General features: G+C 39.1%; 51 protein-coding genes (2 of these 51 cut by a window edge). 13 read left to right on the top strand and 38 right to left on the bottom strand.

What is annotated here, in order from left to right; all coding sequences use genetic code 11:
- From AN390_RS09985 to AN390_RS09975, 3 genes are all read right to left on the bottom strand, one after another.
- Window positions 1-2149, bottom strand: the 5' portion of a protein-coding gene (locus tag AN390_RS09985) for a DEAD/DEAH box helicase (protein ID WP_055254230.1). Its footprint begins 995 nt before the window's first position; the window shows 2149 of its 3144 coding nt (coding positions 1-2149); the start codon lies at window positions 2147-2149; its stop codon lies off the left edge, out of view.
- Between the two features lie 436 nt (window positions 2150-2585).
- Window positions 2586-3548: a hypothetical protein gene (locus tag AN390_RS09980; protein WP_055254228.1), complete on the bottom strand. Its 963-nt coding sequence runs from the start codon at window positions 3546-3548 to the stop codon at window positions 2586-2588.
- A 15-nt stretch (window positions 3549-3563) separates the two neighbouring features.
- Window positions 3564-4802, bottom strand: coding sequence for an AAA family ATPase (locus AN390_RS09975; protein WP_054981985.1), 1239 nt, complete (start codon window positions 4800-4802; stop codon window positions 3564-3566).
- 774 nt (window positions 4803-5576) lie between these two features.
- Here AN390_RS09975 and AN390_RS09970 point away from each other — a divergent pair.
- Window positions 5577-6791 carry a hypothetical protein gene (locus AN390_RS09970; protein ID WP_004586302.1) on the top strand — a complete coding sequence of 405 codons (1215 nt, stop codon included), beginning with the start codon at window positions 5577-5579 and terminating at the stop codon, window positions 6789-6791.
- 62 nt (window positions 6792-6853) lie between these two features.
- Here the strand turns inward: AN390_RS09970 and AN390_RS09965 are convergent, their stop codons facing one another.
- Window positions 6854-7729, bottom strand: coding sequence for a DNA replication terminus site-binding protein (locus AN390_RS09965; RefSeq protein WP_055254225.1), 876 nt, complete (start codon window positions 7727-7729; stop codon window positions 6854-6856).
- A gap of 979 nt (window positions 7730-8708) precedes the next feature.
- Here AN390_RS09965 and AN390_RS09960 point away from each other — a divergent pair.
- Window positions 8709-10058, top strand: a complete 1350-nt coding sequence (locus AN390_RS09960; protein WP_055254223.1) for a class II 3-deoxy-7-phosphoheptulonate synthase — start codon at window positions 8709-8711, stop codon at window positions 10056-10058.
- A gap of 60 nt (window positions 10059-10118) precedes the next feature.
- On the opposite strand, the gene AN390_RS09955 is transcribed toward AN390_RS09960, so the two are convergent.
- On the bottom strand, window positions 10119-10928 hold the full coding sequence (locus AN390_RS09955) for a pyruvate, water dikinase regulatory protein (RefSeq protein WP_004586305.1): 810 nt from the start codon (window positions 10926-10928) through the stop codon (window positions 10119-10121).
- 154 nt (window positions 10929-11082) lie between these two features.
- On the opposite strand from AN390_RS09955, the gene ppsA reads away from it, so the two are divergent.
- Window positions 11083-13458, top strand: coding sequence for a phosphoenolpyruvate synthase (gene ppsA / locus AN390_RS09950; protein WP_055254221.1), 2376 nt, complete (start codon window positions 11083-11085; stop codon window positions 13456-13458).
- Window positions 13459-13523: 65 nt separating this feature from the next.
- Here the strand turns inward: ppsA and AN390_RS09945 are convergent, their stop codons facing one another.
- Window positions 13524-13733 carry a PGPGW domain-containing protein gene (locus AN390_RS09945; RefSeq protein ID WP_055254218.1) on the bottom strand — a complete coding sequence of 70 codons (210 nt, stop codon included), beginning with the start codon at window positions 13731-13733 and terminating at the stop codon, window positions 13524-13526.
- A 145-nt stretch (window positions 13734-13878) separates the two neighbouring features.
- On the opposite strand from AN390_RS09945, the gene AN390_RS09940 reads away from it, so the two are divergent.
- On the top strand, window positions 13879-16926 hold the full coding sequence (locus tag AN390_RS09940; RefSeq protein WP_055254216.1) for an FAD-binding and (Fe-S)-binding domain-containing protein: 3048 nt from the start codon (window positions 13879-13881) through the stop codon (window positions 16924-16926).
- 143 nt (window positions 16927-17069) lie between these two features.
- On the opposite strand, the gene AN390_RS09935 is transcribed toward AN390_RS09940, so the two are convergent.
- Window positions 17070-18269 (bottom strand): sodium:proton antiporter, encoded by a 1200-nt coding sequence (locus AN390_RS09935; RefSeq protein ID WP_004586308.1) that lies wholly within the window; start codon window positions 18267-18269, stop codon window positions 17070-17072.
- Window positions 18269-19480, bottom strand: a complete 1212-nt coding sequence (locus AN390_RS09930) for a tyrosine-type recombinase/integrase (RefSeq protein ID WP_054981980.1) — start codon at window positions 19478-19480, stop codon at window positions 18269-18271. The genes AN390_RS09935 and AN390_RS09930 overlap by 1 nt, the downstream gene beginning before the upstream one ends.
- Window positions 19481-19617: 137 nt before the next feature.
- On the opposite strand from AN390_RS09930, the gene AN390_RS09925 reads away from it, so the two are divergent.
- Window positions 19618-20181: a YSC84-related protein gene (locus AN390_RS09925; protein WP_055019010.1), complete on the top strand. Its 564-nt coding sequence runs from the start codon at window positions 19618-19620 to the stop codon at window positions 20179-20181.
- A 169-nt stretch (window positions 20182-20350) separates the two neighbouring features.
- Window positions 20351-21328, top strand: coding sequence for a hypothetical protein (locus AN390_RS09920; RefSeq protein ID WP_055254214.1), 978 nt, complete (start codon window positions 20351-20353; stop codon window positions 21326-21328).
- Here AN390_RS09920 and AN390_RS09915 read toward each other — a convergent pair.
- From AN390_RS09915 to AN390_RS09900, 4 genes are all read right to left on the bottom strand, one after another.
- Complete coding sequence (locus AN390_RS09915; RefSeq protein ID WP_055254213.1) at window positions 21321-22352, bottom strand: patatin-like phospholipase family protein; 1032 nt, start codon at window positions 22350-22352, stop codon at window positions 21321-21323. The two genes, AN390_RS09920 and AN390_RS09915, sit on opposite strands and share 8 nt — an antisense overlap.
- A gap of 139 nt (window positions 22353-22491) precedes the next feature.
- Window positions 22492-23898 (bottom strand): sodium:alanine symporter family protein, encoded by a 1407-nt coding sequence (locus AN390_RS09910; RefSeq protein ID WP_004586317.1) that lies wholly within the window; start codon window positions 23896-23898, stop codon window positions 22492-22494.
- Window positions 23899-24024: 126 nt separating this feature from the next.
- Window positions 24025-24936, bottom strand: a complete 912-nt coding sequence (ctlX, locus tag AN390_RS09905; RefSeq protein ID WP_055254211.1) for a citrulline utilization hydrolase CtlX — start codon at window positions 24934-24936, stop codon at window positions 24025-24027.
- On the bottom strand, window positions 24933-26015 hold the full coding sequence (locus AN390_RS09900) for an ornithine cyclodeaminase (RefSeq protein ID WP_055254209.1): 1083 nt from the start codon (window positions 26013-26015) through the stop codon (window positions 24933-24935). The genes ctlX and AN390_RS09900 overlap by 4 nt, the downstream gene beginning before the upstream one ends.
- A gap of 167 nt (window positions 26016-26182) precedes the next feature.
- Between AN390_RS09900 and AN390_RS09895 the strand changes: the two genes are divergently transcribed.
- The 3 genes from AN390_RS09895 to AN390_RS09885 all read left to right on the top strand — a co-directional run bounded on the left by AN390_RS09895 (window position 26183) and on the right by AN390_RS09885 (window position 28413).
- Window positions 26183-26614, top strand: coding sequence for an Lrp/AsnC family transcriptional regulator (locus tag AN390_RS09895; protein ID WP_055254207.1), 432 nt, complete (start codon window positions 26183-26185; stop codon window positions 26612-26614).
- Window positions 26615-26688: 74 nt separating this feature from the next.
- Entirely contained in the window at window positions 26689-27399 is a 711-nt protein-coding gene (locus AN390_RS09890) for an AraC family transcriptional regulator (protein WP_055254205.1), read from the top strand.
- Between the two features lie 150 nt (window positions 27400-27549).
- On the top strand, window positions 27550-28413 hold the full coding sequence (locus tag AN390_RS09885) for a DMT family transporter (RefSeq protein WP_055254203.1): 864 nt from the start codon (window positions 27550-27552) through the stop codon (window positions 28411-28413).
- A gap of 67 nt (window positions 28414-28480) precedes the next feature.
- Here the strand turns inward: AN390_RS09885 and AN390_RS09880 are convergent, their stop codons facing one another.
- The 3 genes from AN390_RS09880 to AN390_RS09870 all read right to left on the bottom strand — a co-directional run bounded on the left by AN390_RS09880 (window position 28481) and on the right by AN390_RS09870 (window position 31632).
- A complete protein-coding gene (locus AN390_RS09880; protein WP_029772994.1) occupies window positions 28481-29476 on the bottom strand; it encodes a patatin family protein in 996 nt (331 codons plus the stop codon).
- Between the two features lie 282 nt (window positions 29477-29758).
- Entirely contained in the window at window positions 29759-30748 is a 990-nt protein-coding gene (locus tag AN390_RS09875; protein ID WP_095206751.1) for an LLM class flavin-dependent oxidoreductase, read from the bottom strand.
- Window positions 30749-30888: 140 nt separating this feature from the next.
- Window positions 30889-31632: a siderophore-interacting protein gene (locus tag AN390_RS09870; protein WP_055254198.1), complete on the bottom strand. Its 744-nt coding sequence runs from the start codon at window positions 31630-31632 to the stop codon at window positions 30889-30891.
- 123 nt (window positions 31633-31755) lie between these two features.
- Here AN390_RS09870 and AN390_RS09865 point away from each other — a divergent pair, with 123 nt between their 5' ends.
- From AN390_RS09865 to AN390_RS09855, 3 genes are all read left to right on the top strand, one after another.
- The gene (locus AN390_RS09865; protein ID WP_055254196.1) at window positions 31756-32175 is read left to right on the top strand and encodes a MarR family winged helix-turn-helix transcriptional regulator; all 420 of its coding nucleotides are present in this window, start codon (window positions 31756-31758) and stop codon (window positions 32173-32175) included.
- 81 nt (window positions 32176-32256) lie between these two features.
- The gene (locus AN390_RS09860) at window positions 32257-32670 is read left to right on the top strand and encodes a S24 family peptidase (protein WP_055254194.1); all 414 of its coding nucleotides are present in this window, start codon (window positions 32257-32259) and stop codon (window positions 32668-32670) included.
- Complete coding sequence (locus tag AN390_RS09855; protein WP_055254192.1) at window positions 32658-33917, top strand: Y-family DNA polymerase; 1260 nt, start codon at window positions 32658-32660, stop codon at window positions 33915-33917. Before AN390_RS09860 ends, AN390_RS09855 begins: the two co-directional genes overlap by 13 nt.
- A gap of 1 nt (window position 33918) precedes the next feature.
- On the opposite strand, the gene AN390_RS09850 is transcribed toward AN390_RS09855, so the two are convergent.
- The 5 genes from AN390_RS09850 to AN390_RS09830 all read right to left on the bottom strand — a co-directional run bounded on the left by AN390_RS09850 (window position 33919) and on the right by AN390_RS09830 (window position 35818).
- Window positions 33919-34374, bottom strand: coding sequence for a hypothetical protein (locus AN390_RS09850; protein WP_055254190.1), 456 nt, complete (start codon window positions 34372-34374; stop codon window positions 33919-33921).
- Between the two features lie 180 nt (window positions 34375-34554).
- Complete coding sequence (locus AN390_RS09845; protein WP_004586331.1) at window positions 34555-35070, bottom strand: DUF4240 domain-containing protein; 516 nt, start codon at window positions 35068-35070, stop codon at window positions 34555-34557.
- Window positions 35070-35261, bottom strand: coding sequence for a YwbE family protein (locus AN390_RS09840; RefSeq protein ID WP_004586332.1), 192 nt, complete (start codon window positions 35259-35261; stop codon window positions 35070-35072). The genes AN390_RS09845 and AN390_RS09840 overlap by 1 nt, the downstream gene beginning before the upstream one ends.
- A gap of 59 nt (window positions 35262-35320) precedes the next feature.
- Window positions 35321-35602, bottom strand: coding sequence for a hypothetical protein (locus tag AN390_RS09835; protein WP_055254187.1), 282 nt, complete (start codon window positions 35600-35602; stop codon window positions 35321-35323).
- 3 nt (window positions 35603-35605) lie between these two features.
- A complete protein-coding gene (locus tag AN390_RS09830) occupies window positions 35606-35818 on the bottom strand; it encodes a hypothetical protein (protein WP_055254185.1) in 213 nt (70 codons plus the stop codon).
- An 89-nt stretch (window positions 35819-35907) separates the two neighbouring features.
- Here AN390_RS09830 and AN390_RS09825 point away from each other — a divergent pair, with 89 nt between their 5' ends.
- Complete coding sequence (locus tag AN390_RS09825) at window positions 35908-36735, top strand: ion transporter (RefSeq protein WP_004586335.1); 828 nt, start codon at window positions 35908-35910, stop codon at window positions 36733-36735.
- Between the two features lie 66 nt (window positions 36736-36801).
- On the opposite strand, the gene AN390_RS09820 is transcribed toward AN390_RS09825, so the two are convergent.
- The 18 genes from AN390_RS09820 to AN390_RS09735 form a co-directional block, all read right to left on the bottom strand.
- Window positions 36802-37917, bottom strand: a complete 1116-nt coding sequence (locus AN390_RS09820; protein WP_055254183.1) for a DUF748 domain-containing protein — start codon at window positions 37915-37917, stop codon at window positions 36802-36804.
- 482 nt (window positions 37918-38399) lie between these two features.
- Window positions 38400-39539 (bottom strand): aspartate-semialdehyde dehydrogenase, encoded by a 1140-nt coding sequence (gene asd, locus AN390_RS09815; RefSeq protein ID WP_039972138.1) that lies wholly within the window; start codon window positions 39537-39539, stop codon window positions 38400-38402.
- A gap of 367 nt (window positions 39540-39906) precedes the next feature.
- Window positions 39907-42624, bottom strand: coding sequence for a TonB-dependent receptor plug domain-containing protein (locus tag AN390_RS09810; protein WP_004586338.1), 2718 nt, complete (start codon window positions 42622-42624; stop codon window positions 39907-39909).
- A 95-nt stretch (window positions 42625-42719) separates the two neighbouring features.
- A complete protein-coding gene (locus AN390_RS09805; protein WP_004586339.1) occupies window positions 42720-44321 on the bottom strand; it encodes a hypothetical protein in 1602 nt (533 codons plus the stop codon).
- A 300-nt stretch (window positions 44322-44621) separates the two neighbouring features.
- Entirely contained in the window at window positions 44622-45950 is a 1329-nt protein-coding gene (locus AN390_RS09800) for a CDC27 family protein (protein ID WP_055254181.1), read from the bottom strand.
- A 33-nt stretch (window positions 45951-45983) separates the two neighbouring features.
- Window positions 45984-46589, bottom strand: a complete 606-nt coding sequence (locus AN390_RS09795; RefSeq protein WP_029772986.1) for an energy transducer TonB — start codon at window positions 46587-46589, stop codon at window positions 45984-45986.
- Between the two features lie 12 nt (window positions 46590-46601).
- A complete protein-coding gene (locus AN390_RS09790; RefSeq protein WP_004586342.1) occupies window positions 46602-47015 on the bottom strand; it encodes a biopolymer transporter ExbD in 414 nt (137 codons plus the stop codon).
- Window positions 47016-47066: 51 nt separating this feature from the next.
- Complete coding sequence (locus AN390_RS09785) at window positions 47067-47594, bottom strand: MotA/TolQ/ExbB proton channel family protein (protein WP_029772985.1); 528 nt, start codon at window positions 47592-47594, stop codon at window positions 47067-47069.
- Between the two features lie 3 nt (window positions 47595-47597).
- Window positions 47598-48965 (bottom strand): MotA/TolQ/ExbB proton channel family protein, encoded by a 1368-nt coding sequence (locus AN390_RS09780; RefSeq protein WP_055254179.1) that lies wholly within the window; start codon window positions 48963-48965, stop codon window positions 47598-47600.
- A gap of 10 nt (window positions 48966-48975) precedes the next feature.
- Window positions 48976-49728 (bottom strand): DUF3450 domain-containing protein, encoded by a 753-nt coding sequence (locus AN390_RS09775; RefSeq protein WP_004586345.1) that lies wholly within the window; start codon window positions 49726-49728, stop codon window positions 48976-48978.
- 232 nt (window positions 49729-49960) lie between these two features.
- Window positions 49961-50575, bottom strand: a complete 615-nt coding sequence (locus tag AN390_RS09770) for a DsbA family protein (RefSeq protein WP_055254177.1) — start codon at window positions 50573-50575, stop codon at window positions 49961-49963.
- Window positions 50572-51669: a GGDEF domain-containing protein gene (locus tag AN390_RS09765; RefSeq protein ID WP_055254174.1), complete on the bottom strand. Its 1098-nt coding sequence runs from the start codon at window positions 51667-51669 to the stop codon at window positions 50572-50574. Before AN390_RS09765 ends, AN390_RS09770 begins: the two co-directional genes overlap by 4 nt.
- Window positions 51670-51672: 3 nt before the next feature.
- Window positions 51673-53562 (bottom strand): methyl-accepting chemotaxis protein, encoded by a 1890-nt coding sequence (locus AN390_RS09760; RefSeq protein ID WP_055254172.1) that lies wholly within the window; start codon window positions 53560-53562, stop codon window positions 51673-51675.
- A 246-nt stretch (window positions 53563-53808) separates the two neighbouring features.
- Window positions 53809-55062 carry a sugar MFS transporter gene (locus AN390_RS09755; protein WP_055254170.1) on the bottom strand — a complete coding sequence of 418 codons (1254 nt, stop codon included), beginning with the start codon at window positions 55060-55062 and terminating at the stop codon, window positions 53809-53811.
- 84 nt (window positions 55063-55146) lie between these two features.
- Entirely contained in the window at window positions 55147-56034 is an 888-nt protein-coding gene (locus tag AN390_RS09750; RefSeq protein ID WP_055254168.1) for an ABC transporter substrate-binding protein, read from the bottom strand.
- Window positions 56035-56124: 90 nt separating this feature from the next.
- Window positions 56125-56637: an RNA methyltransferase gene (locus tag AN390_RS09745; protein ID WP_004586351.1), complete on the bottom strand. Its 513-nt coding sequence runs from the start codon at window positions 56635-56637 to the stop codon at window positions 56125-56127.
- Window positions 56637-57149 (bottom strand): YcgN family cysteine cluster protein, encoded by a 513-nt coding sequence (locus tag AN390_RS09740; protein ID WP_024031710.1) that lies wholly within the window; start codon window positions 57147-57149, stop codon window positions 56637-56639. Before AN390_RS09740 ends, AN390_RS09745 begins: the two co-directional genes overlap by 1 nt.
- Before the next feature lie 95 nt (window positions 57150-57244).
- On the bottom strand, window positions 57245-57671 hold the final stretch of the coding sequence (locus tag AN390_RS09735; RefSeq protein WP_055254166.1) for a DUF885 family protein. The gene runs 1415 nt beyond the window's last position; 427 of the gene's 1842 nt are visible here — the last part of the coding sequence; the start codon falls outside the window, past its right edge; its stop codon occupies window positions 57245-57247.

Here is a 57671-nt window from a genome sequence, read left to right as displayed (position 1 = left end):
TAATATATTGCGCTTCGTCTAAAATAATATTTTCAAAATAAAGTGGCGAGTAGTAAGCAATATCACGCTTTAATAATGGGTAAGTAGTTAAAATACACTGCGCTTGCGCTAAATGTTGTAAAGGCTCATTACGTTGCGAGCCAAAAATAGTGGTTACTTTAAGACTTTTAGCAAATTTGGTTATTTCGTTTTGCCAATTACTTACCAAACTTGTAGGGCACACTATAAGGGTAGGGCCTGCTTGCGGGCGATTAAAACTGCTGGCTAAAAAGGCAATAACTTGCAGCGTTTTACCAAGTCCCATGTCATCAGCAAGTATGCCGCCTAATTGGTGGCGCTTTAAAAAGCTAAGCCAATCAACGCCTTGTTGCTGGTATTCACGTAGTGTTACCGAGTCATTTAAACCGTGTAAAGGCACCACGGGCATTGCCTGCTCGGTGTTGTTTAACTCATCAAGATAACGCTCCAATGAGTCATCATGAAGGTCTATAGTAACTGCGGTATGCTTTACCAGCTCAGGTAAATAAGAAAGCGGGATATTAAATTCATCGCGTGTTTTTACAAATTCAAAGCGTTGTTTAAATTCGGTCAGTAAATTAATGGCGGCTTTACTAATAACACCAAATTGACGCCCAACAGGATAGTAATAAAACAGCTCACTTTGACGATTTAACGATTGATACGTGGCATCATCGGTATTAAAAAGTACAGCGGCTTTGGCATCGCTTAATTGCACTTTACAATGCATTTGGTGACCTGCAGCACGGTTTACATCGAGTGTAACGTGCCCTTGGGGGTCGGCTACATTTACTTTAGTTTGAGCTACCTGCCAGCCACGCTTTTTAAAGCCAGGGAATACTTCGTAAACAAGCCAATGTAAATGTATAGGTGATTGTTTATTAAATATAAACTCACTTTGTAAACCCCCTTTACAAAACTCAAAACCTAAATTTACTAACTCATTTGTTACTGTGTTTTCAAATGCACTATTTATTAAACTCGCGGGTGCTGTTCCCGCTAAATAATTTTTATTTTTATATTTAAATAATAGCGAAACTTTAAGCCCTTGCTCATCCATAGTGGCTTTTAAAACAGCATTACCAAGTTGCTTAACATTGACTTGTTCGTTATTCGGATGCGGAATAACACCGGCGCCAAAATTGTCGGCAAGTTGTTTATAAATGCGATCAAAATTAGCATCGTGCAGTGCGGGAATTGATTGTAAATGTGCTATTTCGTCGGCGCTAAGCTGTGTTCTGATCCGGCCGACTTTAAAGTGATCGAGGTCTAAATAAGCGGGCGGCGTGGTTTTTATCAATGCCCAATTTTTACTGTGTTCAAGCTCAATAATTAATTGCGATAACTCGTTTTGTTGCTGCCAATTAAAGTTAAGCGATTGCCCAGTTTGCGCTTTAATAGCAACACGAGAGCGTTGTAAAAATAAACGGTCGGTGGCAATTAATTGTTGTAAAGCGCTAAAGCCCCATTGACCTTTTAGCTCTAAATTACCTACTGCATTTTGTGAGCGAATCCAACTAAAGAGTCTAAAATCACTTTCGAGCAAATCGTTTGGCGTTACAAAGCTATTTAATTGTTGCTCAGTTAAATTGCGCCCAAGCGTGTAATTATTATTTTTGTCGTAATTGGCAATTTTTGGCGTTAAAAATACTTTATTGTTTTCAATGTCTAATACAAATAAAAGAACTTGCGAAGGAGCTTTAGCATCAACACTTTTAAGTGCTGTCAGTTCACTAAACCAATCGTTAATAAAGTAGTCTTCTCCGTATTCACCTGAGTGCTCTATTTTAAGTTTAAATAATACAGCGGCTAAGTGCCTACATTTGGTTTTAGCATTACAGGTACAATGCGTATCAACAGAGTAACCAGTAGGTACTTTACTGATCTCAATGCGTTGGTTAAATGCTGATCCTGTGTCGCCTTGTACCGTTGAATCAATAACAGCAAAATCACTGCTGTGTTCTAACCAACTAATTTGGCCGTTTTTATAATACTCTTTGCCTTTATCGAGCACGTTGGGCCTAAACAGCTTTTTTATAAAGCGCTCAGAAAGAGGGAACAAGGTTGCCTGCTCATTTTTTATTTCTTCAAAAATAGCCAGTAAATCATTTTTTGATAAGTTAGCAGACATGTCACTCTAAGTATTAAATTTTTAAAATAATTCTGCCAGTATATTCTTTAACTGCGCACAGCAAAAGCAATATTAACGTTATATAAACTGGTTGGAGCTGCTAGGTTAGTAAAAAATCGGTTTATACGTACTTTATGGCACTTTATCTGCCCAAATGAGAATAGGTAAACAGCAAACACACATGTTACAAACAATTTATTAACAACGCAGGGGCTTTACAGATCAGTTTTTTACTAACAAATTAAGATCCAGCATCAAATAGTCGAAAAAACTAAATTCAGTTAGTAAAAATGTGATCTTTAGAGCAAAAATGAAGGATTTATAGGTTATAAATAGCAAAAAAGATCAGGATTTTACTAAGTAAAAAGCCCATCAGATCAGAATTTAACTAACCTAACAGGCTTTTAAGATCACTATTTTACTAAGTAATACTGGGCTAATTAAACGCGCTTAACAGCTTAGTAAGTTGTTCTAAGCGTTTGTCAGTCAACACTTTATTATCTATTTTAATAGATACGTCACCACTTTTTAAATTACGTTGTACGTTTATAAAGTTGTTTTCAAATACAGCTTCACGTTTAGCAACCGCGCTAGGCTCGGTAGTTAAACGTTTAGTAATTGCCATTGCGCGCTTGTCGTCGCTTGTAATGGCGTTAATCTCATCGTCTGTATGTAATTCGCTAACTAGGGCGTTAAACGCCTGCTCGTCGCGCTCCTTTGCACTAACAAGCTTTTTAGCGACTTCTCTGCCTACGTGATTAGCCGTTGGGTAAAGTGAAATTACATCAGCGGGTATTTGCTCGTACGCTTTAATGGCATCTGCAATTGCGGTGTGCGATACACCTTCAATAGCGGCAATTTCGCGATAAGAGCCTTTTTTACCTTGCTCAATAAGATCGTTTTTAGTTTGTTGATAAGCTTGCCCTAGCTCCCAAAGGCTTGGGGCTATGTACTGATCTGAAGATACAGCTAAAATTTTAGCGTCTTGCTCGGTAAAATCAGGAGAGCTTAAAACTAAATAATCGGCATTACCTAAAATACATGCCTTTCGACGACGTGAACCGGCAAGTACTAAGTTAGTATTTCCCTGATCCCAAAGTAAAGCAGGGTGTTGATTACGTCCATCTTCACTGATTGCAGGTAAAATATCAGAAACCGACTTTTCGTTTAATAGCGCTTGTACACGGCGATTTTTACCGTAAACCGTGGTGCTAGATTCAATATCTGCATGAGCAATAACTTTACACACTAAGGTTATTTCGCGTGTAGGGTCGCTTGGCGCAGGCATTCTTATTACATCACCAGCGCTTGCTTGCTCAAGTAATGCATCAAGGCTGCTATTGCCTACGGCAGTTGCAAATGGATCTAAGCGGGTGTCGTTTTTACGTTTTGTAGCCATTTTTATGTAACATCCTTACTTAGTGTTGTTAAGTGATGATTGGGTTGACTCCCAATTGGAACGAATAAGCATTTCTAATTCGTCCACAACATCTTTAATATTTTCTTGCGCGCGTAATAAAGACTCGCGACTAGCTAAACTATCCGATGCTTTTTGATCAAATATGGTATTAAAAGACGATGAACTAGCCGTAATTGCCGAGCTGTGATTAATTGGGTAGCTCATTACTTGGCGGCCAAACGCACTACGTACATCTTTAACGATATCGCGCTGTGAATGATTACCCTTAACGTAATTGGTCACTAAAAACTGCATAAAGTCCCAACCTTCATGACCAAGTGCCGCTACTGTGTGGTAAATCTCACCTAAACGCTTTAAATATTTATTGTTAGCATCAAAATCTACAGCTTCTGGATGAACCGGAATAAGCATCGCCGTAGAGGCCATTAAAGCATTATAAAACATAAAGTTAAGAGTAGGAGCGGTATCGATTAAAATAATATCGAATTCGTCTTTAACCGGCTCAATAACCTTTTCTAAAAGCTTATGATAATGACGTGTTTGTTCGTAATTAGAGGTGTCTTTTAAAAGTGTTGCGGTCTCGTGTTCAAAGTAAAAGTCATCCATACCTGAGGGTAAAACACGAATATTTGGAATATGCGTAGTCACAAAAGCACTAGAAACAAACTCTGGCCAGGTTTCGCCTTCGTCTAAATCAATACAATCACGCATTAAGTCACCTACCGTAACAGGGTCGTGATCGTTAGAAGGGAAAAAGCTAGAAGACGAACCTTGAGGATCTAAATCAATAATACCAATACGATAACGTTTGATATTAGTCGTCGCCAACGCTGCAGCAATATTAACCATACTGGTTGTTTTACCACAACCACCTTTAAGTGAATTAATAACAATAACTTGGAGTTTATCGTTAGTAGTGCGGTGATCTGGCTGAATATCCATGATATCGGCCATCGCAAAAATATTAACTAACGTGTACGCATAGTGCCCATTTGCACCACGCTTAATATTTAAATCATCAAAGTCACCATTGTCATGACGACGTTTTAAGGTACGATTATTACACCCTAATAAATCTGCTGCCGCTTTTTGGGTGTAAGTTCTTAATTCTTTTTCTTCTGATTTAAGATGAGCGCGATAGTGTTGTATGCGTCCTTTTAAAGATTTTTCAGCAACTTCGGCTGTTGCTTTTAAAAGCCGGTAAGTACTTAGCGCGTTATTATTGATAGACATACTTTCTTCCTCAAAGTTAGGCAGTTAGTATAATGTCCATTCAAATAGCTGTAAACAACTATTTAAGGCGACATGCATTTTAATAACAAGACATTTAAAAATATTTTTACACCTTTAAGATTGCTTAGTATAAATAAAGAAGTTTAAAGGTGGTTAAATATATAAGGTAATAAAGGTTAAGGGTGTATAATAGCTATATAACTATATGATATTTATAAATAATGTTAAAAAAAGCAGATCACCTTTATACTTGGTTAAGATCAGATCTTTATCTACATGCAGATCAGCTTTTTACTAAGCCTTATTTAAATATCAGAGTTATGCACAACTTACTCAGTAAGTTATGTACAAAATGACTGTGTGAGATCAGTTTTTTACTAAGTAAATTATAAAGTTATACACTTAAGCTTACGAAGAACAGGGCGTTTAATTGGTATAGATCTGATCTGTAGTAAGTACAGATCAGATCTATGCTAACTCGAAGTGCTGTTATCCACAGCAGGTATTTATTTTACTAACGTTTGTCGTGTAAAAAGTTTAAAAATAGCGCTTTTAATGGACAAAAAATAAATTGAGTTAGTAAAAATTTAGCTTGAGAAGCTTATCTTAGTAAAATAGTGATCTGAAATTAAGCTTATCAATCCCTACTTAGTATAATAATGATCCGTTACGTTTATTTATGCTCGGATCAGTTTTATACTAACTTAAACATTTAACTTTTGTTGCTTTATGTGTTGTTATTAGCTGTCGCAATAAAAAATGGAAATCAGAACAATGAGCCGAAAGGTCAACATCTCGGTAGATAACTTGCCCGATACACTTAGGGGCCAAATACACGGGGTGGAAAGTGCAATAGATAACGAAAGTTTAGCACTATTTACAGATAACAAAGATGTGCGAATTTCTATCGAAAATGCCGCTCATGGGTTACGTGCTTATTCAAACACGTTTAACCACTATGATTTATGGGGGCGTTTTGTACGTTCTGGGCATAAAAAATTGCCATTGGAAGAAGCACCTAAAAAAACAATTATTACGCGTAAAATATCCGAAAAAGTGGATGGTATTTTATATGACGGCGAAATAAAAATTACACCGGCCGTTGTAAGCACGCGTAAAGATGGCGAAGACGTAGAATATTTAGTGTGGCCATCGGATAGAGAAGAAAAAGTTGAGCGCGCGTTAATTCGCCTTGCATCGAAAGGTAAAATCGTAAAAATCAATTTTAAGTCCGGTATTCAATATGCCGTGGTTTTTTCGATGAACGAATTAGCCCAAGAACTTAAAGCGGTTGGCCAATCAATGCCATACCCACAAATTAAAGAATCACTTGAAGCACTTCAAGGTTCTAAACTCTCATTTAAATACTCGGCTACTGATACTAAAAATACAGATATTGATGACTCTTTTTATGAGTCAAATATGAACTTTTTATCATCTCTTCATTTTAGTGGTAAAAAAGGCCAAGGCGGCAACGTAAAATGTGTTGCATGTTTAAATGCATTTGTTCATAACATGATTGATAACCTTGAATACAAAGGGTATTACTTTAACAGTGCGCAAGAGTTAAAACGTGGTTTATCGCGTTGGATGATGCTGCGTTTATACCACCTTTGGCGTTATGCCGCGCCTGGTAAAACGTATCATTTTAGATTGCTATCTATTATGGAAAAATACGGCTCAATTTATTCAACCGACGATATCACAGAAAACAAACTAAAAGCATTACGCCGTGATATGACCACAACAATGAAAGATTTGATTGAAAAAGGGGCTATTTCGGAATACAGCATTACTAATGTAAAAGATGATAAAACCGGTAATATTATTGATTACACCTATGAAATGCATCCTTCTGATCAGTTTTGTGATGAGATACTCACGCTCAACAAGCACAATAAGCGTATTGAGATTCAAGGTGGTAAACGAATTGTCGAAAACGCAGTTTTAATTGATGAAGATAAAATAGAAGAAATAGTCGAAAAATAACAACGGTTAAAATACTAGACTACTTACCAAAAAGGCCACACTATGTGGCCTTTTTAACATAATTATTTATCTACTTGTTCTAAATAAAGTCTATCCACTAAAAAGTCATACTCTTTTTTTCTCGGGTGAGACTCTGGTTTTTGATAATCTGGCAAAGTACCTAACTTAACATCGGGCTGTGGGTTAATTAAAATAAACGGCAATGCAGCACTTACGTGATACCTATTTTCTGCGGTATACCTAATATTAACTTGGGGACTTACTCGGGTAGGGCGGCGAATTCTTAACTTTTCTTTTTCACCTAAACTAGCTACTCGCATTTGCTCTTGTGCAACAAGGGACTGCCATTTTTGTTGGTCGATCATTCTTGGATTTCTATAACCAGCAGATTTGTCGAGCATTTCAAGTGCCATTTTTTTAGTTAGAGTTTTAGTGGCATGCTTATGCATCCAAGTAAATCGCACTGAAAAAGGGGACTCACTTTGAAAGTGAATTTTTCGATAGGCTGCAAGGGTGATTAAATTTGGTACCGCGTTATGAACAGCTTCAAATCGAGCATCGTTATTATCGATAGCCAAAACACACTCCTTAAAAGCTGCCTTAGCTTTATTAACTTGTTGTATTCGACTAGTTAATGCTGCGACATCTGCATTTTTTAGAACCAAAAGCCCAGGATGACGCTTGAGTACTCTACTACTTAAACTCTCTTTTTTATAAATATCAGTAAACGAATTTAAAATCGCCCTATGAGCAATTTCACCGGTTGATTTTTGTACAGGGATTGACTCGGGAATAATATTTTCATCAACACTATTTATATCTGGTAGCTGATAATACTCAGCTTTTGAATATTCACAGACACGTAATTCATCAATCAATAACGATGTTAATTCATTCATTAAATCAAACTGACTTCTTATTTGTACTTTAGAAACCATAACCACCCTGAGAACACATCTTACTTATCTAATTATTAAGTTTAACCTTTTGCCTTGTTCTTTTAAAGTTAATTCATTTTATTAAAGCTAAGATTACATTTAAGTAAGATTAGGTATGATGTGTTCTTTAATGCTATTTGCTTATGTTTGCGAGATTCGGTGCGTGAATATTTGCATATAACAGAAAGAATTAGTGAACCCAGGCGTGATCAATACACTTATGTTTATTTAAAAATTTGTTGTAACGCAAGTAATTGCTAGGGCGATGTATACTTTTATATATTATCGCTCTGTGTAAAATAGTTATTGAGCCTTTAGTTTAAGGCCAGCAATCAATTTTTTGGTTCGACACTTTAGATAGTGTTGGGCACTCATTGTATAATTTCTTATAAGTGATACTTGTAATACAGCGCTAAGCTCCTGTGATGGGGATGGCTGCTCTGTGAAAATAAACTCTACTACAACTTAGTATTTAAAGTAGTCGTTCATACAGACTGTTTTTAGTAGCTCTAATTAGAGTGCTTTCATCGTCTAACAACCTGATCACAGTTGTTCAGAATAAAGTGGACTTATTGCTATAGCCTTGCACAACCTCCGAGCCACTTAACACACACTCAAAATAAATTCTAGTCACTTGGTTTATTTAATTAAATCACCACTGTAAAGTTAAGATTACGTTTAACCGACTTTTAGTATGATGTGTTCCTACTAAAACTGTTAACTTTAAGGCTTTGAATTCAATTTGGTTTGGGATGGTTAAAAAAACGCCTTCATATATTTAACTTATTGTATTTAAATAAAAATAGTAAAATTAAAACACGCTTAAAACTAAGCATGAACAGCCTTAAAATCACAAATAACCTTATATATATTTAACTCATAACAAATTAGTTGGTAAATAGTGAATATAGTCCTTGAACTTAGGGCCATGCATACGTTAATTTCTTTATATCAGGTAAAGTAGGAATGAGGAAAGAACATGCAATCGTGGAACCCAAATAGCTGGAGAGAACTGCCAATACTGCAGCAGCCACAGTACCCAGATCAAGAAGAACTGAAAACAGTAGAAAGCCAGTTAAAGAGTGCTCCGCCACTTGTTTTTGCAGAAGAAACAAGAAGCCTCTTTAAACAATTAGAAGATGTATGTGAAGGTCGTGCATTTTTACTTCAAGGTGGCGACTGTGCCGAATCATTTAGCGACTTTAATGCCGCTAATATTCGCGATACATTTAAAACCATTTTACAAATGGCAGTTGTTTTAACATACGGCGGTAAATGCCCAGTTGTTAAAATTGCACGTATGGCTGGCCAATACGCTAAACCACGCTCTGCAGATTTAGAAACTATTAACGGTGTATCTTTACCATCTTACCGTGGTGATATTGTAAATAGCTTTGAGTTTACAGAAGAAGCACGTATTCCCGATCCACAACGTTTAATGAAGGCATACCACAATAGTGCTGCTACATTAAACTTACTTCGTGCATTTGCACAAGGTGGCTTAGCAGATTTACACCAAGTGAATCGCTGGAACATGGGCTTTGTAGCCGCTAATCCGCAAAAAGAGCGATTCCAACAACTTGCTGACAAAATTCAAGACGCACTTGAATTTATGGAAGTATGTGGCATTAATTCTACTATTGCGCCAAGCCTTAAAGAAACCGACTTATACACGTCTCACGAAGCGTTATTGCTAGGCTATGAAGAAGCACTAACTCGTCGCGATCACCTATCTGGTGACTGGTACGACTGTTCTGCGCACTTTGTGTGGATTGGTGAGCGTACGCGTCAATTAGACCATGCACACATTGAGTTTTTCAAAGGTATTAAAAACCCTATTGGTGTTAAAGTTGGTCCAGGAATGGACCCAGATGACCTAATTCGTTTAATTGATGCAGTAAACCCAGATAACATTCCGGGTCGTTTAACGCTAATTACACGTATGGGTGCCGACGTACTGCCAGAAAAACTTCCAGCACTTGTAAGACGCGTTCAGCAAGAAGGCCGTAAAGTTATTTGGAGCTCGGATCCAATGCACGGTAACACTGAAAAAGCGACATCAGGCTATAAAACGCGTAGCTTCGATAATATCATGCGCGAAATTAGCCAGTTTTTTGCTGTACACAAAGCTGAAGGTTCATACGCAGGTGGTATCCACTTAGAAATGACTGGCCAGCACGTTACAGAGTGTACCGGTGGTGCATACGGTTTATCTGATGATGACCTAGCGCAACGTTACAAAACACAATGTGACCCGCGTCTAAATGCAGACCAAGTATTAGAAGTAGGCTTTTTAGTAGCTGACTTATTAAAAGACGCTCGTAAGTAATAAATAAAAAACTAAAGCCGCATTATGCGGCTTTTTTTAGCAAAACAGTAAATTAGTTGGTTAGTACTTACGTCGTTCAAGGTTACTGTCTATTAGGATTTTTGCAGATATTTCCTCTACAGAATGATGGGTAGAATTAAAGTATGCAATTTTATGTCGCTTATAAAGCATTTCAACTTCACGCACTTCAATTCGGCATTGTCTTATTGATGCGTATTTAGAATTTGCCATACGACGATGCCTAATTGCAGCCAAACGCTCAGGGTCAATAGTTAACCCAAATAACTTATGTTTGTAAGGGAGTAAACATTTAGGTAGCCCCTCACTCTCTAAGTCGTCTTCAGTTATTGGATAATTTGCAGCCTTAATGCCGTACTGTAGAGCTAAGTACAAGCTTGTTGGTGTTTTACCGCTTCTGCTAACACCTACTAAAATAATATCGGCTTCAGAAAAGTTTTTAATATTTCCGCCATCATCATTCATAAGGGCATAGTTAACCGCATCTATTCTAAAGTCATAACTTTTTTCATGAATAGAGTGGGTACGATGCATTTTTGGCACTGGCGCAACATTAAGCTCTTTTTCTATTTTTTCACTGTAAGTAGACAAAAAATCATACGCGATTGCATCGGCCGATTTAATAATTTCACTTAAGTTGTGATTTACGAAGGTAAAGAATACAAATGGCTTCTCACCTTCTTTTGCAGCAGTTGCGTTTATTAACGCTTTAATTTCATTTGCTTTTTCTTCTGTTTCTACAAAAGGAATAGTTTTATGATTAAATTCAACCGGAAACAACGACAAAGTCGCGTGACCAAACACTTCGGAGGTAATAGCAGTGCCGTCTGATATATAAAAAGCAGTTCTCATAGTTAACCTTTTTATTACGTTTAATACCTAAAATGGCTTACTCACGGTTTACGTGAGGTCTAATGCCAGTGTAGAATGAAGGTGACCTTTATAAAAGGTTTTCTTTCTTAACTCTCACAGTTACAACTACAATTTGTTTTTTGGAGAAAGACCCGTGCAAGAATACGTTCTCTGGTATCAAGAGCTTGGTATGCAAGATGTTCCTCGTGTTGGCGGCAAAAATGCCTCACTGGGTGAAATGATTTCAAACCTCGCTAACGCAGGTGTACAGGTTCCGGGTGGTTTTGCCACTACAGCCGACGCTTTCAATGAGTTTTTAGAGCAATCTGGACTCAATGCAAAAATTCACGACATTTTAGATACGCTTGATGTTGATGATGTAAATACACTCGCTAAAGTCGGTGCCGATATCCGCCAATGGATTATCGATACCCCATTCCAACCTAACCTAGACCAAGCCATTCGCGACGCATACAGCCAACTTCATGGCGATACATCAGCCGATGTATCATTTGCAGTACGCTCATCAGCCACCGCTGAAGATATGCCAGATGCATCATTCGCAGGCCAACAAGAAACCTTCCTTAACGTTCGTGGTATCGACTCAGTAATGGTCGCTATTAAACACGTATTTGCTTCTTTATTTAACGACCGCGCCATATCGTACCGTGTTCACCAAGGTTACGATCACCGTGGTGTTGCACTATCTGCTGGTATTCAGCGTATGGTACGTTCAGATAAATCAGCATCAGGCGTTATGTTTAGTATTGATACAGAGTCTGGTTTTGAAGACGTTGTATTTGTTACTTCAAGCTACGGTTTAGGTGAAATGGTTGTACAGGGCGCAGTAAACCCTGATGAATTTTATGTTCATAAACCAACATTACAAAAAGGGTTGCCATCAGTAGTACGTCGTAATATTGGCTCAAAAGCCATTCAAATGATTTACTCAACAGATGAGGCACACGGCAAACAAGTAGAAATTGTTGACGTAGAGCCAAGCCTTTCAAACAAATTTTCAATTACAGATGAAGAAGTGCAAGAACTTGCAAAACAAGCTGTAATTATCGAAAAGCACTATGGTCGTCCTATGGACATCGAATGGGCAAAAGACGGAAATGATGGCAAATTGTACATAGTACAAGCGCGCCCAGAAACCGTTCGCTCAAACGAAGATGCCAATATTATGGAGCGTTTTCAATTAAATGGCACAAGCAATGTAATTGCTGAAGGCCGCGCAATTGGTCATAAAATTGGTAGTGGTGTTGTTCGTGTACTTGATTCAATTAAAGAAATGGACCAAGTACAAGAAGGCGACATTTTAGTTACCGACATGACCGACCCAGATTGGGAACCTATCATGAAGCGCGCCGCGGCTATTGTTACAAACCGTGGTGGGCGTACGTGTCACGCAGCAATTATTGCCCGTGAACTTGGTATTCCTGCGGTAGTTGGCTGTGGTAACGCAACCGATTTAATTAAAGCAGGCCAAGAAGTAACGGTATCATGTGCTGAAGGCGATACAGGTTACATCTACGAAGGTATTTTAGATTTTGAAATACTGACGTCGCGCGTTGATAAAATGCCAGAACTGCCAATGAAAGTGATGATGAACGTAGGTAATCCAGACCGCGCGTTTGACTTTGCACGTTTACCACATGCAGGTGTTGGCCTTGCCCGTGTTGAATTTGTAATAAACCGCATGATTGGTGTTCACCCTAAAGCGCTATTAAATTTTGATGCCCAATCACCTGCGTTACAAGCTGAAATTACCGACATTATTGCCGGATACGAATCACCGGTAGAGTTTTATATCTCTAAATTAGTAGAAGGTATTTCAACGCTAGGCTGTGCCTTTGCACCAGAGCGTGTAATTGTGCGTATGTCTGATTTTAAATCAAACGAATATGCAAACTTAGTAGGTGGTGAGCAGTACGAACCAGAAGAAGAAAACCCGATGATTGGTTTTCGTGGTGCTGCACGTTATATCTCTGAAGACTTCCGTGATTGTTTTGCCCTTGAGTGTGAAGCAATTAAACGCGTAAGAAACACCATGGGTATGACCAACATCGAAATCATGATCCCATTCGTACGTACCCTTGAAGAGGGTAAACGTGTTATCGAATTACTAGAAGAGCATGGCCTTAAACGTGGTGAAAATGGTCTAAAAGTAATCATGATGTGTGAGCTTCCTTCAAATGCATTACTTGCCGATGAATTTTTAGAGATGTTCGATGGTTTTTCTATCGGCTCTAACGATTTAACTCAGCTAACACTTGGTCTTGACCGTGACTCAGGCCTAATCGCACATTTATTTGATGAGCGTAATCCTGCGATTAAAAAGCTACTTTCTATGGCAATTAAAACAGCTAAAGAAAAGGGCAAGTATGTAGGTATTTGTGGTCAAGGTCCTTCAGATCATGAAGACTTTGCAGCATGGTTAGTAGAGCAGGGCATTGATTCTGTTTCACTAAATCCAGATACAGTACTAGAAACATGGTTATACCTAGCAGACAAACTTACTAAATAAACATCAGTACCCGTAACAAATAAAAATGCCAGCAATTATGCTGGCATTTTTGTATGTGGCATAATTTAGCGTGCTAATTTTTTATCTAAATAATTACACGATTTAGTTAAGGCTTTTTGGCAAAGCTTTAAATAATACCTCGCTTTTGGGTAATAAAACGAAAAACACAGTAACCCCGCCATAAAAAATATCAGGGAGGGGCCTGGCACTACAGCAAAAAACAACCCAAGCAAAATAAACAACACACCTATGATCTGTAATAGTAATTTTTTCATATAAACCTCTGAACATTGGTTTAACTTGATTATAAATACAGAACCTCAAAATACGATAAAAAGAGTGTTACAAACTGTAAAATCTTCAATTTCTATTAGCCATCACCATGATATAATTACACAAATGCCTTAAATTATCGCCGTCATGATAGCAACAATTACACAGCAAGATGCAGCGACCGAGCTTGTCGCAAACTACTTAAGTACACTGAAAAATCAGGGGTTTAGTGGAGACACCGATGCAAGCTATGCAACGCGTTTAACCGCCTCTACCGATAACAGTATTTATCAGCAAATCCCACAAGGTGTTATTTTTCCTAAAACCGAAAAAGACATTCAACTGGCATTGCAAACAGCATCTCGCGACCCATTTTTGTCGCTTACTTTTGGCCCTCGTGGTGGTGGTACAGGTACTAATGGGCAATCACTCACACCAGGAATAGTGGTTGATTTGTCTCGCTACATGCGCGAAATACTCGAAATTAACGTTGAAGAAGGTTGGGTTAGAGTACAAACAGGTGTAATTAAAGATCAATTAAACGACTTTTTAAAACCGTACGGCTTTTTCTTCTCACCCGACTTATCAACCAGTAACCGAGCAACCATTGGCGGAATGATCAGTACTGATGCATCAGGTCAAGGTTCATTAGTGTACGGTAAAACCAGCGACCATGTTTTAGGACTTACTACCTATTTAGTCGATGGCAGCCCAATGGTGACATCACCAATAGACATAGAAAAAGCTAAAGTAATAGCCGAGCAAGAATCATTAATCGGTAGCCTTTACAAAACAGTATTGGAAATTTCTTTAAATGAGCGCCAAGCTATTTTAGACAAGTTTCCTCGCTTAAATCGCTTTTTAACCGGCTACGACTTAGAGCATGTGCTAAGTGATGACTTACAAACTTTTGATATGAGTAGGCTAATTACCGGATCAGAAGGCTCGCTTGGTATAGTTACTGAAGCTAAATTAAACTTAACTCCCATAGCCGAATTTAAAACACTGATAAATATTAAATACGACAGTTTTGATTCGGCACTTCGCCACTCTCCCTTTTTAGTTGATGCGCGTGCAACATCGGTAGAAACAGTCGATAGCAAAGTATTAAACCTGGCTCGCGAAGATATTATTTGGCATTCAGTATCGGACTTAATAACCGATGTACCAAATAAAGATATGCAAGGACTCAACATGGTTGAGTTTAATGCAGTATCACCTGAAGATATAAAAGACAAAGTAAACACACTTTGCACATTATTAGATGAGTGCGTAGCAAATCAAACCAATGGTGTTATTGGCTATCAATTAACCAGCAGTAAAAGTGACATTTTAAAAATTTATGCAATGCGTAAAAAATCTGTCGGATTACTCGGTAATGTTAAAGGCAGCCAAAAGCCATTGGCCTTTGCTGAAGATACCGCCGTACCGCCAGAAAACTTAGCCGACTACATTGTAGAATTTAGAGCATTACTCGATAGCCATAATTTACAATACGGTATGTTCGGCCATGTTGATGCGGGTGTTTTACATGTACGCCCGGCGCTAGATATGTGCGACCCAGAACAAGAAAAACTGCTTCGTAAAATTTCAGACGAAGTTGTAAAACTCACCGCTAAATACGGCGGCTTAATGTGGGGCGAACATGGTAAAGGTTACCGAAGTGAATACGGCCCTGAGTTTTTTGGCGAGCATTTATTTAAACAACTACGTAAAATAAAAACAGCGTTCGACCCTAATAATAGAATAAACCCTGGTAAAATATGTACTCCCATAGAAAGTGAGGACTCACTAGTTTGTGTAGATGGGCAAAAACGTTCATACTTTGATAAGCAAATTTCTATCGATGTAAAAACAAGTTTTAACAATGCAATGACCTGTAATGGTAACGGGATTTGTTTTAACTACGACGAAAATTCTCCCATGTGTCCTTCATATAAAGTAACCGGCGATCGCAGGCATTCGCCAAAAGGCCGCGCAACATTAATGCGAGAATGGTTACGACTTCAAGAGTCAAAAAATGTAGATTTGCTCGAAGTAGAAAAAGAGCTTAACAAAGGCGAAGTTATTACCTGGTGGGAGCGTTTTGTTCATAGCCGTGAAAAAAACAAAGGTGTTTACGATTTTTCTCACGAAGTAAAAGAGTCAATGGATGAATGTTTAGCGTGTAAAGCATGTACAACATCTTGCCCAATTAAAGTGGATGTACCTACTTTTAGAGCACGCTTTTTAAATTATTATCACAGTTATTACGCGCGCCCACTTAAAGATTATTTAGTCGCAAACATAGAAAGTTCGGCACCTGTAATGTCTAAATTTGCACGTGTGATCAACCCAATTGTTAAAACAAACTTAGTAAGTAGTTTAATTAAAAAAACAGTAGGGTATGTAGATACCCCCCAATTAAGTGTGCCTTCACTCGAAAAACGTGTCGCAAAAGCACATAAATTTAATTTTGAATTATTAAATTCACTTTCAAGTGATGAACAAAATGACTATGTGCTAATAGTGCAAGACCCGTTTACCAGCTTTTACGAAGCCGAGTTAGTGCAAAGTTTTATAACACTTATCACCGCGCTGGGTAAAAAGCCGATGCTATTACCGTTTAAACCTAATGGTAAAGCCCAACACGTAAAAGGTTTTTTGCATGAGTTTAAAGTAACGGCAAAAAATGGCGCAGATTTTTTAAATAAACTCGCTGATATTAATTCGCCTTTGGTTGGTTTAGATGCATCGTTAGTTATGTGTTATCGCGATGAATACAAAACCATTTTAGAAAATAATCGCGGCGAGTTTCATGTACAACTTGCCCATGAATGGTTACAAACTCAATCGTTTAAATCATTATCGGCTAAACAAAAAACCGATACTGAATTTACATTATTGAGTCACTGTACAGAAACAACCGCTTTACCAAAAGCGGCAAGCGTATGGAAAACAATTTTTACTGATATTGGTTTAACCCTAAATACAACCAATACCGGGTGCTGTGGCATGGCCGGTACTTATGGCCATGAAGCACAAAATCAAGAAAATTCCCGTGCACTGTACGAAATGAGTTGGAAACCAATAGTAGATAAAAATAAACCAGAGCAACTTTTATCTACCGGTTTTTCGTGTCGCAGCCAAGTAAAACGTTTTGAGCAATTTAAACCAAAGCACCCAATAGAGTTACTCGCTCAGGTACTTAGCTAGTAAAAGTTAAAAATAAAAAAGGCGTAACTTAAAAATAAGTTACGCCTTTTTTATTAATACCAATTAGCTTCATCAAGTGATCTATTTTAAAGCTAAAAAACGTGTTCATAGCAAAACAATAGATTCGCTAATTTTTATAAACGCTATTTAGATTTTTTAACAAAGCTATCTGCAATTGGCTTTGTACTTATACCATGTATAAACACGCTAAATAAAATAGTGGTCATTGCAATAGTGGCAATATCGTATTTATTTTCTATTTGCGTGTCTATTACCATTAAAGTAAAAACAATAGACGCCAAACCGCGTGGCCCAAACCATGCAAAAGTAAAACGTTCCTTCCAATTAAGTGCTGTAAATTGTAGCGATAACATAACCGGAATTATTCTAATTAATGTTGTGCTTAATAAGGCATACACAATTATATTTGTATTTAATTTCGGAATTACTAAATACGCACAAACAAATCCAAATAAACACCAAATCATTAACGATGTAAAATCAGCTATGTGCTCTGAATCCTCTATTAGCTCAGCGCGAATGTCAGTTTTAGAAAATTTATCAAATAACAAACCCGCTATAAACACCGCTATAAACCCGCTGCCATGAAAATATTGTGTGATAGAAAACACCGCCATCGCAAAACCTAAAAGTAAAAATGGGCTGGTGCTTTTTGCAAAGTAATGGCGCTGCATTGCAAAATTTAAAGCCGGAATAAATATCGCTATAGAAAAACCAGCAATCAATAATGCTAAGCCAAGCTCTCTTGAAAACACACCTAATGTATGTGAAGCAGTAATAGCAGAGTCAGGGTTTTTAGCTAATAAAATAAAAATTAAAAATACTGGTACACATAAGCCATCGTTTAATCCGCTCTCGGTATTTATACCTTCCCTAATTTTTTCGGGCACTTGTGTACTTTGCAATAACCCTTTACTCAAAGCGGCATCGGTTGGTGTAAGTATAATTGCCAGCAGTGCGGATTGAATTAACGACAACTCTGCAAATAAAAATAAGCTAACACCAATTCCGCACAATAAAGTTAAGGGTAGGGCAACGAATAATAATAGGCTAGGGTATTGAAAACTATGCCTCAATACACCTAACTTAGATTTAGCCGCATCAGAAAATAAAAATATACTTAGCGTAAGCTCTATCAGTGGTAATAAATAATCTATTCCTGTTTTTAATTTTTCGCCTTCATTAGGAAGTAAAAACGCCAAAAACATGCCGCCAATAACAAAAAACATAGGGCCTGTTATTTCTGTGCGCTCTAACTGCCTTATTGAAATTGAATAAACTAAAAATAAAAAACCAATAAATGCTATTACTAAGTATTCCATTAAATTTTCCTTTTAACGCCTGATTTTGCTCGCTCTTTAATATTTGTTTGAATATAAATTTGATCGGTTGTCGCAATTTTAGAATGGCCTAAATCTTCCGATAAATGTTTTAGCGGTCTAGTTTGCGCATCATGTGTTGCACCCGTGTGGCGAAGCCAATGGGCAGTGGCTGCTTCAAGTTGTTCTGCATCATCTTTAAACCCGTCATCAAGTAACGATTGCTGAGCTAAATCAAAACTTTGCTGCACTAAACGTCTAATTTGCCTAACGGTCATCCCACCTTGGCCCCGAATTTTATGCACCAATGGCTCAGATTCATCAACGCGAGGTAGGGCGGGTAACCCTCTGTATAATCGGTAACGTTTTAAATACTCAACAAAATCATCACTTAACGTAACATCTCGTAGCTTATTACCTTTGCCCATAATACGTAAAAACCAAAAGCCATCATTATCTTGCCAAAAGTGTGACATAACTGGCGACCACTGCGGGCGCTCTGATAATTCTGATATACGTAAATATAGCCCTTTTAAACACGCGAGCGTAAATAGGTTACGTTCAAGCTCTGGTTTTTTTTCACATAAATCGCGTGTTACGCCAAATACATATTCCCATTGTATGTCACTTAAAGTGTCTGGGATCTGAATTTGAGATTGAACTACCAAATAGGGGCTATTTTTTTTCACTACAGGCACAAAGTTAGCAAACGTTTTTTCTTCTAAAATAGAAAACTTATAAAATACATTTAGCGCAGTAAACATAGCCGCTAATGTTTGCTGGCTCGCAATTGACTCTTTTAATATAAAAGGGCGCCAATTTTGATTTAATCGACGAATACCTTGTTCATCTTTGTAACGCCATTGCACCGAAGTTGATGCCCACTTTTTATCTGGCTCAGCCATAAAATCAACATACGCTTCAATGTCTTCGCGCTTTAAACTAAATACAGATTTTTCGGCAATTAGCCAAGACCACAAATAAAATCGTTCAAGCTCATTACGAAAACGATTAAATGTTGCCTCAGATTTTCGGCCGTACACATATAAAAATTGGTATAAAAATTTAAGATCGTCCTTTGATTCAGTTACAGTCAAGCCAACTTGCTGTATAAAGGATGCAAGTTCTGGGTATTCTGAGTTTAGAGTACCGTCGTCAAGATGAGCAATTTGGTATCTTAATTGTTTTAACGTATCAACTAAAGCAACAAGCATAATGTATAAATATTCAATAAAATAATAGACTTACAGCTTAACGTTAAAGTCCGATACTGTCTAGTATTGGACATAGTGAAAGTGTATTTATTTATACATAGTTGTGTATTGGTATGAATCTTATTAAGGAAAGTTTTATGAAAAAATTTATAGTGTTAGGCCTACTTACAATAAGTGTATTACTAACAGGTTGCGCTACTACAGGTAGTGCTTCGCCTAGCGAAAAGCGCGCTTTAGTACAAAGCATGAAAAACAATACCCTCGACAAATTATACGCACAAAAACCCGATGTTAAAAAACAAATTGCCAATTCTGCCGGTTACGCCGTATTTGATAACGCAAACGTAAATGTAGTTTTAGCTAGTTTTGGTGGCGGGTACGGTGTAGTAAAAAATAACTTAACGGGTAAATCAACCTACATGAATATGGGTGAAGCCGGTTTAGGGCTTGGTTTAGGCGTTAAAGATTTTAACGTTGTTATGGTTTTTCATAACCAAGCGGCAGTAAATAGATTTATTGAACACGGTTGGGCCTTCGGCGGAAACGCAGATGCAGCAGCAAAATACGAAGATAAAGGTGGAGCACTGGTTGCAGAAGCCATTGCCGACCAAGTTACCGTATATTCTTTAACCGAAAATGGCCTTGCACTTCAAGCAGTATTAAAAGGCACTAAATTTTGGGTAGATTCTGAGCTAAATTAACACCTAATTACTCTCCTAAAAGCGGGCTGGTTTGTATAATCACGCTCGCTTTCTTATAAACTAGTTAATTTAACATAACGTAATTTATGGGTTATTACTTAAAATAGACTTCTTTCTCAATTCCTATAATATAATACTAATTAAATCGCCTTCTAACTCCTGTAGCCATATGACTCTAATTGATAAAAGTAAAAAGCATCACTTTTTATCTCAAGCTGAGCAAAAGTTAAATGCTATTAACCCTAATGCTTGTAATAATTCAAATATGAAAATTTACAGTTTTAGTATTAAAGATAGAAATAATTATGAGCTTTCTCTAGGGAATAAAAAAGGTATAAAGATAAGCAACAACTTAAAAGATATAGATATTTTCAGCTTTGATATTTTGGATAATTCTCTTAGGTACAATTTCGAATCTTTATTTTATAAATACGAATCAGAGATACTGCAAAATACAAATTCATTACTTAAAAAGATATCTGAGGGTAATAGAAACGTCTCTATAGAAATTACTAACATATTTTTTACCAAATTTTTAAACTTCATAAGAAACCCACATTCAATCAAAAAAGTTCTTAATACTTTTTCTGATTTAAAATACCTTCAACCTCTAGACCCAGTAGAAAATTCAAAGTTTCAAAAAATACTTACCGGTAACCAACCTCATTCAACATATATCTGTAATTTATATAGCATAACTAATAAAGAATATCAGGATTGGCTTTCAATCATTTTTCTTTTACTAAACCCTGTTAATAATTCTGGCAGAGTTTTAATTGAAGATGTTGTTAAAGACTTGTTCGAAAGTAAAAATAACTTTTTATTCGTTTATGTTTACACTTATTCAGAAAAGACTTGTGCCTTATCTGATCGAGGCTTTAGTGAGCCTATTGCTAATAAAAAATCAATAAATTTTGATTTCAACTTAAGTTCAAATAGCTTTATTCGCTATATTTTTTCAGACATAGATATTTTAACCTCGAAAGACATTATTGATGTTCATAAGCGTATGAAAAAGACTGTGATATATAGTCCAATCCATAATGATTTGAATATACTGAAAAATTATAATCAATGTGTCGCTTATCAATGTTTTAATAGGATATATAATTCTGAAAGAGAATGTTATGGTTTAACTATTACCTAATATTGCCTTTATTAAGCTTGTTATCAAACGCTTCAGCCAACTTTTCAGTTTCACTGAAAACGGTATTCCAATATTTAATACGTGTGTCTGCATCAAGATCTGTAAAGTCGTTTCTGTCTGGGATTTTTCCGTAAGGTAAACCGGCTATAAATTCTTTTGATGGGGTGATCATCACCACGTTATCGTAATTTTGTGGTGCCACTTTACGTTTTAAATTTTTATCAAACCACCCTGCTTTTGGCTCGCTATTAAAATGCGGATATAAAATTAAGCCTGGGTTATTAATTTTTAAATCAAAGTGGTAGTCAATTATTCCACCATCGCGATAAATACCGGGTGGCGAGCCTGCAATATTTTTTATGCCTTGCATAACAAGGGGTATAGAGCCCGATGCAAGTAAAGCATCTTTTAAATTTGTTTGGCTAAGTGGTATGTTTTGCGTTTTAAAATTATAACTGTCGGTTATTGATAAATTGCTGTTGGGTGCGCCAAAAATAAATCGCTCGTACTGCGAGCCTAATAATTTTCTGTTAACCCGATTAAGCATATAACTTTTTGATAAACCTAAAAGCTGGATTAATTTATTTTCACTGGCAATAAACCCATTAGATTTAGCCACTATAAAATGCGCTTTAAATACAGGGTTATTTATAATTTCGGTTACGCCATGCTCCCCAAATACATCATCTAATAATGCGCGGGCTTTTAGTGTAATTTCAGCTGGTGTTGGTTTATTACTAGAATAGCGGGTTTGCGAATACGATTTGGCTAAACGCTCAATGGCAGCAACGGGGTCGTTTTGTGCAAAACAGGCTGAACGAAATGCGCCAGCAGATGAACCAATTAAGTTAAGTGGTTGAGTTCGGTTTTTAAAAAACTCACCAAAAATATATTTGTCTAAGCCAAATAAAGTAAACCATTTAGGCCCGCCACTTGCCCCTAAAAAAGAGGTAAATAACTCGGGTTTAAAGCCTTGCTCGTTAATAATTTTTGCTGCTGTTTTACCTGCGTGAATGTCGATCATTAAATCAATTTACCTTGTTATTCTTATATTTTAGTGCTGTTCACACAATCTAAATTTGAATAATTATGCAAAATTAAAAAGCGGTTTTATGTTGCCATAAAACCGCTTTTTATCGTTAAAATTGCTTAAAATACGGGAATCAATCCCAAATGCCGCTTTCGCATTTACCCTGTACTTTTACATCTTTTACTTTAAATTCGGGCTCTATGCCTTTTTCTCTTTGTGTGTTGTAGTCGCGATTAACAGACAAAATAGTTGGCGTGAGCAATATAATAGCGATTACGTTAACCACTGTCATTAACCCTAATGCTATATCGGCTAAATCCCAGACTTCTTTTAGAGATGCCGATGCGCCCCACAGCATCATTGATAAATAAAGTAATGTATAAATTGTGCGCCCTACTTTGTTATCGAGCTTAAATAAATGCAGGTTACTTTCGGCGTAAGCATAGTTGGCCACTACCGAGGTAAAAGCAAATAAGGTTATGGCTGCAGCAACAAAGTACACACCGCCTTGTGCTAAATGTGCGGTCATGGCGCTTTGGGTTAAACGTATGCCTTCCATTTCGCCGCTTATATCTACATCGGCCAATAAAATAACTACCGCGGTACAGCTACAAAGCACAATTGTATCGAAAAACACGCCAAGCATTTGTATATACCCTTGTGTAACTGGGTGATTAGGCATTGGGCTTGCGCTTGCTGCAGCATGCGGCACACTACCTGCGCCGGCTTCGTTAGAATATAATCCGCGTTGTATACCGTTTTTAATGGCTGCGCCCATTGCTCCTGCGCCGGCTTCTTGTAAACCAAACGCTGATAAAAACACATCTTTAAGCATGGCAGGCACTTGCGGTAAATTCATAATCGTAATAATAACCGCCGCGGCTACAAATAATATGCCCATTAGTGGCACTACTCGCTCAGCAAAGCGGGCAATAGCTTTAAAGCCACCTAATATAATTGAGCCTGCTAATACGGTAATAACTAATCCAGAATAAAAGGTAGGTACTTGAAAAGCATAGTTAAGGGCGTCGGTTATGGTATTGGTTTGCATGGCACTAAAGGTAAAGCCATAACCTAAAAATAAACACGCGGCAAACACAATAGCAAAGGCACGACTGCCCAAACCTTGTTGAATATAATAGGCGGGGCCGCCTCTAAATTCGCCACTACTATCGCGTACTTTATACACTTGCCCTAATACACTTTCGGCAAAGCCGGTTGCCATGCCTAGTATGGCTATAACCCACATCCAAAATATGGCGCCGCTTCCGCCTAGCGAAATTGCAACAGCGACCCCGGCTAAATTACCTGTACCTACACGTGCACACAGGCCAGTACACAATGCTTGAAATGATGAAATGTCGTCTTTTTTACACTTGCTACTGCCTTTTAACAGGCTAAACATGTGTTTAAATTTTACTATTTGAATTGCTTTTAAACGTACCGAAAACCAAATACCTGCAAACAGTAGTATGTAGATTAGTATTTGGCCTTCTCCCCATAATAGGCCATTTACACTTTTTACTACGGTATCGAACATGGGCTAATCCTTTTGTATTTATTATGTTTTTACTCAGCGCGTAGTTGAGTAATTGGCATTTAATAATGCATGTTAGCCATAGATTAAGGCAGCTAAGCTGCCTTAGTATGTTGACTTAGTGGTAGGTTATTTACTTTGCAGGTGTATGCCAGCAATCATGCATCTAACCGAACCTCCCGCCGACTCTATGGTTGGTATAGGTAACGGAACAAGTTTAGCTGTTTTTTGTATTGCTGCTTTTTGCTCGGTTGTAAGTGCATTAAACGCCGTTTGTGAGAGTGCTAAAATACGACCATTTGTACCTTGTAGCTCTATTGCGTTGCCGCAAAAGCTACTTATTTGCTCATTAGATAAGTTTATTACTTCTAAATGGCTTTGTATAAAATGGCTAGTTAATTGTTTGTGCTGACTATTTGGCACCATATTTAAGCTGATCATGGCAAACTCTGTGGCTACACACATTAATACATTAGTATGATAAACCGCAGTACCTTGCTCATCGTAGGCGTTAAATACAACAGGTTTTAGCTTTAATTGCTCGCACACTGTATTAACCACGGTTTTAGTAGTGCGCTTAGATTCTACTGCATAAGCAAGCTTATGAGGGTGGTCGATAACAAGCGATCCTGTGCCTTCTAAGAATGCATTTTCTTTCGCTAAAAATGAATAATCAGTCACAGACAACACTTTATAGTGATTAGTCAAAAAATCAATAATATCTTTTCGATATTCTAACCTTCTGTTTTCTGCGTACATTGGGTACATAACTAGCTCGCCACTTTGATGGGTAGAAAACCAATTATTTGGAAACACAGAGTCGGGCGTGTGTGTATGTTCGTCTTCAAAAAGATGAACCGTTACGCCCTCGTTTTGTAATAATTTAACCGCATTAGTGACTTCGTCAAAGGCAAGCTGGCTCTGATTTTGTGAGTTACAGGTACTTTGAAACATGTTGTCTAACATGGTTTGTGGGTTAGATGTAAAGTGATGCGGGCGCACCATCACCACCGCTGTTGGGGCTTGCTTTATGTGGCTCATGCGACTTGCTCTTGCTTAGGTGTTTTTGATGGCTGTGTACTATTAAGTACCGAAAATAAATTACGTGGATCAGCTTGTTGTGTAATTAAATCAAGTAGTTCAAACTCACCCGCAGCCACCAGCGCGTCTTTAATATACACCAGCGCGGTAAAGTCTTCGCTTGCAAAGCCTACCCCATCAAAAATAGTAAGCTCGTTGTTACTTGTACGCCCAGGTGTTTGTTTATTAATTACTTTATGAAACTCTGTTACGGCAAAGGTTTCGCTCATTTGCTGTATTTCGCCCTCTATTCTGGTTTGCGGTTCGTACTCTACAAACACATTTGCGCGCGTTAATAATTGTGAATCAAGCTCTGTTTTACCAGGGCAATCCCCACCAATGGCATTTAAATGCACGCCCTGGGGGATCATATCGCTGGTTAAAATAGTGGCATTTTTTTTATCGGCTGTGCAGGTGGTAATAATGTGCGCGCCTTGTACGGCTTCTTCTGCGCTATTGCATAGAGTTACATTTAAGCCGTAACCACTTAAGTTGTTGTAGGCTTTTTGTGAGGCATTTTTATCAATATCGTATAAACGAATGTGAGTAATGCCTAATACGGCTTTAAAAGCTAATGCTTGAAACTCAGACTGTGCGCCATTACCAATTAATGTAAGCGTTGTTGAGTGCTTAGGCGCTAAATACTTTGCCACAAGCGCCGATGTAGCCGCTGTACGTAAGGCTGTTAGTAAGCACATTTCGCTGATCATAACCGGATAGCCGCTATCAACATCCGACAAAATACCAAATGCGGCCACGGTTTGAAGTTCCTTAAAGGTGTTTTTTGGATGACCATTTACATATTTACAGCTAAACATTTTACCGTCGCTTACGGGCATAAGCTCTATTACGCCATCAGGAGAGTGCGCCGCATAACGTGGCGATTTATCAAACTCATCCCAGCGAGCAAAGTCGTGTTCTAATCTTTGGGTAAGCTCAAGCAATACGTTTTCTATTCCGACTTTATTTATAAGTTTGGCCATAGCCTGTACGCTAACAAATGGAACACCTTGTTTAGGTTGTGCGATAAAATGACTCATAAATACCTCTTTAATGACTAAATAAATTAATTGAAATAAGTTTATAGGCCAGAGGTGTTACTTAAAATGCCAAAAGTTTATACAAATAATAGTATTTTTTAGCAAATTGCTATGCAATAAAGTACAGATTTAGTAATTTGTAATAAACACATAACCCAAGGCGTTTTATGACCCCTTACATTTACGACTCATTAGATAACGCATTAATAGCCGAATTACGAAAAGATGGCCGCGCTTCTATTTCAGCCCTAGCCGATGTTTTAAAGGTGTCGCGCGGGACAGTGCAAAATCGCTTAGACCGTTTAGTCTCATCGGGTGCTATATTAGGCTTTACGGTGCGTGTACACGAACACATAGAAACCGAAGCTGTAAGAGCAATAATGATGGTGGAAGTGGTGGGTAAATCTACATCGCAGGTAATTAAAACCATGCGCGGCATACCAGAGCTAACAAAGTTACATACAACCAACGGCGCTTGGGATTTAGTGGCTGAAATACAGGCGGCAAATTTAAGTGAGTTTGATGGCGTACTCAGGCAAGTACGCGAAATAGAAGGCATTTTAAATAGCGAAACCAGTATATTATTGTCATCTACTTAGGTTTATTAACGCTATGTTTTACTTAAAGTGTTTTGGGCAATACTCGGGTTCTGTATTAAGTATTGGAGTAGGTAATGAATAAGCTTTCTATTCGGTATTATTCGCAAGATATAAAGCGCCACCAGCACAATTACCATCAACTTGTTTTACCCCTACATGGGGAAATTTTTATAACGTTAAATAATGACTTTAAAACAACGGTGAGTACGGGCAGTTGTATCGTTATAGAGAAAAACGTAGTGCATGCCTTTACGGCCGATGAAGCCGCGCGTTTTATTGTGGCAGATTTAGACGCGCTCCCTGAAAACCTTATTAACCTTTTATGCCCTAAAATCTCAATAGATAGCCGTTTATTAAGTTACTTACAGTTTATAGAGCAGCAACTGCTCGTTGTTAGCGATGAAAAGCTTACTGATTCAACTTTTTATTTATTTTACTTATTACTTTGTGAGCAAAGCAGCCACAGTAATATTGATAAACGAATAGATAATGTAATAACCACTGTTAAGCAAAATTTAGCCTACCCCTACACGTTAAAAGAGCTGGCCGATATAGCCTGTTTAAGCGTTACACAATTTAAAACTGTGTTTAAAAAAAGTACCACTATGAGTGCGCTGCAATATTTAACTATGTTGCGAATGCAGCACGCGCGCGCCATTTTAACCCATTCAGATTTACCGATTGCTTTAGTAGGCGAGCGCATTGGTTATAACGATGCCTCTGCGTTTAGCCGCCGGTTTAATTTATATTTTGGACAGCCACCTAAAGCGTTTGCAAAGCATTAATATAGATGACCTAAACACGAGATAATAAAGCAAGCTCAAGCAGAGCGTAGGTTAAATAGCGTCAGAGCAAACAATAACACCGTCTTTTTAGCACATTTTTATAAACCTATATTGATACACTCAGTACATAGTATTTACGGAGGGTAATTTATGGCAACACACATAGGGTTTTTGGCAATATTTTCGTGGGGGCTTTTAGCATTACTGGGTAATTTAACCAAAGCGCTCCCGGCTTTTCAGTTACTTTTTATGTGCTTTGCACTTTCTTTTATTATTTTATTAGTAAAACGTTTTGCTACAAAACAGCCATTATTAACCCCTCCTAAACTTTCTAAAAAACAAATTGTAATAGGTGTTACCGGCTTATTTGGTTTTCACTTTTGTTATTTTATGGCTTTAAAATACGGCCCTTTAATAGAGGTAAGTTTAATTGTGTACCTTTGGCCATTATTACTGGGTGTATTTGTGGCTACCCCTGGGTCTAAATTTAAAGCAATATTGGGCGGATTATTGGGGTTTTTAGGCACGCTTAGTTTAATTACCGATGGCAGTGGGTTATCTATCAATAGTGAGTATTACTTAGGGTATTTTTTTGCAGGATGCTGCGCAGTATTGTGGTCTAGTTATTCTTATTTAATGTCGCAATTTAGTAGCCATGTAGATGACATAGGCTGGCTTTCACTTATTGTGGCTGTGCTTGCCCTATGTGCACATTTTTATTTTGAAACAACCGTTACTAGTCTGTCTGTTTCACAATGGTTAGGCGCTATTTTATTAGGATTAGGCCCAGTGGGAGGTGCATTTTATTTATGGGATTATGGTTTAAAATTTGGTAACCGCTCGCTATTAGCCTCGTTAAGTTTTTTAACGCCGGTGCTTTCTACTTTTATTTTAATACTCGCCTCGCAGGCTCCTTTTAGTTGGTCAGTGTTTTTTGCTTTAGCGCTTATTTTAATAGGTGCGGCGATTAGCAATAAAAAGCCATCGATAAGTTTAAAAAAAGCAGAGCTTTAATTTTGCCACGGCGCTTTACCAACGCTTAAACTTAAGGGGTAATTTAAGTTTAAGTGTTAATACACAGCTACATAGCGTAGCTGTGTGCGTAATCTACTATACGTGCGTTTTGGCTTTTTAAATAAGCGCGGCCTGCTTTTACACCTAGCTTATGATCAAAGCGTAAGTCGTCGTTTGAGCTACCTAATAATTTACTGTGCAGCTTTTCGTCTGCAAAAATTTGTATAATTTCTACATCACTAGGCGGGTTGGCAATAAACGTTAGCTCGTCTAGGTATGCTTGCTCGTGTTGAATCAAGTAATCAAGTGTTTTTGGGCAGTAGCCTGATGCACATGCAAATGTTCTAAGCTTTTGAACCCATGCTGTTTGCGCCTGAAAATGCTCATCAACGGTTCTAATTACTACGATTTTTCGTGCGCCACGGTTATAAGCTTCGCGTACAGGCAAGGGCGCAGCTAAGCCGCCATCTAAATAAAAATCTTCACTCGATTGCTCTGCAGCTAAATGCGCTTCGTTTGCCGCTTTTGTACCTAACCAAGGAGTAAGTTTAACGCCTTGTTTATACAAAAAAGGTAACGCGCTCGATGCTTTTAACAAATCGCGCCATTGCTTACCCTCGCCTGTAGGTGAAAGGTAATAGGCTTTTCTGTCGCGTGCATTGGTTGCCGTTATAAGCAGCTCTCGCTCGCCTAAGCTGGTTTTTGCTGTTTTAAAATCAAGAGCTCTGTTTACTTCGGTGGTTTTTTCAAAGTACCAGTCTAAATCAACAATGTGCTTGCCCATTAAACCACGCCCTAGTTGAAAAAAGCGTTTGTTACGAGAAAGCCCTCTAATTAAGCGTTTAGCGTAGCCTTTTTGACGTGCTAAATAGCTTGTTAAATTTTGCGAGCCGGCAGAGGTGCCAATAAATAAATCAAATGGGTCATAGTTTTGCTCTAACCATGCATCTAATACACCGGCAGTGAATATCCCTCGTTGTCCGCCACCTTCAGCTATCAGAGCAACTTTTGGCTGAGCTGTATGAGTAACTGAATTAGCCGATGCGGTTGTTAGAGCGTTCACGGTGTACCTTCCTTTAATTTAATGATGTTTGGTTAATAACTACATTGTAAAAAATAATAGTGATGTCTTAAAATTGATTGTTTACATCAGTTTGATTGAAAAAACAGAACGATAAATAATGCAAAATGGGCCTTATCCTTGGCAACCTAAATATGTTTAATTATCGAAATTGTTTGTTCAGACATCACTTAAAGTTAATAAGTTTGTATTCACTTTTAATGATGTCTACATAGTAGCAAGGCTTGTGTGTACGCTTGCTTAACTAAACACTTCCTTTTTTAATTAATGCTTTATTTCCATTAAAATTTCTAGGGCTCGGTGGCGTTTTTCGCTGTCGTAAACATCGTTGGTAAATATAAACTCATCCACTTCTAGCTCTTTCGCTATCATTTGTAATTTATGTTTTATACTCACATGCCCGCCAACAACGCTTAAGCTTAAAAAGTTTTCTACGTGGGCGCGCTCTTGCTCACTCCATAAACCTTCCATACTCTCTACCGGTGGCTTTAGCCACAGCTCTTTGCCGCGTATTAATTCAAGCACGCGTTGCTTTGAGGTGGTAGAGAGGTACTGCGCTTCTTCATCGGTTTCTGCTGCTACCAGCGGTAAAGCAAGCATTACATAGGGTTTATCGAGTACATTTGAGGCTTTAAATTCCCGCTTATATAGTGCAATGGCATCGTGTACAAAACGCGGTGCAAAGTGCCCTGCAAATACATAAGGCAACCCTTTTTGCGCGGCCAATTGGGCGCTAAACAAACTTGAGCCTAATAACCAAAGCGGTACGTTTGTGTCCTCCCCCGGAATAGCACGTATAGGATGTGTGCCATTGTATGGGCCTAATAATGTTTGCAGCTCTGTTACCTCCCCTGGGAAGTTTTCTGCGCGGCTCATATCATTATTTAGCGCACGGCTGGTTACTGGATCACTACCAGGGGCGCGGCCAAGGCCTAAATCTATTCGTCCAGGGTATAAACTCTCTAACGTACCAAATTGCTCAGCCACAACTAGGGGCGAATGATTCGGCAGCATTATTCCGCCAGAGCCAACACGTATACGCTGAGTTTTACCTGCAATGTGACCTACTAATATTGAGGTGGCAGCACAAATTATACCAGGCATATTGTGATGCTCGGCCAACCAAAAGCGATTAAACCCTAATTGGTCGGCACGCTGGGCGTATTTGGTGGTTTTATTGAGCGTATGAGAAATGCTGTCCCCTTTGATCATGGGGGCAAGCTCTAATAACGAAAAGGGAATGGAAGATAACAAAATAGCAGCTCCTTAAAATGCATGCTAACAATGGGCTTCATCATCAGCATAAAACACTTAAATGGGTCTGCTATTTATTCAATTCAAGTTAGGTAACGGATAAAAGCAAAATAGCGTTAGGCTGTTTTGCTCTAAGGTATTTATGCAAGCTCAGGGCTTTGCTGGCGCTCTTTTTTATAACCCTCTGAGTCTACGCCTTTTTTCCAATAACCAGAGGAAACTATATTACTGCGCGGTATATTACAATCCTGGGTAAGTAAGGTTTTTGCTTTACGTACTAACCCTGCCTCTAATGCCATAAATACAATAGGTGGCTCGTTTGTGTGTGGCAAATTGTTAAGCGCGCTGAGCATATCCGTATCCGGTGTATCTGTAATTAACCAATTAACATCGCGCTGCGTGTTTAAATCAATAATGTCTTGCTCTGTAGGGGCATGCACAAACGCGTCAATTTTTGCGCTGGCGGGTAACTGCTGCATGTACCCTTTTATTGCATTAACTGAGGTTAAATCGCCTAGCAATACATAATGCGGATGCTGGTAATTATCAAGCTTTTTAGGGCCAGGGCCTGCTATGCCAACCTCGTCACCTACTTTTGCAGTTATAGCCCATTGCGTAGCCGGACCTTGGTGCATGTTTATTACAAAGTCGAGCGTTAACGCGCCCGTTGCATCATCAACGTCTCTTATTGTGTAAGAGCGCATGCACGCGGTTTTTAAATTAAAATCAACTTTGCCATTTTGGGGAATAAGCACTTTTACATAGCTGCCAATATGCACTTGCGTTAAATCCGAAAACTCATCTGAGCCTACAACAATGCGCTGTAAATGCGGTGTTATTTGTTCAGTACTTAGTACCGTAGCTTTGCGAACTTGTTTACCCATTTAAAATCACCTCGTTTAACAAAATAGTTAACTGCTTTTTAAAGCAAGCATTGCACAACGCCCCGTTGGTTGATAAAATCAACTATAACAAACTAATTGATATTGTCAACCATTAGAGAGCTTATGAACACGCTTTTATCAAATACCCTATTTGAGCTGATGCAAAGTTACCGCGTAACAATACGCGAGGCTATTAACGCAGGCGACCTGGGTATTAATGCTATGCACGTGCGTTGTATACACATTATTGCCAGTACATCTAACTGTACCGCTAATGACATTGTGACTAAAACACAGCGCGACAAAGCCCAAATTGCCCGCTTAATTAAAGATCTTATTGCCTTAAACCTTATTAATAAGCAAGCAAGTGAGCACGACAAACGTTGCTTTATTTTGTCGCTCACCGAACAAGGCAATACATTGTTTGATAAGTTATTAGCCTCTGAGCAGCAAATAAATGATCAAATGTGTAAAAACTTAAACCCGCAGCAAATCAAAGACTTTTTAGATACCGCGCAACAAATGATCAAAAACATGGCGTGATCTGTCTTTCATTTCTTGGCATAACTTACACAAAACGCATATACTGTACACTTATACAGTATATGCGTTTTAGGTTGTGTTATGTTTGTTATTCCCGTTTATATAGAAGCCGGTGTGTGTGGGTTTGAATCGCCCGCGGCGCAATACGCCGAGCTCGGTGTTTCTCTTGATGAGCTATTAATAAAGCACCCCGACGCCACCTTTATTGGTATTGCCTCGGGTAATTCCATGCAAGAGGTGGGGATTTTTGAAGGCGACTTACTGCTTGTAGACCGTGCTGAGCAAGCCGATAACGGCGATGTTATTGTTGCTAACTTAAATGGCTTATTTGTGTGTAAGCTATTAGATAAAACCAATGCACGGTTACTCTCTGCATCGCCTTTACATAAGCCGGTACAACTAACCTCAGCTGATGAGTTTCAGTTAGAGGGAGTGGTTACACTATCGATGAGAATGCACCGCCCAAGCCCTGAGCTATTAAAATGTACGCCTTAGTCGATGCCGTTGCATTTTATGCCAGTGCCGAAAAAGTGTTCGACCCCGCTATTCGCTCTAAACCTGTGGTGGTTTTAACTAATAACGATGGCTGCGTATGTGCGGTATGCCCGATAGCTCGGCGCTTAAACATTCCTAAATTTGGCCCTTACTTTAAAGTTAAGCACCTGCTTGAACAACACAAGGTGGTTGTACGTTCGAGTAACTATGAGTTGTACGCCGATTTAAGCGCCAAAATGATGAACGTAATTGGCCGCTTTTGCGACACACAATACATATACAGTATTGATGAATCGTTTTTGCACTTTAATGGCTATACACCCCTTATACAAAACTGGCACGAGTACGGGCATACAATAAGGCGTACCGTTTGGCGCGAAACTAAACTCCCTGTGGGTGTTGGTTTTGGCCCAACCCCTACTTTGGCAAAAGCCGCTAACCATGCAGCTAAAAAGCTAAGCGGGTTTGATGGGGTGGCCGTTATAAATAACGAGCAAAGCCGCCAAGCAATTTTACAAAGAATGAGCTGCGCCGATGTATGGGGCATAGGTAAGCGCCTAGCTAAAAAGCTTAATATAATGAACATACATACCGCGTGGGATCTGGCACAACAAAACCCTAAAACCATGCGCCGCGCGTTTAGTGTGGTGGTAGAGCGTACCGTAAGTGAGCTAAATGGTGTAGCGTGCTTAACATGGGACGATGTACGCCAAGATAAGCGAGAAATATATTCTACTCGCAGCTTTGGTGAGCGGATCAGTGAGCCAACTGCACTTAAAACCGCCCTTATAAACCACGTAACCACGGTTGCCAGTAAACTACGAGGGCAGCGCTCATTAGCAAAACAGCTTTATATATTTGCCGCCACTGGCAAACACGAAGACCGCTATTGTAAAAAGTCGTTTATATATAAATTTGCCACCCCCACTAACGATACCTGCGTAATGGCAAATGCAGTCTCAGAAGTATTTACTCATATTTACCAGCCAGGTGTACGGTTTTATAAATGTGGTGTAGGCGCTTTAGAGCTTACCTCGGTGCAGTATCAGCAAACTGATTTATTTAGCCAAAGAGCCGATAACCCTAAATTAATGCAGTGTCTTGATACAATAAACAACCGCTACGGAAAAGGTATACTCACCCTAGCCAGCAGCAAACTAAACCAAGGCTGGCATATGAACAGAGATTACTTATCGCCCCAATACACAACGCGCTGGCACGATATACCGCAAATTCATTGTAAGTAAGTTAATCAACCTGCCTTGTAAATGTGCACTCTACTGCGGGGGTATTCTGCGTATATTTGAGCGTTGTAACACTGGTAAACTTAATGCTTTGTCTGATGGTTTTTTCATTATTGGGGTCAATACAGCGGCTCATTTTTAAGCTGTTATCGACACCATCACTTTTGTATTTATACGAGCTAGTTACAAAACAAAAATTTGGCTTTTTAGTTGTACGGGTGCCGTTGTGTAAACTTTCAAACGCAATATGCTCGCCTAATTTAAAACCCGCGTCTGGGTAAACTGGGTTAATTAAACTCAACTGACTATCCACACACAGTGGGGAGTTAGCAGTTACCACCTGGTAATCACCAAGCATTGTTTTTAATAACGGTATAAAACGGCTTTTATTACTCGGCGCAGCCAATGCAGATGAACTAATAAAGGTTGTCGAAATTAAAAAACAAAGTAAGGTTTTCATTAAGTGGGCGTATCCTCGTAATAAGTAACGTGCGCGCTAATTTTTATAACTATAACAGAGATTTAATCTAAAAAAAGGACGCAGCACTTAGCATTATGTAATGCAGTGTTGTAGTTATGTTTTACGAGTAATAAAACAAAGTGGTTTATTTACTTAATAAATAAACCACTAAGAGTGACTTTACTGCCAGTATTTTGCAAATAATTGCGGATAGCTTTGTTTTAAAAACTTGGGTTTGTCTTTAAAGCGTTTACCTGCAGGTTGCTCGCCTGAGGGTACAAAAGGTAATTCGTCGTCATTGCGCTCTTCAAATAATAAACCGGCTATTAAGTCGTATTCATCAATATAAGGATAAGGTTGCTCATTTAAATAATACACAGGGGAGCACTGTGCAAGTGAGTCGGCATTGCTTAATGCGTTATTAAATACCGTCTCCCCGCGGGAGATGAGCCAGCACCTAAATTCGCTAAAACCGTATTCGTCGTTACAGCCAGCCATAACAAATGCAGCACCAAATAAATCCCAGGTAAAACATTTGCGCATGTGAATACCAAAGAATTTATCAAAAGCAATGAGCTGCTCGTCGGTTAACTCGCTCAATTTAGCTTTTAAGTTGTCGCTTACGCTTTGTGGGTCGAGCCCTAACTCAGGCGTGGTCACTAAATCCCAAAATTCCTGCTCTGTTAACGCTGTCATTATAAAATCTCTTTTACTCGGCCGACTTGACCATCTTCTAGGCGTACTTTAATACCATGCGGGTGATTAGGTGATTTAGTTAATAAACGCTCAACTACACCTTGAGTCAATGTGCCGCTGCGTTGATCTTCTTTTAATACAATATTTACGGTTGTGCCTGGTGTGATTTGCGAACGCGATGGAACAGCCATGCTTTATATCCTAAAAATGATTTTGGTAATTATAACGTCCATAGCTAGGCAAACCAATGTTAATCAACTAAAAACGCTATTTGCTTAGCCGCTACCGGTAAGCTTATTTTGCTAAGCTCAGCGTTAATAATATCGACCAACTGACAAAAATGCGCTTCGGTGTCGTTATAGGCTATATCATCTTCAAAATAGCAGCTTATTTTTAGTGACTTTGCTTCATTTTTTAAATCAATGGTGTGAGTTAAATAAGCAAAACCATAATGAGTCGCTTTTATTTTCTCACAGGCGTTGGTGAGGGCTTGGCGTATTTGTTTATCACGCAATTTTTGTGTTTTAGTCATAAATTATTGTGTTTGTTCACTTTGCTGTTTTTGATACTCTTCAAAATTTTTATCTTGATTTTCAAGGCACTCGTAATACTCTTTATCGGCTTTATAATTACATTCATCTAAACGTGCTGATTGAATTTCGTGAAAGCGAGCGTCGGAGCTACACCCTGCAAGTACCGAAAATCCCACAAACAGCAATGCGCTTTTAGTTATTTGACTGATTAACATTAGAATTCCTTACACTTTCGTTATCGAAAGCAACAATATTATTGTATATTAGCGTCATAAAAACCTGACTTTGCATAGGACCCATAATTATGATGTCGCAGTTACAAAAGCTGTTTCAGCGTATAGACAAAAGCAAGATATTTCAATCATTTGTTATAGCTGTCATTGTTGTTTCTGCCCTCACCGTAGGTGCTCATACATATTCTCTTCACCCCACTGTAGAATTCATTCTAAATTGGATGGATGTAGGGATCACAGCTTTCTTTTTAATCGAACTCATTATTCGCTTTATTGCAAGTAAAGGAATAAAAGACTTCTTTTCAAAGGGCTGGAATATATTCGATACCATTATTGTACTTGGCAGCTTATACCCAGCTGCAGGCTCAACTATGTTACTTGCCCGATTGCTGCGTATATTTAGGGTACTGCGTTTAGTATCTATGATCCCAGAGCTGCGTTTGCTTGTAAATTCGTTACTTAAAGCCATTCCGCAAATGGGCTATATAGCACTGCTTATGTTTGTTATTTTTTATATTTACGCAGCCATGGGCAGTATGATGTTTGCCGATATTAACCCGGTGCTTTGGCAAGATGTATCCATTTCAATGTTAACGCTATTTAGGATAGCCACCTTTGAAGATTGGACCGACATTATGTACGAAACCATGGCGGTGTACGAGCTGAGCTGGATTTACTACCTCACGTTTATCTTTTTAACCGCGTTTGTGTTTTTAAACATGATGGTAGGTGCCATTTTAGAAGTAATGAGCGAGGAGCATCGAAATGCCCGTGAGCTAAAAGCGGATAATAACTCACTTCCTGCAACGCAAGGACAAGTGGTTGAACTACAAGCGCAAATAGCTGAGCTAAAAACGTTATTAAGTAAAACCTCAGATATTACCAACTCCAATAAATAGCTGATCTATTTTACTTGCTAAAACTTAAAAAGCCCTTTGTATTGAGTTAATAAAAAGGGCTTTTAGTTACTCACCTTGTTGTTCTTGCGTGCTTTCAAACGAAATAACATTATCAACCTTCATTTTAAATGCTTCAAAAAACGCATTTTTTAATACCGAAACCACGGCTTCAAAAGTAGATACATCAGCGTTATCTAACTGCCCGTCTATGGGCACCCGAGCAGCCACCAGCTTTGACTCGTCGTTTTCTAATAACGAGCTGAGTAAATCAATACTGCCTTCAAAAATAGCGGTAAATAGACCGTCATCATCTTTTTCTATATCTTCGCGCCACGAAAAAACACTTAAATCGTGCACACCCGCTTTTACATATCCATTTAAGTTATTATTGTTAGCGGCCAATTCCATTGCGCCATCTATTCCGCCGGCTTCAATGTCAAATGGGGTATACACTTTAAAAACAGTTTCGAGATTTTTAACCGAAAAGCGCTGCACTTCAACATTAAAATCAAAATTAGCTTCATCACTAAAAGGGTCCAATTTACCATTTAAAGACAGCTTAGCTTCGCCCATTAGCTGCCCTTCTACTTTTAAACTTGTGACTAGTGTTTTAGAGAGGTTTTGTGCATTGGTAATATTGTTAATGTTAGCGTTTATATTTGATACGTAAGTAGGCTGCTCTCCTTCGCTGGTGGCGTTAACTAAGGTTACTTTACCATTGTCTATACGTAGCGTATCGATTGAAAAAGGCACGAGATCATTAGCAAGGCCTACCCAGGTGGTTTCATCTTTCACCTGTTGATTTTGTTCAGCGGTAGTTGGGTCTTTATCGTAAATAACAATTTCTGGGCGGGTAAAAGCCATGTTGGTGACAAAATTACCGTTTAATAAAGCAGACCACGCAAGCGAAAAATCAAGTGTATCAATAGACAGTAACGGCTTAGGCACCTGCGTGGCATCTACCGCGTAAATTTCTACCTCATCAACAGCGTAAGCGCCTCGATATAAGTACAAATCAACATCACCCACATGCCCTGTTATGCCTTGGGTTTGTTCAAGCTGCTGATTTACATAATATTGAACCGCATAAGGGGCTAAAGCTCTGAGTAAAATTAACCCCAAGGCTGTAACTATTAAAGCATAAAACCATTTTTTGCGTGTATTTTTAAAAATAGAAGCCATTATCTATCCTTATGTGAAGGCTTAGTATCTCGGCATAAGTAAAAAATACCTGCATAAGTGAATTAAGTACCCACAAAGCAGCGAAAACCGAGCGAATAAAGCTGTAATAGGTTATTACGAGCAAAAGCTATACCAAAAAATGCAATGAGCCGAGTTAAGCAAGCTTAGTGAGCCTTTCATATACTCATTAATTTTATGACTGCTCCAACAGAGCATAGGGGATGGCAATATTAATATTTATTACGTTTTTCCTAGGTATTAATGAAGCACAAACTTATACGCTTTATATACAGCGCGTTCATATAGTGCTTTTATATACAGCGCGTTGCAGCACCATAGATAAAGCGTTGTAAATAGCAAAAACGAAAGCAAAACACGAAGGAAAAAATAAAGTAGTATGCAATGTCACTTAACTAAAATAACTAAAAAAGGGGTTAGCAATACGCTAACCCCTTTTTAATATACACTTTTAAATGCAGAAATTATTCACCGTCTACAATGATGCGAAGCATACGACGAAGTGGCTCTGCAGCGCCCCATAACAGCTGATCGCCCACGGTAAATGCGCTAATGTATTTAGGACCCATGGCTAATTTACGAATACGACCAACAGGAATACTTAAAGTACCTGTTACTTTAACTGGGGTTAAGTCAGTCGCACTAATTTCGCGCTCATTAGGGATAACTTTAACCCACTCGTTATGCGAAGCTAAAATTTCTTCAATTTTTTCTACGCTAATGTCTTCACGTAATTTAATGGTCATCGCTTGGCTATGACAACGCATTGCACCAATACGTACACATAAACCATCAATTGGCACAGGCTGTTTAGAAGAGCCTAAAATTTTGTTCGCTTCAACCTGAGCTTTCCACTCTTCTTTAGATTGGCCACTTGGCATTGGTACGTCAATCCAAGGAATTAAGCTACCGGCTAGCGGCACGCCAAATTGGTCTTGTGGTAAATCGCTTGAAGCCATTTTTTCGCTCACTATTTTATCAATTTCTAAAATAGCTGAACTTGGATTATCTAGTTGCTCGGCAACACTTGAATGAATAGCGCCCATTTGTGCAATAAGCTCTTTCATATTACGAGCGCCGGCACCAGAGGCCGCTTGGTAAGTCATTGGGCTTACCCACTCAATCAGGTCTTGCTCAAACAAACCACCTAAAGCAAGTAGCATTAACGATACGGTACAGTTACCGCCTACAAAAGTTTTTACGCCTTGCTCTAAACCTTGTTCAATGACATCTTTATTTACAGGGTCAAGTACAATAATGCTGTCATCAACCATACGGAGTGCAGAAGCTGCATCAATCCAGTAACCATCCCAACCCGATTCGCGTAATTTAGGGTAAACCGCTTTGGTATAATCACCACCTTGACAGGTAACAATAATATCCATTTTAGCAAGTTCATTTACATCACTTGCATCTAATAACGGTTTTGCGTCGCCAGCAATATCAGGGCCGAGTTGCCCAGCTTGTGAGGTGGTGAAAAAGGTGGTGTCGATATGAGCAAAATCACTTTGCTGTTGCATACGTTCTAATAACACAGAGCCAACCATGCCACGCCAACCGACCAATCCTACTTTTTTCATTGTTTTTTCCACTGTTTGATTCATAAAAGATGCCTTAATACATTAAAAATTAAAATTCATTGCGTGAGAATTAATTTTTATTAAAACCAATCATATTAAGTTATTAATCATTTATAGCGGCAAATTAATAGCGAGATAACAAGCCATAAATTTTTATATGTAGCTGTTCTGCATCAAAAATTTATTACGCCGTTCGCGCTTTATTTAGCACACTAGAATGACTAGTTATTTAAGTCGATTAGTATAAAGCTAACCTAACACCCCAAGCGCCCTAAAACTAGTGAATAAAGCGAAACTTAAATATTTTTCATAGTCATAAAAAAGCCCTGTATTAAATACAGGGCTAATCGGTAGTTAGGTTTTATTATATCCCCCTTCCTTGGGAAGAAAATTAAAACTCGTAGCTGTAACTTAAATCAAACGTTACACCTTGCTCTTTTGAGCGCACTATAATGTCTGATTGTGTTACCTCTTGATCTTCGTCGAGTAAGTTTTTAACTTTAAACTTAATCTTAGAATTAAAGTCAGGGTAATAAGTATAAACTAAATCAAGTGAGTGAAATGGTTGCTCATACGCGTCATCTCTATTAGCAACACCCGCTGCTAAAATTCGCTCACCAAATACGTTATAAACTAATGAACTGCTGTGCATGCCATCTAACGAATCGTAGTTTAATTGTAAATTAACTACATACTCAGAGTGGCCTGTCATACGTTTTTTAGGATTAGTTAATGTCCCAGCAAGTGCTGGGTCAATAGACGCTTCAGAATCACTTAATGTGATATTACCGCTAGTAAATAGGCCTTCACTTACAAATGTTAAGTCTTGTAGCCATTCAGCTTCAATACCATAAACTTCTGCTGTTTCACCATTTATAAACGATGCTGAGTAATCTTCATCACCAATGTTTAAAACCGTTTCGATTGGCGCTGTAATATCTTTATAAAACGCCGCTACGCTAAATGAATTACCGGCTTGTCCGTAATATTCATAACGTAAGTCGTAGTTTTTAATTGGGCTACTTTTTATACCTGTACGACCAAACGTTCTAATGTCGGTCAAAGGGTCGTAATACGTAACAGGCACTACTTCACGAAAATCAGGGCGTACTACTGTTTCACCATAACCTAAGCGCACTTGGTAATCATCGCCACCTACATAGGTAACAGACAGTGCCGGGTACCAATCATCGGTAATAACAGAGCCTGCTTGAATTTTATCTGGATCGTAAAAGGTATTTAAATCGTCTTCATCAAAAATAAGGCTCGATGTACCGATAGAAGATTGTTTAAATTCCTCATAACGAATACCACCGCTTATTCTTATCCATTGATCATAAAACACATCGAAAGACGCATAACCTGCATCCACCTTTTGCGCAGCAATGTAATCATCGGCATCAGGGGCTGTTGGCTCATTAAAGTCAACTAACACAGCGTTATTATCAATAAAGTCGTCAGTTAAAAAACCACTATTATTAAGCGCATCAGTGCTACCGTCGTTTATTGAAATACCTGAGCCGCCACTGTTGTTTATAGCAAAGCTTGAGGTATTAAATATTCGAGCTCTGTCAGAAAAATCGTAACCAACTTTAAACTCAACTTCCATAGACTCAAAGCTAAGCGGCAGCGTTAAGTTACCACCGTACGATTTAACACGTTCTTCCATATTGGTGTATGACATAATTACACGGTTATCATCCCCTGTAATAGTTGAGCCGGCATAGCTGCCATCACTATTATAGGTGTCACGAAACTCAAAGTCGGCACTGGTAGGTATATCAGTCGTTGCTTTAGCTTCGGTGTACTGCCAATCGGCACCAATACCAAAATAATCTAAAAAGGTATGTTGGCCCATAACTTGAGTAATGTTTAATTGGCGTTCTTCGTAATTAAACTCATGATTACGGTTTGCAATCCCATCACCCGCAATACTAAACGTAGAACTCCCCGCAGGGCTTTGCGAAATAGCAATTTCAGACTCATCTTCATTATCAATAATGTAAAGCTGTTGAGCAGAAATACTGTGCGTACCTAAACGGTATGACAAGCTTAATGAACCGTTATAACTTTCGGTTTCAGTGGTCACTTGCGAATTTTTGACTGTGTTGTAACACGAGTTACTCACATCTTCACTGGTCGCTAACGACGTTGTACAATCAACATTACCTTCTTCGTTTTCTAAATCTTGGGTGATAACTGAGCTAAAACGTTCTTCAAAATCCCATTCGTTTTTGTAAGCACCTGCCAGTAAAAACCCAACCTTGCCGCCAAAATAGCTCTCTTCAAAACTATCACCATAGTGGGCTTTAATATTATAACGCGGGTCTAACGACTCTTCTTTTAACTCATAATCGCGAGGAAGCGACTTTAAAAGTGCGTTATTAACAGCAGTTGCTTGCTCTGCACGCGTTAAATCGCCATCTTCAAAGCCTTCACTACTAACAATATTGCCAATACTAAAATCACCACGGTATGTTGAAATAGCTTGTGATAACTCACTTGGAATGCCATTTTCGTTACGATTGTAGGTAAAGCCATCACTTGATGCCGTATCGTAACCTGCCCCCACTTCAATGCCTGCTGTAAATTCACTCGGTGCGGTTTTAGTTCTAATATCTATATTACCGCCACCAAACGCTGCTGGCATGTCTGGAGAGTAAGCTTTTTGAACAGCCATACTTTCAATTATACTTGCAGGGAAAATATCCAGCGGAATAACGTTACGGGTTAAATCTGGGCTTGGGATGTAAGCGCCATTTAAACGCGCACTAGAGTAACGCTCTCCAAGGCCCCTAACGTAAATAAACTTACCATCAACAAGCGTTAGGCCTGTTACTCGACGAAGCGCAGATGCTGCATCGCTGTCGCCCGTGCGTGATAATTGTTCAGAGCCTAAAATATCGGCAACAAAGGCTTGGTTTTTACGTTCTTCTACAACTGCCGCAGCGCTCCCTTGTAAACGCGTACCTACAGCAACAACTTCTTCTATTTCTTGTTCGTTTGTTAACTGTTCATCGGCTTGTGCAGCAATTAAGCTAGTCGAATGAGCGACTAAACCTAAACCAATTGCCCAGGTAATTTGATTGAGTCTATGCTTTTTAGACATGAGATAATCCTAATCAGGTTATACAAAAGAGGCGCCTGACGCTTAAATAACAAGCCACAAGGCGCCTTTAATCAGAGGTTATAATGGTGTGCTATTTAGTCAGCATTTGCTGCTGTAACAGCCGCTTCAACCCATTTATACCAGCTAGAGTCTGTATCCTGATCCGATACCGCACCAATGTAGTTTACGCTTTCAAAAAATGAATCGCTTGTGCTTAAATCTGTTGCAGTAACCGTTACTTCTGCAGCTGCTGTGTTCGTTGCAAAACCGTTATCTGCAAGTACTGCAACATCATCAGTTAAGATTTGGTTAGCACCGTCATTTTCAAACCACGCTGTTTTTGTTTGACCTTCTAATGGGCCGCTTGCAAACGTATCTGTATCTGTAAAGTTTGCAGAACACGCCATTACAGAGCTTGTGAATGAGATTTTATCTGCTTGTGCTTCACCGTCGCCTGAGAACTCAATACATTGCGTGTTAGTTGCGTTTTGCTTAACGATAACAGTGTTGTAAATGCTTGAATTAAATTGGTCATCAAACTTGTAAGCTTGTGAAGGGTCGTCATCACGTACCGAGTTACCATCGGTAGTTACAACCGTTACATTGGCAACCGTTGGGTTAGATGGAGACACTTGCTCGGTAGAAGAACCTTTAACACCATCAGACTCAAAGCCATTGTTACCCATGTTAACTACAGTGCCGTCGTTTAGTGTCACAGTACCGTGTTGAATAAATAAGTACTGAGCTTTACCTTGCCAACCTGCGTCAAAGTCAAACGAATCATCTTGTGTATCTGTTACCGCTACGTGTTTAAGCGTTGTAGCACCACCAAAAATTTCAATACCGTCATCAAAACCTTGGTGAATGTGTAGGTAATCAAACTCAGAACCAGAGCCAACTGCATTTAGTGTTAGTGAATTCAAATCATCGCCTTCACCACCAACGCGAGGGCCTGAACCTGCGTACCAAATTTTAGCCCATTTAATATTACCGCTAGAGTCTGCATTATCGTTACCACCAAAGTAGCTTGTTATACCTTCAGAGGCTACGTTACACGTACCACCGTCACGCTCTGCATCAGTACATTGGTCAGTAATGCCGTTACCATTAATAATGATACCGCCCCAATCTGCGTAGCGTGCGCCTTCGCCTGCTGTATCAAAACGGTCAAACGCGTTTGCAGAAGTAAATACAACCGGCTTTTCTTCAGTACCTACCGCTTGAATTTTTGCACCACGTGCAATACGTACAATTGCTTCACCTGAGCCAAATGCTAAAACGGCACCTGGTTCAACAGTCATTGTTGGACCATTTGCTGGTACTTCAAAGCCATCTACAGTGCTGCCATCTTCGCCAATTTGTAATGCATCTTCAAAAACGTGAACACCGCCATCAGGTAGCTCAGCGAAAGTAATGTTACTTGTGATAGAAATTGTTTTGCTTGCAAACGAGTCGTTGTATAAACAATCAATGCCACTTACTACGCCTGTTACCGTACCTGCATCTGATTCGTAGCTTGCACAAACAGCTTCTTCTTCAGTTGTTGAACCAGTTGTATTGTTTGAATTATTAACACTGTTATCTGTTGACGAGCTGTTATCGTTTACAGTAGGTGTAATTTCGATATCGCCGCCACAGCCAGCTAGTGTCATTGCAGTTGCTACTAGGCTGACCTTAAATAAATCAGATAATTTCATTGTTCACTCCGTTAAAGTATTTAATTATTTTGTTAGTGCATTAAGTAAAAACTTAAGTCACTTTAAGGCACGATACTCATGCATTAAGGTGACCTGAGTTATCGGATGCAAATAAGATACTGTAGAGATATGACAAACCAGTTACAGTTTAGTAACCATAAGATGACAATAGTAATTAATTTAAATTCAACAACTTAAATTTTTTAGCAACGAAAAAAACCGCCCTAAGGCGGTTTTGGTGTTGCGATTATGAAATAGGTAAACGCTTTATTATTTGTAAAATAGCGTTAGGGTATAAAGTTAAAGTAACGCAGCTTTAAGTGTTTGCGCATGCACTTTTTCACGCTTAACATATTTAATCCACTGCTTTGCTAAACGTTGTGATTTATCATGCTTTTGGGCTTGTTCAAACGCTAAAATAGACGCATCAAAATTTTGCATATTGTACTGTGCCATACCTAGCGCAACGTAAGCGCTTGATTCAAAATCAAGGCCGCCTTTATCAAGCGCCTTACGCGCAGCATCAGCCGCTTCTTCGTATTGCTCAGTGTTAACAAACACTTCTGCTAGGCGTTGATCGTAATTACCATGCTCTGATAGGTCAGCCGCTTTTGCAAAGTAGCTAATCGATTTTTCATCTTCTTTAGCTTGAATCATGGCCTCTGCAATAAAGGCATAGTTTTTCGCTGATTTTTCTACAATGCCTTTTTCTATCGCATCACTCATTGTTTTAGCTGCTTTGTATGCCAGGCCGTTATAAAGGTAAGTTTGCGATAATTGTCTTAAATCAGACTTGGTTTTTAAAAAGCCTTGTTGATACGCCGCTTCGATTACTGCTAGTTGCTCTTTTTCTTTGCCGGTTTCTCCGTACATACCAGCTAGCTGAACCCAATACTCTGGTTTATTGTAAAGTTTAACCATGCGCTCAAGCACTGCAACTACTTTATCTGTTTGATTAAGTGAGTAATACATAGCGCGCTGTAGTACCAGCCAGTTTTCTTTAGGGGTTTTACCTTCGCTGTCGCTAAGAGCAATAACTTGATTAATGTACTCAAGCCCCTTTGGGTATTCTTTTAACTGGTAGTAAGTTTGCGCTCTAAGTAAGTAATACCCTTCTGTAATAGGTTTGGTATTTATTTCATCCCACTTATCTAAAAACGCGATAACTTTTTTATACTCGCCGTTGGCCATTGCAAGCTGCGCTAGGCTAAACGTGGTACTTAAACGTAATGATTCAGGAATAGCCTCCTCGGCTACCACTTTTTCAAACGAGGCTATGGCTTTTGGTAAATCATTTTCGTTGTAATAAATAAAGCCATAAAAGTTATGCATCATCGCAATTTCATACGAGTTCATACTTGAAGCTCGCTCTTGAATGCTATCAAGTGCTTCAAGGCCGCCTTTTACATCGCCATCATCAGCGAGCTTTTGCGCACGAGCAAGCTGGCTATAAACCTTTTCGCGCAGTGCGGGTACACGCTTTGTTTTTTGCTCTTGCTCTGCATGGGCAGTTGCTACGTTTAGCCCCGGCACAAGGCTTAGCGTACTTGGCACAACAATACTTGCACTGATCGCGGCAGTGCAAAATAATGCCAGTTTTAAATTTTTAGCTGTAGGTAGTAATTTCATAATCGCCTCGCTATTTCATCCAATTAAGATAAGTTAACCATTAATTTGGAAAGATATTTTGTTTTGAACACCCGCCACTTCAACGGCTTCACCATTTACTACGCGCGGTTTATATTTAAATTTAAGTGCGGCATCCATCGCTGCTCTATCAAACAGTGACTCAGGAACCGCTTTTACTACTTGCGGGTCACGTACAGTACCTTGCTTAGTTACTGTAAATTCAACAATTACATAGCCTTCAATACCACGCGACAAAGCACGACGTGGATACACTGGAGCTACTTTTACAATGGGTAGGTATTCACCATCACTTGTTTCAAGCGCTAAGCCACCCGCTAGATCAACGTCGCTGCCTACATCCGCACCAAAATCAAAATTATTGCTGGCCGCGTTTGCATCATTATTTTGCATTTGCGGCGACTCCATAGGAGGTGGTGGCTCTTTTGGTGTAGGTGGCTTTTGCGGTTTACGCTCTTTCTTTTGTACCGTTTCTTCTTTTTTCAAACGTACAAAGTCTAAAACGTTTCCTTTTACTGGCTCCGACATGGCACCTTCACCACCGGTGATCAGAGCCTGCATGCCTAAAAACAGCATAAAGGTCACTACACCTGCTACTATTAATGCTACTAAATATCGCAACATGGCTAACCCTTAAGACGCATCTTGTGCAGCAATCGAAACATCAAACGCACCTGCAGCACGCGACGCATCCATTACTTTAATTAACATATCAGTGGTGGCTTTTTTATCAGCTTGAATAACCACGCTCCCTTGTGGGTTTTCTGCTTTTAAGCGTTCGATATTGGCTTGCACTGCACGTACATCGATTTGACGTTTATTAATCCAAATCTCGCCTGTATCAGAAATAGCCACTAAAATATTAGCGCGTTCTTTTTTAACCGCTGTTGCGGCTTCTGGGCGGTTTACATCAATACCGGCTTCTTTAACAAACGAGGCGGTAACGATGAAGAAAATAAGCATGATAAATACAACGTCTAACATTGGGGTCATGTTAATTTCTTCAGCTTCGTCTTCTTGTAATAGATTTCCTAACGGGGCTCTCATTTTTATTCTCCTAGGATGAGCGACTCTATAAGCCGCTTATCAAAATGTTACTTAATGGTCTAAAACCATGCTGTCTTCAAGTAGTTCAACTTCGCGCTTGGCTCTGCGCTGTAAAAACGTAGAGGCAAATACACCCGAAAGTGCACCAACCATACCTGCCATGGTTGGAATAGTTGCTTTAGAAACACCTGATGCCATAGAGCGCGCACTACCTGTTCCGGTAATTGCCATTACATCAAATACTTCAATCATTCCCGTTACTGTGCCTAACAGCCCAAGTAGCGGACACAATGCAACCATTACATTTATCAGTGCTAAGTTGGTGTCTAAACGCATTGAAGCACGTGAAATCATCGCCTGGCGTATTTGCTCAGCATTCCAGCTATTGCGCTCTGCACGGTTTTTCCACTGCGCTTTTACGTTTTGTTTGTAACTACGAAAACCTTTGAAAAAATAAATAAATCGCTCGAGTATCAATAACCACATCGCGAAGATTAACACCCCGATGACCAAGAGGACTTGGCCACCAGTGTCGAGAAAATCACGGATAGCATTGATTGAGTCAATCAATAGCACCATGGTTTATGCTCCCTTCTCGCTTCGCTGTGCGATAATACCTGCGCTTTGCTCTTGAATAGTAAGCAAAATATTTTTAGCGCGTGTATTAAGTAGGGTGTATAAAAATACCGTAGGAATTGCCACAACTAAGCCTAGCACCGTTGTTACCAATGCTTGCGAAATACCACCAGCCATTAGTTTAGGGTCACCTGTACCAAATAATGTGATTGCTTGGAAGGTGTTAATCATACCGGTTACTGTACCTAGTAAACCTAGCAGTGGTGCCACCACCGAGATGATTTTAATAAGCGTTAAATTACGCGTTACTTTTGGCATTTCACGTAAAATAGCTTCGCTTAATTTAAGCTCTAATGTGTCGTGGGCAACATCAGGGAATTGATCTTTAACTTTCATTACGCGGCCAAGTGGGTTGTCATCGCGTGCTACATCATCTTTAAGTTGACGACGAATTTTACCGCCCATAATCAGTAATGAGAAAAAACGTTCAAGTGAGATAAGTAAAGCAATAACACCTACACCTAAAATAACGTAACCGACTGTGCCACCTTGGTGTACGCGCTCTTCGGTATCTGGTGCTTGCACTAATAAACCTAAAATTGAGCCACCCGTTGGGTCAAGTGCAAACTGCACAACACCATTTTTTGCATTTTGTAACTCTTCTGCAGTTGCAGTAAAACGTGCTACAGGCTGGCGATTTAACTCGCTTAAGGTATTTGTTACTGGGTTAAATTCTAGGTATTTACCGTTAGAGATTAAGTTAAAAGCACCTACACGTACCACTTCTTGCTGTGCTTTTTCACCACCTTGTACAATTACATCGGTAGTAAAGCGGCTTACTTTACCTTGCTCTGTCATTTCGCGTTGTAGCTCAAACCATACTTTTTCAATATCTTCGATAGAGGCAAGCTTTGAAGTAGAGCCCATTTTTTGTGCTAGCTCATCCATAAATGTGCTACGACCCGCAATTTCAGCTGATACCACAGAAGTAGCGAACTTATTGCTAGAATCACCTGCAACTTGCTGAAGCACACCAAATAGCTCTTTTAAAGAACCCATTCGTTTAGACAGTGTTTCTGTTAAGTTAGCAAGTTTAATTTCGTTTTCTTCAAACTGTGTTTCTAAGCGCTCAGACTCAGCAAGCATTTGATTACGTTTTGCTTGTGTGTTGTTAAGCATTTGCACTTGTTCGTTTTGGCGCGCCATAAATTCTTGTTCGCGTTGCTTGTTTTGCGCGCTTTGAGCCGATTTGCCTTCTTCAAGTGTTTTTAATAGTGAGTCTAAGTCCATAGGCTCAGCTGCCACACTAGCGCCTGCAAAGCTTAGGCCTGCAGCAAAAAGGGCCATTTTTGTCATTTGAGTAAACAGTTTCATCTTCAACCTCTTATTCTGCTGCGTGTACTGGCAGAGTTAACATATCTGGGGCAAGTTGCTTACGTGCGATACGTAAACCTTTGTTGATTTGGCTAATTGTTGAGTCTGGTAAAGTAACAAACGACTTTGTTTCTTCATCCCAGCTACCAGCTTGCTTACCATCACGTGTTAAATAAATAAGCTCTAAGCGGCCAATGCGTAAAAAGTCTACTTCACGCTCTTTACCGTCTACCGTTAGCAGTGAGGTGTAGGCTTCAATAGTGCGTCCGTAATCAACTTCAACTTGGTATGCTTCTAATACGCGGCGGAATTTTTCGCTTGAGTTAATATCTGCACGGTCCATCATGGCGTTTAAAGAGCTAATACGCTTAGTGCGCTCTTCTTGCAAAAATGGCACATCAAGTGCTACAAATTGCTCAAGCCCTTCAATCATGCGCAGCATTAGTGGTGTTATCTGACGCTCAATAATAGAGACCTGATCCATTGAAAGGTTAAGTGACTCCATTTCTTCAATTTGGTTATTTAACTGTTTAGTTAATTGCGCGTTATAAACAGTTAAACCATCAATTTCTTTATTAAGGGTTTTAAACTGTTGAAGACGTCCTTGCATTGAATCAGCAATCTTGTCTATTTTTGTTTGTGATTGCGCAGCTGATTTATTTATTTCACTGCTTTTATCGATAACCTTTTCTAAATCATTGGCATGTACTGCAGCACTTGCTGCTACAATACCAGCTAAGATCAATGGTTTAACGCCTTTCATCGCATACACCTTTACTCGTTAATTAGCGGATTTGCTAGTTTGTTGTTTTAGCCTAAACTGACTTGTTTTAGGCTAAAGATTTTCAATGAGTGAAATTGTATAGATGAATAATGACAGGCATGTTGCGCAAAAAAGTCTATTTTGTTACAGCTGTAACATTTGCGTCTTATATCGGAGTGTTTATATGCAAAGCGTGTATTAAAGGAGCAAATACACGCATTTTGGCTAGTTGTTAAGCTAATAAAGCGTTAATTGTGTTTAGTGTTTGCTGGTGATCGGTGTAATTTATTTTAATTGCAATGGCTTTATTATCAGTTATTAATACTAACGAAGGAAAGCCTTGTATAGGCAAGCTTGCACTAAATGCTAACTCCTCGTGTAATTTTTGATTCAAAGCCTCTGAGCAAAGTTCCTCGGTAAACTGTTGTTTATCTAGCCCGATTTTTTCAGCTAAGTTAATTAGAATACTTTCATCAGATGGGTTTTGGGCATGTAGATAATAAGCATGTTGAATTGCCTCTATCATTTGTGGCTCTTTATTATGCGCTCTGGCAATAATCGCCGCTCTGCAGGCTGGGTAGGTAGAGCGCCTTGGCTGACAAACCTGCCAAAAATCAAAATTAAACTGTGTGCCCAACATCGCACTAATTTTATGCCACGTGCTTTGGAGCATAGCGCGCATATTTTCTGGCATGGGTTCTTGGCTATCTGGGGCAAGCCCCCCTACTTTGTATTCTATAGTCAGCTGCGAAGCTAATGCGGCTTTTAGTTTTAACCACGTCGGTTTATATCCCCAGCACCAACTGCACATAGGGTCGTGTACATATATAAGTTTAGTTTGAGTCATAGTGTTCCTGTGTGATTTGATACAACTTTGTTACGCCCTTGCTCTTTAGCTAGGTACAGGTATTCATCTGCTTGTTTAAGTGCACGGCTGTAATGATCCACATTATCAACCTGTGCCACCCCAATACTACAGGTAATAAATACCCGTTTATTATCGCTGGTTAAAATAGCTTGTTTTGCGACACATTGCCTAAAATCATCGGCTAATTTTGTAGCCACTGGGGCTGTTTCTTTAGGTAAAATCACCACAAACTCTTCGCCTCCATAACGGGCTTTAACTGCGGAGTTTGGAAATTGTGAATCAAGTAATTTGGTAAATTCTATCAACACTGTATCGCCAAAATCATGACCATAGGTGTCGTTTAGTCGTTTAAAATTATCTAAATCAAGTAATAAAATAGAAAACGGCAGGTAGTTTTCGGGCGTTTTAGCGGCTAATTTTAAAAAGTGAGCGGTGATGAAACGCCTGTTCGCGCCACCCGTTAACTGATCTGTATAGGCATCTTGCGTTTGCGCAAGGGTTATATCAGCAATTGCCAGGTGACTTTTATGCCTGAAATATTCACCTATAAACGAAAAAATAAACACCAGTGTAAAAGAGGCTAAAAAGCGAGACTTTTCAATACCGCCATAGTTAACTTGGCCAAAATCAGGCCCGTATAAAATAACACTGCAACACAGTAATAAGCCTAAGCCAAGCCTGCAGCCATGCTTTACACCTAAAGAGGCAAAACACACTACAGGGTAAAACATTAGCCAATAAAGCGCGGTATTTTCTTTTCCGCCTGTATACGTAAGGGCTACACACATAATAAACACTATACACATACTTATAAGTGCAACCATTTCAAGCTTGGCTGTTTTTATAAAATAAAAAGTGCCGCTAATAAGCGTAATATTAACCGCTATTAACGACGTGGTAAGAATAGGTGAATACACCTTGTAGTTAAACACCACCAACATAGAGATAACAATAATAGCAATGGCTATCATGGTGAATAGTGAAAATGCTTGGCGCTGTTTATCCGAGCTATACACCTTATCTATGTTAATAAGGCTTAACCAACTTTGTCCTGTAACCGATTTTTTTGGCATATTTTAAACTCTAAACTTTTGAACCATTTGCTCTAAATCACTAAATTGTTGTTTAAGTTTAGTACATTCATTGAGGGTGTTTTTTAAGTTTTCTTGGCTTTGTACCGATAACTCACTCATGCTTGTAATATCTGCGTCGAGCACTTTAACAAGGTCGTTTTGCTCAACAGTGGCATTGGCAACACTATGATTAGCACTGCTAATTTGTTTTATTGACTCTATTATTTGGCCCATTAACACGCTCACACCTTCAGCGTGCTCTACGCTTTTTTCACTGTCTTGAATACTTGTTTTCATCAGCTCTACCGCTTGGTTTGAGCCTCTTTGTAGTTGCCCTACGGTATCTTCAATCTCTTGGGTTGATTGCTGAGTACGATGAGCTAACTGGCGTACCTCATCAGCAACAACAGCAAAACCGCGCCCAGCTTCGCCTGCTCTTGCAGCTTCAATTGCCGCATTTAATGCAAGTAAGTTGGTTTGCTCGCTCACACCTTTTATCACCTCAAGCACTTGCCCAATGCTAATTGTATGCGCGTTAAGGCTATTAATAGTGTGTTGCGCTTGTTCCATATTGGCTGATAACTGATGAATACTATTAACGCTGTGCAATAAGGTTTGCTGGTTTTGTGTTGAATGCTCATCTGCATTTTTAGCAATTACAGAAGCGTCACTGGCGTTATTAGCAATAGCCATAGCCGATTGTGAAAAATTATTAACCGCCATGGCCACACTATCAGTACGTTTTGTTTGGTCATGGTGCATGGCTAATGAAGAATGTGTTTGCGACACCACGCTGGCTATTACGCTATCGAGTTGTTCAGTCGTTAATTTAACGTGTTCTATAGAGTGCTGAATTTTTTCAATAAAAATGTTAAACGAGTGACTAATTTGGCCAAACTCATCATTGCTTTCAACCTTTAAACGTTTGGTTAAATCGCCTTCGCCTTTTGCAATATCTTCTAGTGCATCATTTAGGCGCGCCATAGGTTGCATTAAGTAACGCAGTAAAAATTGCATAAACACAATAATGGCCACAATTCCCACTAACATATAAATAAGCGCGTTAACACCAAAGCGAGACACCTCTGCATAGGCTTGGTTTTTATTAATAACGACACCTAAATACCAGTCAACATTATCTATGCCACGTATTTTAGTAAACGATATCAACCGCGGCTCACCCGCTATATCATATTGTGTAAATTCGCTATTAAGCGCGGTAGGTTGGCCAAATAATTCGGAAGTGTTTTTTAAATTAAGTTCGCTATTAGGATGGCTTAGCACTTGGCCATTTTTATCTACTAAAAAAGCATACCCTAACCCTAAAAAATCAATATCGTTAATTATTTCAGTCACTGTGTGCATGTCTATATCTGCACCCGCTACGCCACTAAAGCGGCCATTGCTTTGAATGGGCACAACTGCAGATATAGTAAGCTCGTTAGTGGTTACATCAATATACGGGGTGGTAAATGCGGTATAGCTTTTATTTTCGACTAACTTATACCAAGGGCGCGAGGTGGCATCAAAATCAGAAGGTAACACAATGCTTTGATCGTTAAGTATAAATAAACCACTTGGTTTACCTATATACGTGTTTTTAAAGCCACCAGCGTATTTAGCAGTATTAAGCTGGGCAAGGGTTAACTGTTTTGGATCACTATTTTGGTGAGTTTGCGCAATCGATTTTACTATGGTGAGTTTGGCATTAAGCCAGCTTGCAATGTTTTGTGAGGTAGATTCTGAATTTTGCTTAAGGACTAAATCGAGCTGCTGTTGCGTTTGGTTACGCATGGCGATGTAATTATTTATAGCAAATAAACCCAGTACAATAACCAGTACCATAGATGCTGCAATAGTCACTTTTGAGGTGAATTTAAGTGAGTTAAGCATGACTGCCCTTTTTTATTTTTTTGTTATTAATTATATTTTTAGCAAAAATTTAAAGGTATGTCGTCGTTAATGAGGTAGATAAGCAGGTTATGTACTTAAAATAAGAATAAAGAACCAGCTCTATTCGGTATATAGTTGTAACAACTCTATTTTTTTAAAAACAACCCCACACTTGGAACGTTCCTATAAAATGGCAATAAAAAAGCGACTGAATACGTATTCAGTCGCTCTTTCATCGGGGGGTATTTACCACTTTTTAGCTAAACGAACCACGTTTAAGCCATACCAAGCAATAAATACATAACATACTAGCGGAACAAAAAAGCTTTGCTGAATATTAACAACATCAGCAATGTAACCTTGTAATAAAGGCACCAAGGCGCCCCCTACTATTGCCAAACACAACCAACCAGAGCCTTTACTGGTTAATGAGCCTAAGCGCTCTATCGCTACAGAAAATATAGTCGGGAACATAATTGAGTTAAATAAACCAATGGCCAGTACCGCGTACAGGGCTACATTGCCTTGCGTAAATATAGTCACAAGTAATAAGGCAATTACCATGCAGGCATTAAATGCCAATGCTTTAGATGGCGCTATTTTTTGTAGCGCAGCAGAGCCAATAAAACGGCCAACCATTGCTCCGCCCCAATAGTAACTGATCAGTGCAGCAGCAGCGTGCTCTTCAAGCCCAGCTATATGTGCTTCACCAAAAAAGTTAACTAAAAAACTACCAATAGCCACTTCACCACCAACATAACAAAATATAGCAAATACGCCCATTGTTAAATGAGGTGCCTGTGTTAGTGAGCGAGTTTCATTAACCGGGTTATTTTCTTCTTTATGGCCTTCTATTTCAGGAAGCTTAATAAAGGCAAATACGATAGCAATAATAAGTAAGGCCGCTGCTAACATTAAATAAGGTACTTTTACAGACTCAGCAGTAGCAGCACTTGCCGCTAATGTACCTGCGGTACCAAAAAACAGGATACCTCCAACATACGGGCCTACGGTTGTCCCTAAGGCATTAAGTGCTTGCGCTAAATTTAGCCTAGATGAGGCGGTTTTTTCTGGCCCTAAAGCAGCAACATACGGGTTTGCAGAAACCTGCAAAACAGTTACACCAGCAGCCAGTACAAATAAAGCACCTAAAAACAACCAGTATTCATGCACCACTACCGCAGGGTAGAACAACATACAGCCAATTGAGGCAACTACTAGGCCGGTTAGTATGCCTTTTTTATAACCTAATTGTTTAACCAAAATTCCAGCTGGAATAGAGACAATAAAATAGGCGCCAAAAAAGCAAAACTGTACGAGCATTGCTTCAAAGTAAGTTAGGTCAAAAACGCCTTTCAGACGAGGGATTAGTACGTCGTTTAAAACGGTAATAAAACCCCATAAAAAAAACAGTGTGGTCATTGCAGTCAGCGGTAACAGGTAATTTTTATTTTGTTGCTCTTTGACCGCAAATGATTGATTGGTATTTATTTCACTCACGTCATTTTCACTCCATTAACAAGTTGAAAATGATTTTACACGTTTGCGACATAATATAAGTACAAAATAATTGGAACGTTACAATTAATCGCATTCATTTAATAAGGCCTGTTTCATCCTTTGGGTTTCGCCGCTATTTTTAAATTTGTATAAAGCTGTATTAATATCTTCTAATACAGTGAGCCAGTTTGGTGTTTTTTTACTTATCGCAAAATATAAAGGGTTATGTTGAATTACCTTGCTTTCTGGCTCTACGGCACTGAGCAAAGCGCGTTTTTCATTTTCCGCTAAAGAGGCATACTTTACAGAGTAAGTTAGCACTTCAGGGTCACCTATAATTAAATCTACACGTCCTGCAGCGAGTAATTTTACAAGTTGTAAATCGTCTACGGCATGAATAATAATAAACTCATTATTATCCATCATAGCATCAAACTCAGGGGTGTTTTGGTACCCTCTTACAACACCAATACGCGAGCCTTTAAGCGACTTTAAATTGCCATTGAACCTGTTGGGCTCGCCTTTGCGTTTTAAAAAACCGATATTGCCGCCCGAAAACGAATTTGAAAGGCCAAGTAATTTTCGACGAGTATGATTTGGTACGTAATCAGAAGGGGCTGTATCTTCAATAAAGTACTCTGGCAATAAAATATCCGCTTTGCCAAGTTCAACGGCTCTAACAGCTCTAGCCCAGGGTACAAATTCAATATAAATATTATAGCCAGCACTGTTAAATGTAGATACCGCAAATTGGTATACCCACCCTTTGTTACAAAGTTTGTTCCCAATGTAAGGCGGCCAATCTTCGGTTACCACATGGATAGTGCCTTTACTGTTAGGCGCGCTAAATAAGTAACCCGATTTATAGCGCTCACCTATTACAGTGTGACGAGTATCATCTTGCATGTAGGTCACAGGAACCTCAGCAAAACAATAAGATGAAAAGAGTATGAGGATTAAAAATAAACGCATAATTAAATTTCATTTACAATATGTTCCTAAAGTGTAGAACTTAGTACATAAAGTAAAAGAAATTTTAATTAAAATTACAGCAGTGGGTGCTTAAGCTTTTACCCACTTCATTTTATTATTGGTATCGCGAGAATTAATAATAGTTGAGTCGCTGCTCTCCACCCCGCCAAGTTTGGCTAAACGGTCGTAAAGTACCACATTGCAGGTGGCCGCAAGATTCATACAACCAATTGTAGGTACGTAAACCACTTCATCGCACCATTTTAAAACCTCTTTTGGTACTGAGCCGTCTTCTGGCCCAAATACATAAAATGCGTTTTCAGGGTGTTTAAAATCAGGTAACGCAGTGGCGCCTTCAATCAGCTCAATAACCACAACCTTTGCGCCTTCAGGTTTTACACTGAGTAGGTTATCAGTGCCCGTAAGCGCAATACGCTCAACAACATTTTTAGTGTCGGTATGAAACTTTTTAGCATTTAAGTAGCGACTACCGGTAAAAAATACTTGTTTAGCGTCATAGCAACCCGCGGCACGTAAAACGCCGCCAACATTTGTAGGGCTTTTAGGATTAATTAAACCTATTACAGCCTTAAGCTCGCTCATTAGTCGCAATCCTTTGTTGGCCACTCAGCAATGTATAAATCAAAGTCATCGAGCTTTACGTCACAGTCTTTTACGGTTTTATCTTTAACAGAAATACCAAGCGCATGCATTTGGGTTTTGTCACCCTGATTTAATAGCGGATGCCAAGAGGCTAAACCTCGCCCCTCGTGGAGACGGCGATAACTACAGCTTTGCGGCATAAAAAAGATATCTTTAAGGTTGGCTTTGGTCAGTTTAACGCAAGAAGGGACCAGCGTTTGGCGGTTTTCGTATTCGCTACAACCACAGGTATTGTTATCAAGGTATTGGCAAACAATGTTGGTGAAAATAAGCTCTTCACCTTCACGTAGTTGATCGGTGGCGGTAAATTCGTCTTCATCTTCACTGTCAATAAAGGTATTTAAACAGCATTTTCCGCAACCATCACAAATCGCTTCCCATTCGTTTTGGTTCATATCGGCTAAGCTTTTTTTAAGCCAAAACTGTGTATTTGCTAACTCTTGATCAAACATAATTTACTCGCGCCCCTAAAGAGCGCGCATTCTAACGTATTGCTACAGCGCGCGCAAAGCCCGTGCCTTTATTTGTACGGGCTTTGCGCATTTTGCTATTTACTGGCAGTAACCCAACGTTTAATTTTTTCCTCTAAAATAGGCATCGGCAAGGCGCCATCAATCAATATTTGCGTATGAAACGCTTTAATATCAAACTTATCACCTAACTCTTTTTTAGAGTAGTCACGTAATTGTTGAATTTTAAATTGGCCCAATTTGTACGACAGTGCTTGGCCAGGCCATGCAATATAACGCTCAACTTCTGCTATCACATCGCTTTTAGCCATTGACGAATTTGCCAGCATGTAATCGATACCTTGCTGTCGAGTCCAGCCTTTTGCATGAAAGCCTGTATCAAGCACTAAGCGCATTGCTCTAAGTTGCTCATCGGCCAAACGCCCGTACCACATATAAGGGTCGGTAAATAAGCCCAGCTCTTTTCCTAGGCTTTCTGCGTACAACGCCCAGCCCTCTGCAAAT

The sequence above is a fragment of the Pseudoalteromonas sp. P1-11 genome (genome assembly GCF_001399995.1).
Lineage (GTDB): Bacteria > Pseudomonadota > Gammaproteobacteria > Enterobacterales > Alteromonadaceae > Pseudoalteromonas > Pseudoalteromonas atlantica.
This window is presented reverse-complemented; position numbering and strand designations above follow the sequence as displayed.

What these genes read in the sequence shown, in the direction of transcription:
- AN390_RS09980 (WP_055254228.1), bottom strand. Translation starts at nt 3,548, where the DNA reads ATGGCTACAAAACGTAAAAACGACACCCGCTTAGATCCATTTGCAACT.
- AN390_RS09975 (WP_054981985.1), bottom strand. Translation starts at nt 4,802, where the DNA reads ATGTCTATCAATAATAACGCGCTAAGTACTTACCGGCTTTTAAAAGCA.
- AN390_RS09970 (WP_004586302.1), top strand. Translation starts at nt 5,577, where the DNA reads ATGAGCCGAAAGGTCAACATCTCGGTAGATAACTTGCCCGATACACTT.
- AN390_RS09965 (WP_055254225.1), bottom strand. Translation starts at nt 7,729, where the DNA reads ATGGTTTCTAAAGTACAAATAAGAAGTCAGTTTGATTTAATGAATGAA.
- AN390_RS09960 (WP_055254223.1), top strand. Translation starts at nt 8,709, where the DNA reads ATGCAATCGTGGAACCCAAATAGCTGGAGAGAACTGCCAATACTGCAG.
- AN390_RS09955 (WP_004586305.1), bottom strand. Translation starts at nt 10,928, where the DNA reads ATGAGAACTGCTTTTTATATATCAGACGGCACTGCTATTACCTCCGAA.
- AN390_RS09945 (WP_055254218.1), bottom strand. Translation starts at nt 13,733, where the DNA reads ATGAAAAAATTACTATTACAGATCATAGGTGTGTTGTTTATTTTGCTT.
- AN390_RS09940 (WP_055254216.1), top strand. Translation starts at nt 13,879, where the DNA reads ATGATAGCAACAATTACACAGCAAGATGCAGCGACCGAGCTTGTCGCA.
- AN390_RS09935 (WP_004586308.1), bottom strand. Translation starts at nt 18,269, where the DNA reads ATGGAATACTTAGTAATAGCATTTATTGGTTTTTTATTTTTAGTTTAT.
- AN390_RS09930 (WP_054981980.1), bottom strand. Translation starts at nt 19,480, where the DNA reads ATGCTTGTTGCTTTAGTTGATACGTTAAAACAATTAAGATACCAAATT.
- AN390_RS09925 (WP_055019010.1), top strand. Translation starts at nt 19,618, where the DNA reads ATGAAAAAATTTATAGTGTTAGGCCTACTTACAATAAGTGTATTACTA.
- AN390_RS09920 (WP_055254214.1), top strand. Translation starts at nt 20,351, where the DNA reads ATGACTCTAATTGATAAAAGTAAAAAGCATCACTTTTTATCTCAAGCT.
- AN390_RS09915 (WP_055254213.1), bottom strand. Translation starts at nt 22,352, where the DNA reads ATGATCGACATTCACGCAGGTAAAACAGCAGCAAAAATTATTAACGAG.
- AN390_RS09910 (WP_004586317.1), bottom strand. Translation starts at nt 23,898, where the DNA reads ATGTTCGATACCGTAGTAAAAAGTGTAAATGGCCTATTATGGGGAGAA.
- ctlX (WP_055254211.1), bottom strand. Translation starts at nt 24,936, where the DNA reads ATGAGCCACATAAAGCAAGCCCCAACAGCGGTGGTGATGGTGCGCCCG.
- AN390_RS09900 (WP_055254209.1), bottom strand. Translation starts at nt 26,015, where the DNA reads ATGAGTCATTTTATCGCACAACCTAAACAAGGTGTTCCATTTGTTAGC.
- AN390_RS09895 (WP_055254207.1), top strand. Translation starts at nt 26,183, where the DNA reads ATGACCCCTTACATTTACGACTCATTAGATAACGCATTAATAGCCGAA.
- AN390_RS09890 (WP_055254205.1), top strand. Translation starts at nt 26,689, where the DNA reads ATGAATAAGCTTTCTATTCGGTATTATTCGCAAGATATAAAGCGCCAC.
- AN390_RS09885 (WP_055254203.1), top strand. Translation starts at nt 27,550, where the DNA reads ATGGCAACACACATAGGGTTTTTGGCAATATTTTCGTGGGGGCTTTTA.
- AN390_RS09870 (WP_055254198.1), bottom strand. Translation starts at nt 31,632, where the DNA reads ATGGGTAAACAAGTTCGCAAAGCTACGGTACTAAGTACTGAACAAATA.
- AN390_RS09865 (WP_055254196.1), top strand. Translation starts at nt 31,756, where the DNA reads ATGAACACGCTTTTATCAAATACCCTATTTGAGCTGATGCAAAGTTAC.
- AN390_RS09860 (WP_055254194.1), top strand. Translation starts at nt 32,257, where the DNA reads ATGTTTGTTATTCCCGTTTATATAGAAGCCGGTGTGTGTGGGTTTGAA.
- AN390_RS09855 (WP_055254192.1), top strand. Translation starts at nt 32,658, where the DNA reads ATGTACGCCTTAGTCGATGCCGTTGCATTTTATGCCAGTGCCGAAAAA.
- AN390_RS09850 (WP_055254190.1), bottom strand. Translation starts at nt 34,374, where the DNA reads ATGAAAACCTTACTTTGTTTTTTAATTTCGACAACCTTTATTAGTTCA.
- AN390_RS09845 (WP_004586331.1), bottom strand. Translation starts at nt 35,070, where the DNA reads ATGACAGCGTTAACAGAGCAGGAATTTTGGGATTTAGTGACCACGCCT.
- AN390_RS09840 (WP_004586332.1), bottom strand. Translation starts at nt 35,261, where the DNA reads ATGGCTGTTCCATCGCGTTCGCAAATCACACCAGGCACAACCGTAAAT.
- AN390_RS09835 (WP_055254187.1), bottom strand. Translation starts at nt 35,602, where the DNA reads ATGACTAAAACACAAAAATTGCGTGATAAACAAATACGCCAAGCCCTC.
- AN390_RS09830 (WP_055254185.1), bottom strand. Translation starts at nt 35,818, where the DNA reads ATGTTAATCAGTCAAATAACTAAAAGCGCATTGCTGTTTGTGGGATTT.
- AN390_RS09825 (WP_004586335.1), top strand. Translation starts at nt 35,908, where the DNA reads ATGATGTCGCAGTTACAAAAGCTGTTTCAGCGTATAGACAAAAGCAAG.
- AN390_RS09820 (WP_055254183.1), bottom strand. Translation starts at nt 37,917, where the DNA reads ATGGCTTCTATTTTTAAAAATACACGCAAAAAATGGTTTTATGCTTTA.
- asd (WP_039972138.1), bottom strand. Translation starts at nt 39,539, where the DNA reads ATGAATCAAACAGTGGAAAAAACAATGAAAAAAGTAGGATTGGTCGGT.
- AN390_RS09810 (WP_004586338.1), bottom strand. Translation starts at nt 42,624, where the DNA reads ATGTCTAAAAAGCATAGACTCAATCAAATTACCTGGGCAATTGGTTTA.
- AN390_RS09805 (WP_004586339.1), bottom strand. Translation starts at nt 44,321, where the DNA reads ATGAAATTATCTGATTTATTTAAGGTCAGCCTAGTAGCAACTGCAATG.
- AN390_RS09800 (WP_055254181.1), bottom strand. Translation starts at nt 45,950, where the DNA reads ATGAAATTACTACCTACAGCTAAAAATTTAAAACTGGCATTATTTTGC.
- AN390_RS09790 (WP_004586342.1), bottom strand. Translation starts at nt 47,015, where the DNA reads ATGAGAGCCCCGTTAGGAAATCTATTACAAGAAGACGAAGCTGAAGAA.
- AN390_RS09785 (WP_029772985.1), bottom strand. Translation starts at nt 47,594, where the DNA reads ATGGTGCTATTGATTGACTCAATCAATGCTATCCGTGATTTTCTCGAC.
- AN390_RS09780 (WP_055254179.1), bottom strand. Translation starts at nt 48,965, where the DNA reads ATGAAACTGTTTACTCAAATGACAAAAATGGCCCTTTTTGCTGCAGGC.
- AN390_RS09775 (WP_004586345.1), bottom strand. Translation starts at nt 49,728, where the DNA reads ATGAAAGGCGTTAAACCATTGATCTTAGCTGGTATTGTAGCAGCAAGT.
- AN390_RS09770 (WP_055254177.1), bottom strand. Translation starts at nt 50,575, where the DNA reads ATGACTCAAACTAAACTTATATATGTACACGACCCTATGTGCAGTTGG.
- AN390_RS09765 (WP_055254174.1), bottom strand. Translation starts at nt 51,669, where the DNA reads ATGCCAAAAAAATCGGTTACAGGACAAAGTTGGTTAAGCCTTATTAAC.
- AN390_RS09760 (WP_055254172.1), bottom strand. Translation starts at nt 53,562, where the DNA reads ATGCTTAACTCACTTAAATTCACCTCAAAAGTGACTATTGCAGCATCT.
- AN390_RS09750 (WP_055254168.1), bottom strand. Translation starts at nt 56,034, where the DNA reads ATGCGTTTATTTTTAATCCTCATACTCTTTTCATCTTATTGTTTTGCT.
- AN390_RS09745 (WP_004586351.1), bottom strand. Translation starts at nt 56,637, where the DNA reads ATGAGCGAGCTTAAGGCTGTAATAGGTTTAATTAATCCTAAAAGCCCT.
- AN390_RS09740 (WP_024031710.1), bottom strand. Translation starts at nt 57,149, where the DNA reads ATGTTTGATCAAGAGTTAGCAAATACACAGTTTTGGCTTAAAAAAAGC.